Annotated in this window: 52 protein-coding genes, 1 tRNA gene and 2 pseudogenes (1 of these 55 only partly in view); 32 read left to right on the forward strand and 23 right to left on the reverse strand. The window is 62.1% G+C overall.

What is annotated here, in order from left to right; genetic code table 11:
* The 3 genes from mksF to mksB form a co-directional block, all read right to left on the reverse strand.
* Positions 1–2,812, reverse strand: a 2,812-nt coding sequence (gene mksF, locus P3W75_RS15575) for an Mks condensin complex protein MksF (RefSeq protein ID WP_276228262.1), incomplete at its 3' end; no start/stop codon positions are given.
* Positions 2,809–3,543: an Mks condensin complex protein MksE gene (mksE, locus tag P3W75_RS15580; RefSeq protein ID WP_276228263.1), complete on the reverse strand. Its 735-nt coding sequence runs from the start codon at positions 3,541–3,543 to the stop codon at positions 2,809–2,811. The genes mksF and mksE, both read right to left, overlap by 4 nt.
* Positions 3,533–4,810 (reverse strand): Mks condensin complex protein MksB, encoded by a 1,278-nt coding sequence (mksB, locus tag P3W75_RS15585; protein WP_276228264.1) that lies wholly within the window; start codon positions 4,808–4,810, stop codon positions 3,533–3,535. The genes mksE and mksB overlap by 11 nt, the downstream gene beginning before the upstream one ends.
* A gap of 200 nt (positions 4,811–5,010) precedes the next feature.
* On the opposite strand from mksB, the gene P3W75_RS15590 reads away from it, so the two are divergent.
* The 9 genes from P3W75_RS15590 (at position 5,011) to P3W75_RS15630 (ending at position 12,893) form a co-directional block, all read left to right on the forward strand.
* Positions 5,011–5,616 carry a hypothetical protein gene (locus tag P3W75_RS15590; protein WP_276228265.1) on the forward strand — a complete coding sequence of 202 codons (606 nt, stop codon included), beginning with the start codon at positions 5,011–5,013 and terminating at the stop codon, positions 5,614–5,616.
* Positions 5,617–5,784: 168 nt separating this feature from the next.
* The gene (locus P3W75_RS15595; protein ID WP_276228266.1) at positions 5,785–6,831 is read left to right on the forward strand and encodes a DUF6160 family protein; all 1,047 of its coding nucleotides are present in this window, start codon (positions 5,785–5,787) and stop codon (positions 6,829–6,831) included.
* A gap of 2 nt (positions 6,832–6,833) precedes the next feature.
* Positions 6,834–7,871 carry a hypothetical protein gene (locus tag P3W75_RS15600; protein WP_276228267.1) on the forward strand — a complete coding sequence of 346 codons (1,038 nt, stop codon included), beginning with the start codon at positions 6,834–6,836 and terminating at the stop codon, positions 7,869–7,871.
* A gap of 15 nt (positions 7,872–7,886) precedes the next feature.
* Entirely contained in the window at positions 7,887–8,384 is a 498-nt protein-coding gene (locus tag P3W75_RS15605) for a DUF6160 family protein (protein WP_276228268.1), read from the forward strand.
* Positions 8,385–8,503: 119 nt separating this feature from the next.
* Complete coding sequence (locus P3W75_RS15610; RefSeq protein ID WP_276228269.1) at positions 8,504–9,289, forward strand: energy transducer TonB; 786 nt, start codon at positions 8,504–8,506, stop codon at positions 9,287–9,289.
* Positions 9,286–9,738: a ribosomal protein S18-alanine N-acetyltransferase gene (gene rimI / locus P3W75_RS15615; RefSeq protein ID WP_276228270.1), complete on the forward strand. Its 453-nt coding sequence runs from the start codon at positions 9,286–9,288 to the stop codon at positions 9,736–9,738. The genes P3W75_RS15610 and rimI overlap by 4 nt, the downstream gene beginning before the upstream one ends.
* Positions 9,739–9,912: 174 nt before the next feature.
* A complete protein-coding gene (locus tag P3W75_RS15620; protein ID WP_276228271.1) occupies positions 9,913–11,157 on the forward strand; it encodes a C69 family dipeptidase in 1,245 nt (414 codons plus the stop codon).
* 65 nt (positions 11,158–11,222) lie between these two features.
* Positions 11,223–11,867: a carbonate dehydratase gene (can, locus tag P3W75_RS15625; RefSeq protein WP_276228272.1), complete on the forward strand. Its 645-nt coding sequence runs from the start codon at positions 11,223–11,225 to the stop codon at positions 11,865–11,867.
* Between the two features lie 30 nt (positions 11,868–11,897).
* On the forward strand, positions 11,898–12,893 hold the full coding sequence (locus P3W75_RS15630; RefSeq protein WP_276228273.1) for an isocitrate/isopropylmalate family dehydrogenase: 996 nt from the start codon (positions 11,898–11,900) through the stop codon (positions 12,891–12,893).
* A 3-nt stretch (positions 12,894–12,896) separates the two neighbouring features.
* On the opposite strand, the gene P3W75_RS15635 is transcribed toward P3W75_RS15630, so the two are convergent.
* Positions 12,897–13,091, reverse strand: coding sequence for a hypothetical protein (locus P3W75_RS15635; protein ID WP_276228274.1), 195 nt, complete (start codon positions 13,089–13,091; stop codon positions 12,897–12,899).
* 327 nt (positions 13,092–13,418) lie between these two features.
* Here P3W75_RS15635 and P3W75_RS15640 point away from each other — a divergent pair, with 327 nt between their 5' ends.
* The 3 genes from P3W75_RS15640 (at position 13,419) to P3W75_RS15650 (ending at position 14,304) form a co-directional block, all read left to right on the forward strand.
* Positions 13,419–13,562 carry a hypothetical protein gene (locus P3W75_RS15640; RefSeq protein WP_276228275.1) on the forward strand — a complete coding sequence of 48 codons (144 nt, stop codon included), beginning with the start codon at positions 13,419–13,421 and terminating at the stop codon, positions 13,560–13,562.
* A gap of 80 nt (positions 13,563–13,642) precedes the next feature.
* Positions 13,643–13,888 (forward strand): FitA-like ribbon-helix-helix domain-containing protein, encoded by a 246-nt coding sequence (locus tag P3W75_RS15645; protein ID WP_276228276.1) that lies wholly within the window; start codon positions 13,643–13,645, stop codon positions 13,886–13,888.
* The gene (locus P3W75_RS15650) at positions 13,885–14,304 is read left to right on the forward strand and encodes a type II toxin-antitoxin system VapC family toxin (protein ID WP_276228277.1); all 420 of its coding nucleotides are present in this window, start codon (positions 13,885–13,887) and stop codon (positions 14,302–14,304) included. Before P3W75_RS15645 ends, P3W75_RS15650 begins: the two co-directional genes overlap by 4 nt.
* Before the next feature lie 70 nt (positions 14,305–14,374).
* Here the strand turns inward: P3W75_RS15650 and P3W75_RS15655 are convergent.
* A tRNA-Met gene (locus P3W75_RS15655) sits at positions 14,375–14,451 on the reverse strand.
* A gap of 716 nt (positions 14,452–15,167) precedes the next feature.
* Here P3W75_RS15655 and P3W75_RS15660 point away from each other — a divergent pair.
* Entirely contained in the window at positions 15,168–15,356 is a 189-nt protein-coding gene (locus P3W75_RS15660; RefSeq protein WP_079389525.1) for a hypothetical protein, read from the forward strand.
* Positions 15,357–15,934: 578 nt separating this feature from the next.
* Here P3W75_RS15660 and P3W75_RS15665 read toward each other — a convergent pair.
* Positions 15,935–16,780 (reverse strand): hypothetical protein, encoded by an 846-nt coding sequence (locus tag P3W75_RS15665; protein WP_147311979.1) that lies wholly within the window; start codon positions 16,778–16,780, stop codon positions 15,935–15,937.
* 428 nt (positions 16,781–17,208) lie between these two features.
* On the opposite strand from P3W75_RS15665, the gene P3W75_RS15670 reads away from it, so the two are divergent.
* Positions 17,209–17,409 carry a helix-turn-helix transcriptional regulator gene (locus tag P3W75_RS15670; protein WP_033970139.1) on the forward strand — a complete coding sequence of 67 codons (201 nt, stop codon included), beginning with the start codon at positions 17,209–17,211 and terminating at the stop codon, positions 17,407–17,409.
* Between the two features lie 465 nt (positions 17,410–17,874).
* Positions 17,875–18,531 carry an inovirus Gp2 family protein gene (locus P3W75_RS15675; protein WP_043158239.1) on the forward strand — a complete coding sequence of 219 codons (657 nt, stop codon included), beginning with the start codon at positions 17,875–17,877 and terminating at the stop codon, positions 18,529–18,531.
* A 212-nt stretch (positions 18,532–18,743) separates the two neighbouring features.
* Here P3W75_RS15675 and arsH read toward each other — a convergent pair.
* A pseudogene (gene arsH, locus P3W75_RS15680) lies at positions 18,744–19,243 on the reverse strand (arsenical resistance protein ArsH); the annotation flags it as partial.
* Positions 19,244–19,465: 222 nt separating this feature from the next.
* Between arsH and P3W75_RS31905 the strand changes: the two are divergent.
* Complete coding sequence (locus P3W75_RS31905) at positions 19,466–19,852, forward strand: MarR family winged helix-turn-helix transcriptional regulator (protein ID WP_350327885.1); 387 nt, start codon at positions 19,466–19,468, stop codon at positions 19,850–19,852.
* 141 nt (positions 19,853–19,993) lie between these two features.
* Here P3W75_RS31905 and P3W75_RS15685 read toward each other — a convergent pair whose 3' ends face one another.
* From P3W75_RS15685 to P3W75_RS15695, 3 genes and pseudogenes are all read right to left on the reverse strand, one after another.
* On the reverse strand, positions 19,994–20,539 hold the full coding sequence (locus P3W75_RS15685) for a TetR/AcrR family transcriptional regulator (RefSeq protein ID WP_033970142.1): 546 nt from the start codon (positions 20,537–20,539) through the stop codon (positions 19,994–19,996).
* Positions 20,540–20,667: 128 nt separating this feature from the next.
* Positions 20,668–21,298, reverse strand: a pseudogene (locus P3W75_RS15690) (hypothetical protein).
* Between the two features lie 47 nt (positions 21,299–21,345).
* Positions 21,346–24,912, reverse strand: coding sequence for an indolepyruvate ferredoxin oxidoreductase family protein (locus P3W75_RS15695; RefSeq protein ID WP_043158242.1), 3,567 nt, complete (start codon positions 24,910–24,912; stop codon positions 21,346–21,348).
* A 56-nt stretch (positions 24,913–24,968) separates the two neighbouring features.
* Between P3W75_RS15695 and P3W75_RS15700 the strand changes: the two genes are divergently transcribed.
* Both P3W75_RS15700 and P3W75_RS15705 read left to right on the forward strand, forming a co-directional pair.
* On the forward strand, positions 24,969–25,274 hold the full coding sequence (locus tag P3W75_RS15700; protein WP_231278154.1) for a hypothetical protein: 306 nt from the start codon (positions 24,969–24,971) through the stop codon (positions 25,272–25,274).
* Between the two features lie 146 nt (positions 25,275–25,420).
* The gene (locus tag P3W75_RS15705) at positions 25,421–26,347 is read left to right on the forward strand and encodes a quinone oxidoreductase family protein (RefSeq protein WP_033970162.1); all 927 of its coding nucleotides are present in this window, start codon (positions 25,421–25,423) and stop codon (positions 26,345–26,347) included.
* An 84-nt stretch (positions 26,348–26,431) separates the two neighbouring features.
* On the opposite strand, the gene P3W75_RS15710 is transcribed toward P3W75_RS15705, so the two are convergent.
* The gene (locus tag P3W75_RS15710) at positions 26,432–26,608 is read right to left on the reverse strand and encodes a hypothetical protein (protein WP_231278156.1); all 177 of its coding nucleotides are present in this window, start codon (positions 26,606–26,608) and stop codon (positions 26,432–26,434) included.
* A gap of 92 nt (positions 26,609–26,700) precedes the next feature.
* Between P3W75_RS15710 and P3W75_RS15715 the strand changes: the two genes are divergently transcribed.
* Positions 26,701–27,612: a LysR family transcriptional regulator gene (locus tag P3W75_RS15715; protein ID WP_033970164.1), complete on the forward strand. Its 912-nt coding sequence runs from the start codon at positions 26,701–26,703 to the stop codon at positions 27,610–27,612.
* 74 nt (positions 27,613–27,686) lie between these two features.
* On the opposite strand, the gene P3W75_RS15720 is transcribed toward P3W75_RS15715, so the two are convergent.
* Together P3W75_RS15720 and P3W75_RS15725 are read right to left on the reverse strand one after the other, a co-directional pair.
* A complete protein-coding gene (locus P3W75_RS15720; protein WP_033970166.1) occupies positions 27,687–28,235 on the reverse strand; it encodes a glutathione peroxidase in 549 nt (182 codons plus the stop codon).
* Positions 28,236–28,275: 40 nt separating this feature from the next.
* Positions 28,276–29,118 (reverse strand): SDR family oxidoreductase, encoded by an 843-nt coding sequence (locus tag P3W75_RS15725; RefSeq protein ID WP_033970170.1) that lies wholly within the window; start codon positions 29,116–29,118, stop codon positions 28,276–28,278.
* 434 nt (positions 29,119–29,552) lie between these two features.
* Here P3W75_RS15725 and P3W75_RS15730 point away from each other — a divergent pair, with 434 nt between their 5' ends.
* From P3W75_RS15730 to P3W75_RS15765, 8 genes are all read left to right on the forward strand, one after another.
* Complete coding sequence (locus tag P3W75_RS15730; RefSeq protein WP_101509490.1) at positions 29,553–31,217, forward strand: DUF1302 domain-containing protein; 1,665 nt, start codon at positions 29,553–29,555, stop codon at positions 31,215–31,217.
* 24 nt (positions 31,218–31,241) lie between these two features.
* On the forward strand, positions 31,242–32,609 hold the full coding sequence (locus P3W75_RS15735) for a DUF1329 domain-containing protein (RefSeq protein WP_033970172.1): 1,368 nt from the start codon (positions 31,242–31,244) through the stop codon (positions 32,607–32,609).
* A gap of 136 nt (positions 32,610–32,745) precedes the next feature.
* Entirely contained in the window at positions 32,746–33,870 is a 1,125-nt protein-coding gene (locus tag P3W75_RS15740) for a WD40/YVTN/BNR-like repeat-containing protein (protein ID WP_235565025.1), read from the forward strand.
* A 33-nt stretch (positions 33,871–33,903) separates the two neighbouring features.
* A complete protein-coding gene (locus tag P3W75_RS15745; RefSeq protein ID WP_043158250.1) occupies positions 33,904–36,399 on the forward strand; it encodes an efflux RND transporter permease subunit in 2,496 nt (831 codons plus the stop codon).
* A 72-nt stretch (positions 36,400–36,471) separates the two neighbouring features.
* On the forward strand, positions 36,472–37,443 hold the full coding sequence (locus P3W75_RS15750) for a lactoylglutathione lyase (RefSeq protein WP_033970176.1): 972 nt from the start codon (positions 36,472–36,474) through the stop codon (positions 37,441–37,443).
* On the forward strand, positions 37,440–38,258 hold the full coding sequence (locus tag P3W75_RS15755; RefSeq protein WP_043158251.1) for an enoyl-CoA hydratase/isomerase family protein: 819 nt from the start codon (positions 37,440–37,442) through the stop codon (positions 38,256–38,258). The genes P3W75_RS15750 and P3W75_RS15755 overlap by 4 nt, the downstream gene beginning before the upstream one ends.
* Before the next feature lie 36 nt (positions 38,259–38,294).
* Complete coding sequence (locus P3W75_RS15760; protein ID WP_033970178.1) at positions 38,295–39,116, forward strand: SDR family NAD(P)-dependent oxidoreductase; 822 nt, start codon at positions 38,295–38,297, stop codon at positions 39,114–39,116.
* 379 nt (positions 39,117–39,495) lie between these two features.
* Positions 39,496–41,109: a phytoene desaturase family protein gene (locus P3W75_RS15765; protein WP_043158253.1), complete on the forward strand. Its 1,614-nt coding sequence runs from the start codon at positions 39,496–39,498 to the stop codon at positions 41,107–41,109.
* Between the two features lie 33 nt (positions 41,110–41,142).
* Here P3W75_RS15765 and P3W75_RS15770 read toward each other — a convergent pair whose 3' ends face one another.
* Positions 41,143–41,796, reverse strand: coding sequence for a TetR/AcrR family transcriptional regulator (locus tag P3W75_RS15770; RefSeq protein WP_033970184.1), 654 nt, complete (start codon positions 41,794–41,796; stop codon positions 41,143–41,145).
* A 265-nt stretch (positions 41,797–42,061) separates the two neighbouring features.
* Between P3W75_RS15770 and P3W75_RS15775 the strand changes: the two genes are divergently transcribed.
* The 5 genes from P3W75_RS15775 (at position 42,062) to P3W75_RS15795 (ending at position 47,067) form a co-directional block, all read left to right on the forward strand.
* A complete protein-coding gene (locus P3W75_RS15775) occupies positions 42,062–43,342 on the forward strand; it encodes a cytochrome P450 (protein ID WP_033970185.1) in 1,281 nt (426 codons plus the stop codon).
* Positions 43,343–43,394: 52 nt separating this feature from the next.
* Entirely contained in the window at positions 43,395–44,426 is a 1,032-nt protein-coding gene (locus P3W75_RS15780) for a hypothetical protein (RefSeq protein ID WP_116825774.1), read from the forward strand.
* 109 nt (positions 44,427–44,535) lie between these two features.
* Positions 44,536–45,324, forward strand: coding sequence for an SDR family NAD(P)-dependent oxidoreductase (locus P3W75_RS15785; protein ID WP_043158254.1), 789 nt, complete (start codon positions 44,536–44,538; stop codon positions 45,322–45,324).
* Between the two features lie 52 nt (positions 45,325–45,376).
* Complete coding sequence (locus P3W75_RS15790; RefSeq protein WP_043158257.1) at positions 45,377–46,651, forward strand: MFS transporter; 1,275 nt, start codon at positions 45,377–45,379, stop codon at positions 46,649–46,651.
* A 65-nt stretch (positions 46,652–46,716) separates the two neighbouring features.
* On the forward strand, positions 46,717–47,067 hold the full coding sequence (locus tag P3W75_RS15795) for a nuclear transport factor 2 family protein (RefSeq protein WP_033970191.1): 351 nt from the start codon (positions 46,717–46,719) through the stop codon (positions 47,065–47,067).
* 53 nt (positions 47,068–47,120) lie between these two features.
* Here the strand turns inward: P3W75_RS15795 and P3W75_RS15800 are convergent, their stop codons facing one another.
* The 9 genes from P3W75_RS15800 to P3W75_RS15840 form a co-directional block, all read right to left on the reverse strand.
* Positions 47,121–47,360 carry a hypothetical protein gene (locus tag P3W75_RS15800; RefSeq protein ID WP_033970193.1) on the reverse strand — a complete coding sequence of 80 codons (240 nt, stop codon included), beginning with the start codon at positions 47,358–47,360 and terminating at the stop codon, positions 47,121–47,123.
* A 26-nt stretch (positions 47,361–47,386) separates the two neighbouring features.
* Positions 47,387–48,970, reverse strand: coding sequence for a phytoene desaturase family protein (locus P3W75_RS15805; RefSeq protein WP_116825775.1), 1,584 nt, complete (start codon positions 48,968–48,970; stop codon positions 47,387–47,389).
* 44 nt (positions 48,971–49,014) lie between these two features.
* Positions 49,015–49,935 carry a VOC family protein gene (locus P3W75_RS15810; protein ID WP_043158259.1) on the reverse strand — a complete coding sequence of 307 codons (921 nt, stop codon included), beginning with the start codon at positions 49,933–49,935 and terminating at the stop codon, positions 49,015–49,017.
* 69 nt (positions 49,936–50,004) lie between these two features.
* Positions 50,005–51,312, reverse strand: coding sequence for an amidohydrolase family protein (locus P3W75_RS15815; protein WP_043158260.1), 1,308 nt, complete (start codon positions 51,310–51,312; stop codon positions 50,005–50,007).
* A 52-nt stretch (positions 51,313–51,364) separates the two neighbouring features.
* Positions 51,365–51,940, reverse strand: coding sequence for a 3-phenylpropionate/cinnamic acid dioxygenase subunit beta (locus tag P3W75_RS15820; RefSeq protein ID WP_004350362.1), 576 nt, complete (start codon positions 51,938–51,940; stop codon positions 51,365–51,367).
* A 74-nt stretch (positions 51,941–52,014) separates the two neighbouring features.
* Entirely contained in the window at positions 52,015–53,412 is a 1,398-nt protein-coding gene (locus P3W75_RS15825) for an aromatic ring-hydroxylating dioxygenase subunit alpha (RefSeq protein WP_043158261.1), read from the reverse strand.
* 310 nt (positions 53,413–53,722) lie between these two features.
* The gene (locus tag P3W75_RS15830) at positions 53,723–54,898 is read right to left on the reverse strand and encodes an MFS transporter (protein ID WP_276228278.1); all 1,176 of its coding nucleotides are present in this window, start codon (positions 54,896–54,898) and stop codon (positions 53,723–53,725) included.
* 110 nt (positions 54,899–55,008) lie between these two features.
* On the reverse strand, positions 55,009–56,244 hold the full coding sequence (locus tag P3W75_RS15835; RefSeq protein ID WP_043158263.1) for an NAD(P)/FAD-dependent oxidoreductase: 1,236 nt from the start codon (positions 56,242–56,244) through the stop codon (positions 55,009–55,011).
* A gap of 13 nt (positions 56,245–56,257) precedes the next feature.
* A protein-coding gene (locus tag P3W75_RS15840; protein ID WP_033970204.1) for a 2Fe-2S iron-sulfur cluster-binding protein crosses the window boundary here: on the reverse strand, positions 56,258–56,475 show its 3' portion. The gene runs 103 nt beyond the window's last position; only the last 218 of its 321 coding nucleotides appear in the window; the start codon falls outside the window, past its right edge; the stop codon is at positions 56,258–56,260.

A 56,475-nucleotide genomic window follows, 5' to 3' on the forward strand; every position in this document is an offset into this window, starting at 1 on the left:
CTGCCTCGGCGGTGGCGCTGGCGGCCTGCTCGCGGCGGCGGATGAACTTCCAGTCGGCCTCGTCGATGTAGATGCCGTTGGGGCCGCTGCCGCCTTCCAGGTCGATGGCCACCTGCGCCGAGACCTGTGGCTTGACGCTCGCCAGGATCGGCACGAAGCCCAGCTGCAGGCTGGTCTCCAGCAGCGCCGACTGGTTGCGTTCGTCGATGTCGGCGGCCTCGTCGAGGTAGTAGGGCAGGCGGATGCGCCCGGCCTGCTCGCGGTCCATCAGGTGCAGCAACAGGTACATGTTGGTCAGCGCCTTGATGGTCATGGTGGTGCCGTTGGAGGCGGCGCCGTCGATGTCGGTGTGGACGATCGGCTGGCCGCCGACCTTGGTGATCTCGAACGCCAGCTCGAACAGGTCCTTCAGGCCCAGCTGGTTGTTGTTCGCCGCCACCAGGCGCGACAGGTAGTCCTTGGCTTCCTCGTTCTTCGCATCCTGCTCGGCGCTCTGGGTCAGGTCGAACACCGAGAGGTTCTCGCCTTCCTCGTACTGGCCGGCGCTGTGGATGATCTGGTCGATGTGCCGGAGGGCGTCCTTGTTCGGCGCCAGCACGATGCGGAAGCTCTGCAGGTTCGACACCTGGCGCTTGTTGATCTCGCGGTTGAACAGCGCCAGCTGGTGTTCGAGGTTGTCGTAGTCGCTGCGGATGTTGCGCAGGGTCCGGGCGATGTCGGTCACCGCCGCGCGACGGGCCTTCGCCAGGGTCAGGGCCTCGTCGGTGCGGTGCGCGTAGGCGTTGATCAGCAGGTGCAGGCGGCGCTCGGGGTCGTCCTCGCTGTCGAACTTGGCCACGCCCTTGAGGCGTACCTGGGCGTACAGCGCCTCGATCTGGCCGTCGATGCGCTGCAGTTGCTGCCAGGTGTCCTGATAGTCGTTGAGCAGCGGCAGCAGGTTGTCCAGGGAGTCGTCCACCGGCTCCATGAACGGCGTGCCGAACGGCAGGTCGGCGGGCAGCAGCTGGCGGCGGCGCAGGGCGTCGTCGAGGGTGCGCTGCTTGGCTTCCAGGTCGGCCAGCTGGCGGCCGATCAGCTGCAGCTTGGCGGACAGTTGCTGGACGCGTTCGGTGAAGGCGTCGGCCGAGCGCTTGAGCTCGTCCTGGGTGGCTTCCAGCTGCGCGAGTTTTTCCAGCTTGGCCGGTTCTTCGACGCTCAGGGTTTCGCTGCGGCGGAAGTCTTCCAGGGCCTTCTGCGCGTCGAGCACGTCCTGGTACAGCTTGTCGGCCTGGGCCTTGCTGGCGTGGCGGTCGGCGGCCACCGCCTGCTGGGTCTTGAGCTGCTTGAGCTCCTTCTCCAGGCGCTCCTTCTGGTCGCGCAGGGCGGCGCGGTCGGCCAGGGCCTGCAGCGCCGGCGGCTCGATGTGCGAGAGGTCGATGGACAGGCCGGGTACTTCGAAGCGCTCGCCCTTGAAGTGGTCGAGGATCTTCTCGACGCTGCCGACCCAGTTGCCGTCCGCGTCCAGGTTCACCCCGTTCTCGCCCAGCGGCAGGCTGAACAGCGCGCCGTTGAACAGGCGCATCAGGCGCTCCACGTCCTGCTGCGAGAACTCCTCGCGCAGGCGCGCGTAGCTGTTGTTGTCGGCGTGTTCGAGCTGCTGGCGCACGCTCTTCACGCGCTTCTCCAGGTCGCGCACGCGCTCTTCCAGGTCTTCGCTGGAGAACTGCCGCGAGTGGGCCAGGGCGCCGGCCAGTTCGTCGTGGGCGTCCTTGGCGGCGAGCAGCTGCTGCTCCAGCACCTTGGCGTCCTCGACCAGCGCGAAGCGGTTCTTCAGCACCGCCAGCTCGCCCATCCAGCGTTGGATCTCGCTGATCTCGCGCTCCAGGCGCATCAGCTCGGCGGTGCCGCCGCGCTGCTCGTTCTGCAGGCCGTCCTGCTCGCTGCGGTAGTGCTCGGCCTGGATCACCAGCTCTTCCTTGCGCGCCCCTGCGTAGTCTTCCCAGGTGCCCAGCAGGCTGTCGAGTAGCGGCGAGAGGCGGTGCATCTTGCCGCGCAGGAATTCGCGCTGCTGCACGCCGTTGGCCAGCGCCTCGACCAGCGGGCCGGCGGCGACCAGGGCCTGGTAGTCGCCCTCCATGCGGCGCACGTCGCGGAAGGCCTCCTCGCAGGCGGCGATATAGTCGACGCTGCCCGAGCGCAGGCTGTGCTCGAAGGCGTCGAGGAACAGCTGCTTGAGCTTGGCCGCGGTGATCTCGCGCATGTGCAGCAGGTTGATGAACAGCGAGCGGAAGGTCTTCAGGCTCTGTTCGCTGGTGGAGCGCAGCGGGATCAGGGTCAGGTCCAGCGGCACCGAGGTGTGCCCGCCGACCAGCAGCCGGCGCAGTTCATCGGGCTTGAGCTCGTAGGCCTTGAGGCCGGCGCGTTCGAGGCTGGTGTACAGCTCGCGCAGGCGCAGGCAGGTGCCGTCCTTCTGGTAGTGGTCCAGGTCCAGCTCGCCCTGGTAGGCGAAGAACTGGTGGCCGAAGCCGCCGCCCGGACCGCGCCCGCCGCAGCCGATGACGTGGCGGCCGTGGGGCAGTTCCAGCTCGATGAGGATGTAGCTGGTGTCGGTGGCGAAGTAGAACTTGCGCGAGGCTTCCAGGCTGTACTTGCCGAAGCTCATGTCCGACATGCGCGCCAGGATCGGGAACTGCAGCGCGTTGATCGACGCCGACTTGCCGAGGTTGTTGGCGCCGTAGACCGACAGCGGCTGTTCCAGGGGGAACACGCCAAGGCTGTAGCCGGCGGTGTTGAGCAGGGCGAAGCGGCGAATGCCGTAGCGTTCCTGGGTCATGCCTGGGCCTCCATGTCGGCTTGTTCTTCGGCGATGGCGCGGGCGAGGGCGTCTTCGTCGCTTTCCTCGGGTTCGCTTGCGTCAGCGCTCGCCTGCGGGGCGGCCGGTTCGTACGGCTCTTCCAGGCTGACGATCGGTTCTTCGTCCTCGCCGGCCAGGGCCGGGGCGACGTAGGCCAGGTCCTTGGCGTGCAGGCTGGCGGCCAGGTCGCGGTCCTGCTGCACCGACAGGCAGACGTCGAGGAAGCGGTGGATCGGCGGCAGGAAGCGGTACACGCCGTTGTCCTCGGCGGCGAAGCCGAGCTGGGTGAGACGGCGCATGACCTTCTCTTCCAGTTCCTCCTGGGTGGTCACCTCGGCCTGCAGGAACAGGTCGCGGTACTTCTCCAGCAGCGGCGGCAGCTCGTCGCGGCCGATGCTGCCGCCGTCGAGCACGGCGAGCGGGTCGCGACCCTGGTCGGCGAGGTGCTCGACCAGGATGAAGGTGAACAGCGCCAGGCGCTGGGCGGTCTTGTTGACCTGGGCGCCGATCTGCTCGGGCACGAAGTAATAGAAGCCACGGGTGTCGCAGACCAGTTCGAAGCCCAGCGAGCGGAACAGCGCGCGGTACTGGTCCTGCTGGTTGGACAGCTGGCTGTACAGCTCGGGGTCGCGGCGGCTGATGTGGAAGCCCTTGAACAGCTCGCGGAAGACGGGCCCGAGCTGGGTCAGGTCGGAAAGATTAATCTGCATGGGGTTCGCTCGCTTTGCCGCCCTGGCCGGCCGGAGCGGCGAGCAGGGCGAAGGAGCACAGGCTGACGCTGTGCTGGGCGGTATCGTAGTCGCGGCGCTCCAGGCGCTCGCGCTGGAAGCGGCCGTCGCGCGACAGGCGCGAGAACCAGTAGAGCAACTCGTCGGTGGCGCCTTCGGGCTCCTGGTCCAGCAGCCAGACCATCAGGTCCGGCAGCGGCAGGGCGGCCTGGCAGCGGTCGAGCATCTCCCGCGCAGTGCGCGGCGCGGCGCGCGGGCCGTCGCCGCCACGCTTGCCGGTGGCCTTGGGGAAATGCGCCGGCTTGGGCTCGAAGCGGGCCAGGGCGAAGACGTAGCTTTCCACCTGCGAGGCGCTGCCGAGGAAGGTGCTCTGCGGCCGGGTGAACAGCGGCATGGAAGCCTGCGGCACGGCGTCGATGCCCTTGCGGCGGATCACCGACAGGGCCAGCGCGGCGCCACGGGTAATGGCGTTGTGCCGGCGCGCTTCCTCGCGCAGTGGCAGCAGCAGTTCGCGGGCGCGGCGCAGGGTGAGCTGGGCGGTGGTCTGCATTTCCAGGATGCGCGCGTGGGTGCGCAGCAGCTGGTCGTCGTCCACCAGCTGGCCGAGGCGCTGCTGTTCGCCGAGCAGGCGCAGCAGCACCTGCTCGACGCGGCGCACGCCCTGCTCGAAGGCGCCGTCGGCGGCTACCAGCTGGATCATCGGCTCGACGTATTCGTCCCAGGTCGCCAGCACCTCGGCGTAGCGCTGGCGCAGGGGAATCTGCCGGTCGCTGGTCTTGGCCCGCTCGGCCACGGCGATCAGCGCCTGTTCGTCGTTGGCCAGCTTCTTCAGTACATCGCGCACGCGCATGTCGAGCAGGCGCAGCTGGCGCGCCAGGTCGTTGCCGTCGCGCACCTCGAAGGCGTCGCGGATGTAGCCGGCGAGGCGCTCCAGGTGGCGCAGGTAGGCCTCGATCTCCAGGCACAGGCCCAGGCGATGCTCGTGGCGCAGGTAGGCGAGGAAGTCGTGGATCTGGGCGTTCAGCTCGAAGCGGTTGGGGCTCTTGGCCACCGGTACCAGGATGTCCAGGCGAATCCACTGGTCGAGCAGGGCGGTGACGTCCGCCGGGCTGCCTTCGGGCAGTTGCGCCGTGAGCTGCAGGCGCAGCTCCGCCAGGCTCAGGGTGCCGCTGTCGAATCGTTCGCAGAGCGGTTCGAGCAGGGCCCAGTGTTCGGCGAGGGCGCGCAGTACGCGTCGGGGGTCGATCATCGGGAAGCCGCTGTGACGGGTAAAGGGGGCGATTGTACTGCAAAGGTCCGCCCACAACGGAAGGGGTGACGAAACGCGGCACTTCGTGACCCGACGGAGGGCGGTTTGGCTCGGAAAAGCCTGTCGGAACGCCGATAACCCCCTGAAATTCCTGGCATGTTTTCTGCCAGATACAGCGCAGCCAATAGCCAATTGCCGCCATGACTTACGACGCCGCACTCGCCAAGGCCCGCTGGGCCGAACTGGAGCGCCAGGACGACCTGGACTGGGACCTGGACGCCATCACCGACCGCAGTGAAGCGATCGCCTTCCTCAGGCGTTTCGAAAACCGCCTGTGCATCTATTCGTCCTACGTGGAGAAGCTCTACAGCAACTACAGCTTCGTCATTCCCGAGAACCAGGAGGGCGGTATCACCATCCTGCCCAACGAACAGGCCTGGTTCGACACCTTCCACGACATCCCGGTCGACGCCGTGGAGCCCACCGGCATCCACATCCTGCCCGGCGAGACCATGGGCCACAGCGGCCTGTACCTGAAGATTCCCGCCGAGCACCGCCTGGTGGCTTCGGCCGAGCTGCCGTTCCAGGACGGCCTGAAGCTGCTGATCCGCCGTTACCGCATGCGCGACGAACCGTTCCTGCCGGTGCTGATCAAGGGCGACCTGCGCGAGTACGAGGCGCGCATGCCCTCGTTGCACCTGCACCGGCTGAACACCGCGAAGCTGCAGGCGCAGTCGCGGTTGAACCTGGAGGCGATCAAGGGCGCCATCGCCGAGCACCTGATCGGGCTGTTCCGCCACGGCTGAGCCAGGCTGTTACGCCAGTGTGACATTGGGTAACACGGTGCATGGCGCCCGGTGGGCGATTCTCGACTATGGGTCGGGACGCGATGGCTGGCGACTCCCTATAGTGGGATCACGGGTCCGAGTCCCTGCCTGGATCGGACAGGCCCACAATAACAACGGGAAACCGCCATGCCTTCGTCCTTCCGCCCGTTCGCCCGCGCCCTGGCACTGGTCTGCGGCGGCCTGCTGGCCTTCTCCGCCCAGGCGCGCATGCAGGAGCTGAACGACGGCCAGCTGTCCGACGTCACCGGCCAGGCGTTCATCAACGTCACCACGGATGCGCTCAACGGCCTGAACTTCACCCAGATCAACTTCGGCGCCGACCTGCAGACCCAGCTCAACATCAAGAACCTGCAACTGGGCCTGTACAACCGCAGCGGCGCGAACAACAACGTCGGCGACATCGACATCGGCAACTTCGCCCTGGGCACGGTCAACGACGCCACCGGGACGGTGAATCCCTTCCTCATCAACGACCCTTACATCCAGTTCGCCTACAGCGGCACCCAGCTGGTGGGCGTGCGCCTGGGCTTCGGCTCGGCCCAGGGCTACCTGTCCGGCGATATCAAGTCGCTGACCGGCAACGTGCCGGTGGACCTCTACGGCACCGGCACCGAGCTGGGCAACGCGATCAGCTGCGGCATCAACCTGGTCTGCCTCGCCGCCAAGGGGCTGATCAGCAGCACCGGCGACTCCAGGTACACCGCCGCGGCGCAGCTGGTCACCTCCTCCGGCAACCCGACCTCGGTGCGCGCCGACACCGTCGGCCTGGCCAACGGCACCGCGCTGGACATGACCAGCGCCGGCAACATCTCCGGCGCGCTGCTGGGCATCCTGCTGCCGCTGCTGACCTCGCAGAACTGCAACCTGCTGGGCGCCACCACCTGCTTCCCGCTCAGCCAGTACCAGTCGATCCCGATCGGCCAGGTCGACCCGAACAACGCGCAGAACTTCGTCAGCTCGGCCAAGGGTGTGTTCCTCTCGCTGCAGAGCCAGTCCATCCAGTGGCGCGACCAGCAGGACCCGAGCAAGATCGTCCAGACCATCGCCGGCGCCTTCATGAACATCCCGCGCAACGCCGACGGCAGCGCCGCGATCAATCTCGACTTCACCCAGGGCTTCAACGGCATCCCGCGCCAGGACACCTGCCTGGGCGGCCTGAACAAGGGGTGCTGAGGATGACCAGCCGCTGCGCCATCCTCGGCCTCGCCCTGTTGGCCTGCGCCGGCCTCGCCCGGGCGGAAATGCACGCGCTGGACGACGACCAGCTGTCGGACATCCAGGGTGGCGCCCTGGGCATCGTCCTCGACGGCCTGCTGGTGGACGGCAAGCAGGCCAACCTGACCCTCAACGGCATCAACAACAGCAGCGGGCAGAACGTCGCCGTGGGCGTCGACGACCTCTACATCGCCAACATCGGCAGCAAGCTGGGCAGCACCCTGGCCCCGGCGCAGATCGGCAGCCTGGACTACCCGCTCAAGCTCAGCCTGGCCAAGGGCAGCGCCATCTCCACCGTGCTGGTGAGCGACGGGCGCACGGTGAAGACCCTGCCGGACAACATCAGCCTGCTCGACTTCGAGTTCCCCGCGCTGCTGGCCACCAGCAACAGCGCCGGCCAGCCGTGCATCGTCGGCAGCAGCGCCGGCGCGGTGAACTGCTCCAGCCGCCAGACCGGGCGGGTCGACCTGGGCGCCAGCCTGAGCTTCCAGGTGACCGCCACGCGCAAGGACTTCATGCGCCTGAACCTGTCCGAACTGACCATGGACGGCAGCTACCTGCGCCTGTGGAGCGACCCCACCTCGAAGCAGCTGTCCGGCGAATTCCGCCTCAACCTGTTCGCCAAGTCGATGCAGATCACCACCTGTGAACAGGGCAAGACCGGCTGCACCACCGCGGCCAACCTGGCGGCCAACAGCATCTACCTGACCAACGCCTACGCCAGCGTCGCGCTGGGCTACGGTAAGGCGCAGCCGATGCGGCTGCAGGTGCAGTCGGACGGCAACTTCACCTTCACCCTGCCGGCGATCACCAACGCCAACGCCGCCGACTTCTACGCCAACGCCCCGCGCACCAGCATCGTCATCGACAACCTGAACGTCGGCGGCACGGCGCCCACCGCGCCGGGGGTCAACCCCACCGGTGGGGTCAACCTGGGGCGCAGCGTGATCGACGGCCTGGGTATCGGCTACCTGCGTCTGACCACGCACAATCTCTGACGGGAGGCACTCGCGATGACTCCTCTGCTTCGAACCATCGGCCTGGCCCTGCTACTGGGCGGGGCGGCGTTGCCGGCGGCGGCGGAGCTGCGCCAGCTGGCCGACGACGACCTCGGCGGCATCAGCGGGCAGGACGGCCTCAGCCTGTCGCTGCAGGCCACCCTGCAGCGCGACGCCAGCACCCGCTGCAGCGGCGGCTGCGGCGCGCGGGTGGCGTTCCAGCCAGCCGGCAGCGGCGGCAACTACGTGGTGCTGGACAACATCTTCGGCTCCTTCGACTTCGCCGAAGTCACCCTAGACATCGTCACCATGACCAACGCCGCCGGGGTCAGCCGCAACGTCCTGCGCATCGGACTGCAGGACCTCAATCTCAACGGCTTCAGCATGACCCTGGCCGGCGCCAATGCCGCCAGCGGCAGTGCCGCCGGGCTCAGCCAGACCAACCTGCTCAACGCCACGGTCAACGGCACGCTGCACCTGCAGGGCCACGTGAACCTGTTCAACACCAATTGACGCGCGCCGCGCGGGGTTTCCGCCGCGCCCGGTTTCACGCGACAATAGCCGCCGTTTTTCCGTTTTCCGGATAGACGCCCCGGCCGCCCGTGCCGCCGGAGCGTCGCAGGTGATGCCCCTTGATCGAAGAAGCCCGCCGCCGCGCCTACCTGGGCGCCATGCAGGTCGCCTCCTGGCTGCCGCGCGTGGCGCTGCCCTTCGCCGCGCCCTCGCGCGCCGAACTGCTGGAGCCGCCGGCGCCGCCCGAGGCGCCGCTGCCGGCGGTCGCCGCCGCGGTGCGTGAAGCGGCCCCGGCCGCGCCCGCGCCGAGTGCGCGCCCGCCGATCGCCGCCTTGATGCCCAAGCGTGCGGCCAAGGAGCCGGAAGCCCCGGCACCGGCCGAGGTCGAGGAGGAGGTGCCGCCGACGCCGGTCGAACCGCCGCCGCGCTTCACCCTGCAACTGTTGCGCGCCGGCAACTGCGCGATGTTGGTCGAACTGCCCAGTGGCGAGCCCCTGGCCAGCCGCGACCCCGCCTACCTGTTGCTCAAGGACCTGCTGCGCGCCGCCGGCCTGCCGGACAGCCCGCAATTGATCGGCGAGCCGGTGCGCTGGCCGCTGCTGTCGCGCGGCAACATGGACCAGGGCCCGCAGGCGGCCCGCGAGTTCGTCCAGGGCTTCGTCGCCGCGCGCCTCGAGGACGGCGGCCCGAGCCGTTGCCTGTGGCTGGTCGGCCGGCCCGCCGTGCGCTTCGCCGGCGAAGCCGACGACGAGGCGCTGTACCGCGAGCTGCAGGTCGAGGAACTCGGCGTGGCCTGGGCCATCCCCGGCCTCGAGCGGCTGAGCGAGGAACCCGCGCTCAAGGGCGAGCTGTGGCGCGCGATGCGCCGCGTGCGCCAGCGCTGGACAAACCAGGAAGCAGAATGACCGACGCGATTTCCTTCCGCCCGATGACCGAGGCGGATCTCGATGCCGTGCTGAAAGTTGAGTACGCCGCCTTCAGCCACCCCTGGACCCGCGGCATCTTCCTCGATGGCCTGAAGAGCTACGACTGCTGGCTGATGTTCGAAGGCTCGCAGCAGGTCGGCCACGGCGTGATCCAGCTGATCCTCGACGAGGCGCACCTGCTGAACATCACCGTGAAGCCGGAGAACCAGGGCCGCGGCCTCGGCCTGAGCCTGCTCGAACACTTGATGGCGCGCGCCAGCGAACTGGGCGCGCGCGAGTGCTTCCTGGAAGTGCGCGAATCGAACCAGAGCGCCTACCGCCTGTACGAGCGCTTCGGCTTCAACGAGATCGGCCGGCGCCGTGGCTACTATCCGGCGGTCGGCGGCCGCGAAGACGCCCTGGTGATGGCCTGCACGCTGCTCGACTGACCGTCATCCCGGCCATATCCAGGCGCGCTCCGCCGGCGTAGCCTGGGTGACCAACAACAAGAACAACAAGGTCGCGACATGAAGCCAACCGCAACGGCGGCGCCTACCCGGCTGCCCGTCGTCCCCGCGCCACGTCATTTCCCCAGCGCCGCCGGCGCGGCCTAGGGGGCGAGCATGTGCGACACCCTCGTCCTGCGCGCCGCCGGTTGCACCTGGTTCGCCAAGAACAGCGACCGCGAACCCTGCGAACCCCAGCGCCTGCTGCGCCTGCCGGCGGTCCATGGCGACCCGGCGAAAGCGCTGCGCACCACCTACCTCGAGATTCCCCAGGTGCCCGGGCGCCACGCCGTGATCCTCAGCCAGCCGAGCTGGATGTGGGGCGCGGAGATGGGCGTCAATGAGCACGGCGTGGCCATCGGCAACGAAGCGGTATTCACCCGCCTGGTCAGCCAGGAGGGCGAGGCGCTGCTGGGCATGGACCTGGTGCGCCTGGGCCTGGAGCGCGGCGCCAACGCGCGGGAGGCGCTGGAGGTCATCACCACGCTGCTGGAGCGCCACGGCCAGGGTGGCCCGGCGGGGCTGCGCAACAAGCGCCTGCGCTACGACAACAGCTTCCTCATCGCCGACCCGGGCGAGGCCTGGGTCCTGGAGACCGCCGGGCGCCTGTGGGCGGCACGACGCGTCGAGCGCTGGGCGATCTCCAACGCTCTCAGCCTGGGGCACGACTTCGACCTCAGCAGCCGCGACCTCGAAGGCCAGGCGCGGCGCCTGGGCTGCTGGAACGGGCGCGGCGATTTCCACTTCGCCCGCGCCTTCGACGGCCGCCTGCTGCCGTGGGTGGCCGGCGCCCACCAGCGCCGTCGGCTGAATCAGGAATTCATCGCCAACTGCCCGCGCGAGCCGAGCTGGGAAGCGCTGGTGGTGGCGCTGCGCAACCACGGCCAGCGCGATCACAACTTCACCCGTCACGACAACCGCCAGGTCTGCATGCATGCCGGCAGCTTCTGGCGGCCGTCGCAGACCACCGCCAGCCTCATCGCCCGCCTTGGTACCGACGGGCCACGGCTGGCCGCCACCGGCACCTCGGCGCCGTGCCTGTCGCTGTTCCAGCCGCTGGGCTTCGAGCCGGCCGCCGGCGCCAGCCTGCTCAGCGCAGCGGAGGCGCCAGTGGAGCAGTGGCTCTGGAGCCGCTTCGAACCCGTGCATCGACGCGCCCTGGCCGACCCGGAGTTCGCCGCTGCGCTACGCTCCGGGCATGCCTGGCTCGAAGCGGAGCAACTGGCCGCGTTGGACCGCCGGGCGCCGGACTGGTCGCGCCTGGCCGCCGAGGCCGAGGCCTGGCACGAGGCCTGGCAGCAACTGGCCGGGCAACTGGAACCGCGCCTGCCACGCTGGTGGCGGCAACAGGCGGCGCCTTGACGCGGCGCTTGTCAAAGGTCGCCGCCGTTACGTAAGGTGCGCCAGCCGCAGAGGAGGAGTCCCCCATGAGCGACCTGCAAGAGCTGTTCGACAACAACGCCCGCTGGGCCGAGGCGATGAACCGCGAACACCCGGAGTTCTTCGCCAAGCTGGCCCGCCAGCAGACCCCTGAATACCTGTGGATCGGCTGTTCCGACGCGCGGGTGCCGGCCAACGAGATCGTCGGCATGCTGCCTGGCGACCTGTTCGTCCACCGCAACGTCGCCAACGTGGTGCTGCACACCGACCTCAACTGCCTGTCGGTGATCCAGTACGCCGTCGACGTGCTCAAGGTGAAGCACATCCTGGTCACCGGCCACTACGGTTGCGGCGGCGTTCGCGCGTCCCTGCAGGACCGCCAGTTCGGCCTGATCGACGGCTGGCTGCGGACCATCCGCGACCTCGCCTATGAATACCGCGAGCACCTGGCGCAATTTTCCAGCGAGGACGAGCGCGTCGACCGCCTCTGCGAGCTGAACGTGATCCAGCAGGTGGCCAACGTCAGCCACACCAACATCGTGCAGAACGCCTGGCATCGCGGCCAGTCGCTGTCGGTGCACGGCTGCATCTACGGCATCAAGGACGGCCGCTGGAAAAACCTCAACGTCACCGTCAGCGGCCTCGACCAGTTGCCGCCGCAGTATCGCCTGCGTCCCGTCGGCGAGGCTTGAGTTTCAGCCGATGGGTTAGAGGGAGCGAGCATGCGTGAGCTCTGCGTGATCCCCGGCGACGGCATCGGCCGCGAGGTCCTGCCGCCCGCTGTGGCCGTGCTGCGCGAACTGCTTCCCGACCTGCGCCTGCGCGAAGCGGAGGCGGGCTGGGAATGCTTCCAGCGCCACGGCACCTCGGTGCCCGAGGCGACCCTGGCGGCGTTGCGCGAATGTGGCGCCGGGCTGTTCGGCGCGGTGTCCTCGCCCAGCCACAAGGTGCAGGGCTACCGCAGCGCCATCCTGCGCCTGCGCCAGGAGCTGGGCCTGTACCTCAACCTGCGCCCGGTGCGCGCCTGGCCGGCGCTGTCGCCGCGCGCCGGGGTCGACCTGCTGATCCTGCGCGAGAACAGCGAGGGCCTGTACAGCGGCCGCGAGCACTGGGAAAGCGACGGTGTGGCCATCGCCGAACGGGTCATCAGTCGCGAAGCCTGTGCCCGCCTGGCGAGGGCCGCCGCGCACATCGCCCGGCAACGCCAGGTGCGACGGATCACCCTGGTGCACAAGGCCAACGTGCTGCCACTGACCTGCGGACTGTTCCGCGATACCTGCCGCGACCTGCTGGCCACCGAAGGCTGGAGCGATGTCCTCGACGAGCGTCTGGTCGACGTGGCCGCGTTGCAGCTGGTGGAGCGCCCGGAAGCCTTCGACCTGATCGTCACCACCAACCTGTTCGGCGACATCCTCTCCGACCTCGCCAGCCACTGGGGCGGCGGCCTGGGCGTGGCCCCGTCGCTCAACCTGGGCGATGGCCTGGCGCTGGCCGAGCCGGTCCACGGCAGCGCCCCGGACATCGCCGGCAGCGGCCGCGCCAACCCGCTCGCGGCCATCCTCAGCGCGGCGCTGCTGCTGCGTTACCACTGGCGGGACGAAGCCGCCGCGCTGCGCATCGAGCGCGCCGTAGAAGGGTATCTGCAGGAAGAGGGGCATATCGACCACGGCACGGAAACCACGCGCCTGGTCGGAGAAGGTGTGCTGAAACGACTCTAGGGCCTAGCCCAGCTCCGGATGCGCGGCCAGACAAGCCACGCTGCCGCTGCCCACCGCCAGCAAGGGCAACACCGCCAGCATCGCCTGCAACCCACCACCCATAGGTAGCGCCTGGACGAACAAGGTCCAGTCCTGGGCGGCCAGCCCGAGAGCGAGGGAAAGGGCGACCACGACCAGCGTGCGAGCGAGATAACCCATGGCGACGTCCTGCGAGGCGAAAAAAAGAAGCCATTGCCCAAGGCAGCGGAACGGGCAATGGCCACATCGGAGAGCAGGAAAATGGAAGAACCTGCTGGAGAGGAAAGGTACCGATCAGGCAGGTGCTTAGCTAGCTAAGAAAGTGAGAGGCTGTTTTGCCGGGGCTGAGACAATCATCGAACTGCGAGCACACTTTCTACATCTGACCTTCGTCAGCGATTACATGACGGCGAGAGAGGGCTTGCTCGCTTTGCAGCGAATTCCTGCGGGCTTGTCGAGCATCATGGCCCCCTGTGGCACCTGTCGCCGGAGCATCTGGAATCCATCGTGCGTCCATTCCCCCTCGTGCAGTCGGAGCACCAACTGGATGCAGCAGATATCGACGAAGCTGAAGACGATATGGAGCTGCGCCGAATCGTTGAGGAGCGAGTGAACGAGTCGTCGCGGGAGGTCTCTCTGAATGAGCTGTGAGCGTCATCGGGAGCCGCTGGCGAATTGGGCTATGCCTTAGTATGCTGTCAATGATTTCATTGATTGCAATGGAGGTAATTATGGCCAGCATCACTATTAGAAACCTGGATGAAGATCTCAAAGCCAAGCTTCGCGTGGTTGCCGCCAGCCACGGTCGCTCGATGGAGGAGGAAGTGCGGATCATCCTCGCTCAGGCGCTCTCCAAGGGGGAGAAGCGGGGAGGGCTGGGTAGCCGAATCCGTGCTCGCTTTGCTTCCGTGGGCGGCGCTGAAATCGAGCTGCCGGCGCGGAAGACCAAGGCTCGGGCTGCAGATTTTGACGAATGATTCTGCTTGATACCAATGTGCTTTCGGAGCTGATGAGACCCAAGCCTGATCCGGTAGTTATGGCCTGGCTCGATGCCCAGTCCGTAGACGACTTGCACATCAGTTCGATTACCGTGGCAGAGATTCTCTACGGCGTAGCCAGGATGCCTGACGGGAAGCGCAAGCAGGCTCTCTATGACCTGGCTCTCGCAATGTTCGAGGAAGACTTCGCCGGCAATATCCTGCCGTTCGATACGGATGCAGCGGTGCACTATGCCGATCTAGTGGCGGCGAGCGAGGCGCGGGGGATGGTTGCCGATATGGCGGATGGGCAGATAGCGGCGATTGCCAGGTTGCATGGCGCGCAGATCGCCACGCGGAATGTCCGGCACTTCGAAAGCTTCGGTGTTCCGCTGATTGATCCCTGGAAGGGCTAGGCGGTAGACACGCTGTAGTCACTACAGGCAAAAGAAAAGGGGTTAGCTTTCGCTAACCCCTTGAAAATAATGGTGGCTACACCGGGACTTGAACCTGGGACATCAGCATTATGAATGCTGCGCTCTAACCGACTGAGCTATGTAGCCGAGTGGCGCGCATTTTCCGTATCTGGGCGGGGGCTGTCAAGCATTTTCCTGAATAATTTTCTGATCTTTCAATCGTTTAGCGGGAGGCGCCGGGGTAGGGCGGTTTCCCCGGGCGGAAATGGAAAAGCCCCGCGCTGGCGGGGCTTTTCTGCGTCTGCGGTGGGCGGTCAGACGTTAGCTTGAAAGTCTGGTCTCTTGAGCATTGCAGGAGCGGATGTATTGGGTAGTTTTATTTTTTGTGTACCCGGTTTTGTACCCGGTTTTCGTATGGCGTAAGCGCTGACCAAAAGACTGTAGGTTGGGGCGCTGAACCAGGGCTTCCCTGGTGCAGTGGAGGTTTTAGCCCTGGTGTATCGTGCAGACGGTTTCAGGGTGCCTTCCTATTGATCGGGGGAGACGTCATCTCCTTAACCGAAGCGGCTCGACGCTGAGGCAATCAGGCGCGAGGCAATCAGGAGCGAGGGACGCTGGGGCAGCGGCAAACTTACCCGTGGCAGCTGAGCGACGGTGTCAGATCTTGAGTGATGCCTGACTCACCTGGGCGGTGCTGCCCTGCCGGCCAGGCCAGTTTTATCGCGGGCCTCCTACGTAGCCCAGTTGATTGCTCAGAGCCCAGTATCTGGCGTCAGCTCAGCCCAGTCTGCAGGTCCTCGCCTTGGCGTGATTGAGCTTCTGATAAAGTGCTTCCCGCGACTGATTCCGTGGTGAAGAAAGGTATGGACTTACAAGACGCCGTTCTTGCTTTGCTGCTGGCTGCTCGAATTCATGGCACTGATAGTGCCGTAAAGGCGACCGCTAAGAGGTGCGCCAAGCAGCTTCCTCGTAGCAAGCGAGATTTGATGTTCTCCATTGTGGAAAGCGGCGAACCCTTGAAGCTGGTCAGACACATCGCAGCAAATATTTAGCCGTCATCGATCTCAGCGAGCGGAAGACGCTCCCCCTTGCCGTATATCCCGACAGGTTCCTCGTTGCGAGTGGTTGGACGCGATTCGATGCCGCCGAAGTATGGTGTGGTAGTCGCACACGCATTACCGGCCGCTGAAGTCCGAGTGCATCAGTACCTCCGCCTATGGCTGTCGTGTGCTAGGGCCTCCAGTATGGAGTGTATCTGGGCCCAGTGCGTGCAGTGATTCTTCGGGCAGCCTATGACGGCGCGCGATTAGAGATCGAACAGCACCGTCCCATCGACGCCACGGGATTGCTGTCTTGCAATACCTGATGGCGCTGCCTCACTTTGTGGTCCGCGAGAAGATGGCACTCGCTTTTTGTAACGCCTCAGTCCGTAGCAACCTGGGGCGCAGACGACGCAGTTCTTCGCTCTCTCCATGCTGCTTGTTACTACTCGAAAAATGTTCGATTCCTTGACGCTATCGAATAGTTTTAAATTTTAAGCGTTTCGCTGATTTTTCTAGCTATGAGTTTCGATTGCGGATTTTCTGGTTAATGGGATTTGTTTAGTGGTTGTGTTGGGATTAAGTGCTATTTAAGAGTCAATTCCTCGCAGGATTCGAATTCTCTCTGCTATGTAAAGCCCTTTTTCTTGTTCCATCATTAATAATATTTCTATGATCTGGGTTTGCGAAAGTTCGTATCTCTTGCTGAGTTCTTCAAGTCGTCTAATGGCTTTTTCAGTTAGGTTGAAATTTTTCTGACTTCTATCCTTTCGAGTGTTTCGGCTGATTTTTTGGCGCCAGATTTTTTTGGCTGAACTGATGCACAGTTTTTTCTCTAGCTCCGTCATGTGAATGGAGTCAAAGAATACTAGTGCACTCTGGTGGTTCATTGGTTGTGTATATCCTCCCGTTAGATTTCGTTTGTTCTTAAGCATCCAGTCCCAGATATAGGTGCATGCCTCGAGTTCGTCTTCTTCTTTTATCCAGTCTAGTTGCTTGTCCTTTTTAAGTTGTTCAATCCAGTCTCTTTTTAGGCTTTCAATGGTGCTTTGTTTTAAATCGATATCCCAGATATCAATGAGTGCTAGGATTTGTTCTCGGCCCTTTAGGTTTTCTGGGGTGAGATAGCTGTAGTTATGTTTGATGAATAGCTTCGATTTTATCCATTCATGCTGTCGTTCGTTTTCTGTTACCCATGTCATAAGGTTTTCTGAAATTATTCTTCTTCTGGCGTGGCTTAATATTATCTGGATGTTGAGTTTGGCCGATGAAATGGTATTTGCAATGGTGTCTCGCATGGTTCTTTGGTCTAGGGCCATGACGTTGTATCTGGCGGCTCTGATGTCGGACAGGTAGAGCCATAGCCAGTTGTCTCTGCGCGAGTCGGCTGTGTTATCACCCAGGATCTTTGATAATTTATCGTTAATACGAATCATTATATCTCTCTTGGTTTTTGTGCTTATTCAAGATGAAATATAGCATGGATAGTGATGTTTTTAAGATTCATCGTAGATGTCTTCTAGAAGCAAAATAGACTCCATTTATAGGTCGATCCTTACGAATATGGCGCTGCTTGTGCTAGCTCTGCAGGCGGGCATGGTCTAGCGTTCGCGTGCGTGAGGACGGGGATGGCGAAAGAGAGAGGGCGCATGTCGTCGTGTCATCGCGTTACCGGCAGTACCAAGATGCTTTGGGGAGGAGGCTGGATCGCCTCTGCTAGATCGTGCACCTGAGCTCAGCTCCGCCATTGGTAAATGATATTACTGCCGCTACATTGGCGGCCGCAGAAGTCGTTGCTGGGCGTGGCTACGTTATTTCTTACTGGGCTTGCCAATCCTCTGGACGAACACAGGAGCAACCGTTCATGAGGATAATCCGCCTGAAAGAGGTCATGGATCTTACTGGTCTTGCCCGATCCACTGTTTACAAGTACATCGCTGCTAGCGAGTTCCCTGTCCCGGTGTCTTTAGGTGAGCGATGTGTTGGCTGGCTTGAAAGCGAGATCCATGACTGGATTCTCGCCAGGGTCGCTGAGCGTGATAAGGCTTTAGGTCTGATTTCTTGACGAATAGTGATCGTGAGCATAATTACCATCATGATCCGGTTCAGGCCGGATCATGATGGTTTTTTGCCGGAGTAAGATTTGTAAAAGTATTTCCCGGTATCGCTCGTGAAATGGTGCGCCTTGATAGGTAACAGAGCGGTAATGGATTTCGGTGTGGGTAATATGCTTTATATGCTCTTCCTTCTCCGTCTATCTAATCATACATCCAGTCAGTCCAATCTACCTACTCACTAATCCATCCATGCATCAGCCTATGTGCAGAGTAATTCATCTAGATATCCTGTGCCTGTTAGATACAGGCACCTAGTGTGCTACTGGTGAAGAGGGTGGTGACAGGTTATGTACTCCAATACGGGTACTGGAATTGTGTGAGGACTGAGCCTATAGCTCAGTCACTGAGTCGGTCGGCGTAAACAAATACCACGCGTGCTGAGTATATGAACCTCAACACAGAGAGTGGTAAAAATGCTGCGTCATCCTCAGAACACCAATCTGCATATTCACACTGATCCCTTCTTCGAAGGTCTTCCCGTAATGATCGAGAAAGGGCCATTCATTTCTGAATACCTAGCAACCCTGAAGAGCACTATCGACCTAGCACTTGGGCAGTATCCTAGGCTCCTGGCCTTCAAGGCAGACTTACGCCTTCCTGCGGGCATCGACCTGCCTGAGTACGCCTACACTAACGACGTCATCAGAGAGTTCTGGGGCTCGTTCAAGGCGAAGATTGAGCACAACCGGGACATGGCTCGTAAGCAGAATCCCTACGCCCATGGCTGCAAGGTTCGCTACGTATGGGCGAGAGAGGTGGGAGCAAAGGGGCGCCCGCATTACCACCTGCTGATCCTGCTTAATCGGGATGCGTTCTACACCGTGGGTAGGCTGCAGTCAGAGAACTCCAACATGATCAGTCGATTGGAGGAGGCTTGGGCGAGCGCCTTGGGGCTGCAGCTCAATCAGATGAGTGGGTTGGTAGAGATTCCTGATAACGCCACGTATAGGGTTGATCGCGATGATGCAGATGCATTGGCCAGCCTGTTTCATCGCGCTAGCTACCTCTGCAAGGTCGCTACCAAGAGTTTTGGGGATGGACAGCATGGGTTCCGAGGCAGTCGGGGGTAACTGAATCAGAGGGTCCCGCTCACTTCCACCACCGGTGACAGCTATCGGCCGATTGTGTTGAAAAAGTAGCTGCCCACCCATGTCGCCGGCAAAATCACGCTGTCAGCGAGCATGGGAGCAGGCGGCATGATGGGACAGTTAGCGGGAGGGCAGGCGCGCCTGACGGCGTATCTTCAGGGCGTGCTTGTCTGATTTCGATGGGCATGGCGACCTCAGATCGAGCGCTGATTCACGCGGGCGGAAAGCTGCTCGGCGCTTTCCTTGCGCTCCGAATAACGATCCACGAGGAAGTCCTGGCGATCGCGCAGCAGTAGGGTGAACTTCACCAGTTCCTCCATCACGTCCACCACACGGTCGTAGTACGCCGAAGGCTTCATGCGTCCCTCGTCGTCGAACTCCCGGTAAGCCTTGGGCACCGAGGACTGGTTGGGGATGGTGAACATGCGCATCCAGCGGCCGAGCACGCGCAGCTGGTTGACCACGTTGAACGACTGCGAGCCGCCGCAGACCTGCATCACAGCGAGCGTCTTGCCCTGGGTGGGCGCACGGCGCCGAGCGCCAGGGGAATCCAGTCGATCTGCGCCTTGAACACCGCAGACATGGCGCCATGTCGCTCCGGCGAGCACCACACCTGGCCTTCCGACCACAGAACCAGATCGCGCAGTTCCTGCACCTTGGGATGCTCCACCGGCACGTCGTCAGGTATGGGCAGCGTTACGCATGATGTCATCGATTGTTCATTGCGATAAACTTGAACAGTATTTTGCATTTCGTTCATTATTTTAGGGCTCCTAATGCTGTCTGCCAGCAATGCCCCATGGCGAGAAATGACAGCTTCCAGTCTTTTCGATCAGATGGATTTGTTAGATAAGGTGGCAAACTGATGGTGCATTATTCAAATAAGAACTTCGTTCCTGGCCAGAATATAGGTTTCATGTTGGTCAAGGCGCGGAACATTGTCTCGTGTGAGGCGGATGCTGCCCTGAAGGAACTGGGGGTTACTGGGCAGCAAATGGGCGTGCTGTTAACTCTACGCCGAGGTGAGGCGATTACCTCGGCGGCGTTATCCAAGCTCTTCTGTATCGATACTGGTTCGGTTTCGCGAATGCTCGACCGGCTCGAGAGCAAGGGACTCGTTTGTCGCATCCGGAGTACCGAGGACCGTCGAGTGATCGTCCTGCACCTCACTACGAAGGGGGAGCGAATAGCTGACAGAGGGACAGAGTTCATAGTTCCTTTGCTGAATTCTCGGCTATCGAGATTCAGTGAGAAAGAGTTCTCCGAATTTTCCCGCTTTCTTCAGATGTTTCTATCTGACTGATCATTAGGGATATAGGCTCTCAAGCGAGGTGGTTTTCCAGAATAAGCTGAATCGGCCAATTTTCTTTGCTTAGCCCCCTATGAAGACTGCACGTGGTACATCCGTCTTGGGGAGGCTAGATACGCCATGCGCCGGCAGTACTCATTTTTGAAATTGCTCGTATGTAATACCCATTACTGCAATTTGCGGCAGTAATTCGACCAACGTGTCGAGTCGGCAGCTTGGTAAGCGCCATTCCGGATAATCGTCAAGAATGGCCATTACACTACGAACGACCACCGTCAGTTTTCCCTCATCCCTAGCGTACTGGCTCGACATTTGCTTTAAGATTCCCCTAAGATGCTCAATCTGAGACAGCCGAATCGCCATTATCGCGCTCTTTTGCTCGTTAGTGAGCTGGCGGAGTTCTAGGCGAGATAATATCTGCCTGCCGTGATGAGCAAGACTGAAGTGCACGTGTGAATGGATATATTGCCGTAGGCGCTGCAAGCCGCTGGCGTTATTCGGATCTTCTGCCCTGAGTGTGTCCAGTAGATCTGATTCATGCTCTTCAATCAGCTCGAACAGCAATGCCTGCTTGCTGTCCATGTGGTTGTATAGCGATCCGGCCTGCATGCCGAGAGCATTGGCGAGCTGGCGCAAGCTGACGCTCTGGAAGCCTTGCTCGACGAACAACTGGAGTGCCACTCGGCGAAGTCTTTCGTGAGAGCTAGTCTGTTCGACCTGTTGCGGCTTTGCGTGTTCCCCGTGCCGATATAGCATCGATTCGGCGGCTGGGCAGTCGGACTCGGCAGTCGATATGGCTAATTTCACGATTAATCTCGATGCAGCGTCAAGGCAAGCTCCAGGCCTCCACCGATGTACAATGTGGCAAGGCCCTTCCTGGTATCGCGGCGGTTCATTTCGCACAGGAGGGTAACCAGTACCTGGCTGCCGGAAAGGCCGATCGGGTAGCCAAGAGCGATGTCCCCATCATTGACATTGACTTTGTCGATATCCCAACCCGGCTTCCTGCCAACTGAAAGAGCCTGCGCGGCGAAGGCTTCGTCGGCTTCTATCAGGTCGAGATCGGCCAATTCCCAGCTGGCCTTTTCCAGGTATTTGCGGCTGGCTGGGAGCGGACAACACCCATCACTCCCATCACGGCAGCGGATCGTCTGGGGCCGCCGTGGCGACAGTCTCAGACTTGACCCGCACAGCTTACTCACGGACGGGCACGATATAAGGCAGCCCGGCGGTGATTGCCGCCCGGCGTGCCGGATTCTGTCCGCAGCTCTCGGAAAGCACCTGGCCGAGAGTCACTTCATCTAAGTAGGTTGGAGCCACGTCTGTTTTTTCTAGCAGGGTGCGGATTACGGCGCTGCCTAGTTTGACTGCACTGAAGTCGGCCAGGCTGTCCTGGATGGCACCGATGGCAGTACGATCGGCGACGACGACGTCTTGCATGCTATCTCTCCGCATAAAACTGGCTCCGGCTCGAGCTCTCGTCGTGGTCACAGCTGGGTGACTTGGATGAGTGCACTCATGCCAGTTGGCTGAGTGGCGTCGTGGAACTGTGCTTCACCACGCAACCGGGCTAGCAATTGTGTCTTGCGCGTTTCGGCGTGGGCTAGATAGCGCTCCTTGACCGGGCCATAGCCGCGTACGGCATCCGGCAATCGAGCTAGTTCCAAGGCGGTGGCGAGGTTGTCGGCAGTGAATCGGGCCAGCACTTCGTCGAGGATCGCCTCGTAGCTTTCCAGCCATGCGCGCTCGACCTTGCGCTCATGGGTGCGGGCGAAGGGGTCGAGCCAGGTGTTACGCAGGCGACGGAAACGACTGAGCAGGCGTAAGCCTTTGAGCATCCAGGGGCCGAAGCTGCGCTTGGCCGCTTCCACGCCCGGTGCGGTCTTGTTGAGCAGTGGCGGAGCCAGATGGAAGTTCAGGTGGTAATCACCTTCGAAGGTTGCCTCGATCTTACGAATGAACTCGTCGTTGGCGAATAGACGGGCCACTTCATACTCGTCCTTGATCGCGAGTGCCTTGAAGTAATTGCGCGCCACTGCCTCGGTGAGGGCGCCGGGCTGGCCATTGAGGGTGCTTTCCGCGACGCTGAAGCGTTCGACGCGCTTGCGGTAGCGCTCGGCATAGGCTGCGTCTTGATAATCGGTCAGTATCTCGGTGCGCCGGGCAACGATCTCGTCCAGGGTCTGCGACAATTGCCGGTCGCTGCTCTGGACTCTGCCCGCTGCGAGCAACTGGTGTACTCGTTGTGAGTCAGCTGCGGAGCGGCGGCCCCAAACGAAGGCAGTACGATTGAACTCAACCGCCGTGCCGTTAAGTTCGATGGCCTCCAGCAAGGCCGTCTCCCCCACCGGCAACCAGCCTTTCTGGTAGGCATAGCCGAGCATGAAGGTATTGGTGGCGATGGAGTCGCCCATCAGAGCGGTAGCGATGGCGCTGGCATCGACGAATTCCGCCCGCTCCGCGCCGACTGCTTCGTTGATCTGTGCGGCCATTTCGGGACTGCGGAAGCGCGGGTCGGGGTTTTCCAGCAGGTCACCGGATTCTGCCTGGCGGGAGAAGGTGCGGACGAAGGCGCTGGTGATGTTTTCCTCGCTGTTGATCAGAGCGTGACTAACGCCCTGGCGTAGCTTGGCCAGGGTCTCTGTGTTGGCGCTTACCACCAGGTCGCAGCCCAGCAACAGGCTGGCCTCGCCCTCTGCGATGCGGGGGGCGAACAGTTGTTCCTGGCGAGCGGCGATGCGGATGTGTGACCAAACCGCGCCACCTTTCTGCGCCATCCCGGCCATGTCCAGGTTCAGCACGCCCTTGCCCTCGATGAAGGCTGCCATACCCAGGAGGGCGCCGATGGTGACTACGCCGGTACCACCGACGCCGGTGACTAAGATGCTGTAGGGCTGTCCGAGGTCGGGCAGCAGCGGCTGGGGAAGCTCCCAGACATCCCCGGCGCTCTGCACCAGCGCTTTGGGCTTGCGCAGCCGGCCGCCTTCGACGGTGACAAAGCTTGGGCAAAATCCAGAGAGGCAGGTGAAGTCTTTGTTGCAGGACGACTGGTCAATCGCTCGCTTGCTACCGAACTCGGTCTCCACTGCGACTACCGACATGCAGTTGGACTTATTACTGCAATCGCCGCAGCCTTCGCAAACCGCCTCGTTGATCACCACCCGACGCGCCGGATCGGGAAATTTGCCGCGCTTGCGACGGCGGCGCTTCTCGGCAGCACAGGTTTGGTCATAGATGATCGCGGAGACACCGGGAAACTCACGCAACTGCTTCTGTACTTCTTCCATCAGGTCGCGGCGTAGGACCGGTACCCCGGCTGCTAGGTCGTGTACTTCCTGGTATCTGTCCGGATCGTCGCTGACCACCACGATTCGCTGAACGCCTTCGGCGGCGAGTTGGCGGGAGATCTGCGCCACGCTCAAGCTGCCGTCCACCGGTTGCCCTCCGGTCATCGCCACAGCATCGTTGTAGAGGATTTTGTAGGTGATCGATACTTTGGCCGCCACGGCTGCACGGATGGCTAGCAGGCCAGAGTGGAAATAGGTGCCATCGCCGAGATTGGCGAACACGTGGCGGGTTTCTGTGAATGGCGCCTGGCCGACCCAGGCCACGCCTTCGCCGCCCATCTGGCTGAAGGTCTCGGTGCGCGGATAGATCCAAGCCGCCATGTAATGGCAGCCGATGCCTGCCAGAGCTCGGCTGCCTTCTGGTACTTTAGTCGAGGAGTTGTGAGGACATCCGGAGCAGTAGTGCGGTACCCGCTCCATCAGGTTGCTCAATTGCTGCTTGCAACCGAGTTGGGCATCTAGCACCGCCAGGTGCATCTGTAGCGAACCGTGCGGGTGCAAACGCAAGATGCGCTTGGCCAAGGCGCGGGCGATCTGCGCTGGCGTCAGGTCGTTGATTGCCGGCAGCAGCCAATCGGTGTGCGGCAGGCTCCATTCGCCCTTGTCGTCGAACTTGCCGACGATGCGCGGGCGCACATCTTCGCGCCAGTTGTACAGCTCCTCCTTGAGCTGGTACTCGATCATGTGGCGCTTTTCCTCGACCACTACGATCTCTTCCAGCCCTTCGGCGAACTGGCGCACCCCCTCTGCCTCCAGCGGCCAGACCATGCCGACCTTGTAGACTCGCAGGCCGATCCGCTCGGCCTGCTCCTGGTCGATTCCGAGGATGTCCAGCGCCTGGCACACATCCAGATAGGACTTGCCGGAGGTGATGATGCCGATGCGTGCCCGACTCGAGTCCAGAGTCACTCGGTTGAGGCCGTTGGCTCGGGCATAGGCGGCTGCTGCGTAGAGTTTGTGCTCCAGCAAGCGCTGTTCCTGGGCCAGCGGAGGGTCTGGCCAGCGGATATTGAGGCCGCCTTCAGGCAGGGCGAAATCGGGAATGACTGGCTTCACGCGATTGATGTCAAGGTCGACGATAGCCGCGCTTTCTACGGTGTCGGCCACCGCCTTGAGCGCTACCCAGCACCCGGAGTAACGCGACATGGCGAATCCGTGCAGACCATAGTCGAGGTACTCCTGTACGCCGGACGGTGCCAGCACCGGCATCATCACGGCCTTGAAAATGTGTTCGGTCTGATGCGGAAGCGAGGACGAGCGGGCGCCATGGTCATCGCCGGCAATGGCCAGCACGCCGCCGAAGCGTGAGGTACCGGCGGCATTGGCGTGGCGGAACACATCACCGCAGCGATCCACGCCGGGGCCCTTGCCGTACCAGATGCCAAACACGCCGTCGTGCTTGGCGCCGGGGAACAGGTTGACCTGCTGGGTACCCCACAGCGAGGTGGCCGCGAGGTCTTCATTGACCCCCGGCTGGAACAATACCTGGTGCTGCTTGAGGTGGTCGCGGGCTTTCCACAGCGCCTGGTCGAAGCCACCGAGGGGGGAACCGCGATAGCCGGAGATAAAGCCTGCTGTGTCGAGGCCGTTGTCGAGGTCGCGCTGGCGTTGCATCAACGGTAGCCGGACCAGTGCCTGGATCCCTGTCATAAGGGCCTTTCCGGTCTTCTGGGCGTACTTGTCTTCCAGGGAGAGTGGTGTGCTCACGGCTAACCTCCAATGGTTCTTGTCGTTGCGACCGCGCCAGGACGTATCGCATTTTATTGAACGAAGTATTGGTTAGTGTTCATTTTTTGTTGAGTGATAAAAATTACTTACAGGTATCTGAAAATCTAATACCTTGGTTTCGTCTGTGCCTTTCGGTAATGGATTTCTGCGTTTCGGCGATACCCGATTGGCGCCGGCGCGGCGTTCGACATCGCAGCGGATACTTTGGCATGCGTGATTACGCTCGCTTGTTCGGCGTGTACCTGGGGCTGGTTACCGCTGGCGCTGCTGCCGCGCCCTTGCTGTTTGCCTTGTTGTTCCTGATCAGTGATAGCCACGCTTCTAGTTCGCCTGCTTCCTGATCGGCCCGTTGTTGTTGCTGACGCAGGGGGTATCCACACTTCAGGCAGGGGCGGCGTAGTGCACGGAAAATTTTATGGACAAATTACTAAAATATGTTCAATTAGTCTGCTTCTGAGTTCGTGTAGAAAAACAAGAAGGAGGCTGTATGCGTGCTGCTGTGATTTCCGAACGCAATGCCCTACCGTTGGTGGGTGATTTCTGTGAGCCCGAGTTGCAGGACGGCGCGGTCCTGATCGACGTCGACACCGCCGGTCTCGGTGGCTGGGATGTGCTCGGTGCCTACCGCCTAGGGGTTGAGTATCCCTGCGTGATTCGTGGAGAGGGCGTGGGGCACGCTAGCGATGGCCGCCGCGTGTATTTTGGTGAGCGCTCGGTAGCGCCATTCGGGGCCTGGGCCGAGCGTACCCTGGTACCTGCTCCCGAGGTGTGGGAGGTACCGGACGACGTCGACGACAAGACCGCCATCAGCATGGGCATCGCCGCTACTGGGGCCATAGTGCCGTTGGAGAAAGCCGAGATCCAGAAGGGCGAGAAAGTGCTCATCCTGGGTGCCACCGGTACCCTGGGTCAGATCGCTTTACAACTGGCGCGTGGTATGGGGGCGGGTAAAGTGGTGGGTGCCGCACGCTCGGAGCAAGCCCTGTTGGGCCTGAAATCACGCGGTATAGCTGATGAGGTGGTAACTCTGGGGAGGGCGGACGACGTGACCGCACTTAAGGATGCCGCCGACGGTGGGTTCGATGTGGTCCTCGATCTGGTCTGTGGCCAACCGCTGCTCACCGCCCTGAAGGCCACCAACTGGGGGGCGCGGATTATGACTATCGGTACCGGGGCGGGGCGGCAGGTCAACCTGGACATTGCCGACCTGCTGTTTCGCTCGTTGTCTTGTATAGGCACCGGTCAGCGTCCACCGATCGAGCGTGAGCAGATCTGGCGGCGTCTCCTGAAGATCGCTAAGGAGCAGGATATTTGGATTGACTATATGGACTACACCCTGGACCAGGCCGCTGAAGCCTGGGCAGCACAAGCGGCCGGCCCGCACGCGAAGATCACTGCACGCATCAAACGCTGAGCTGTTTGGGTACCGCGATCCGCATCCTGGCGTTAAGAAGCCTAATGCTTGCTGGGGTGCGGAGCGGACTGTACTGCCGCTCCGCTAAGAGGGGCTGTAATTGTTGCGCTGGCGACGGAACTCCTCTGCTATCAATCCGGCTTCGATGCGAAAGGCTGCGGTGAAAGCAGCGGCATTCTGGAAGCCGGCACCATAGGCGACCTGCTCGATCAGCAAATGCCTGTTGGCTAGCAACTGAAAGGTGAACGGTTGCAGGAACACCGGGCACGGCGGTGTTTTCGTCTAAGCCCAACTCTAACCAGCGCGATCACGAAGGCGATTCGTAAAAATATGGGGCGGGTATCGGAAAGCAGATGGTAAAAGGCAAGGACATCTCCATGCGGCAACTCCGTTACTTCGTAGCGGCAGCTGACGCCGGCCAGTTCTCCCAGGCCGCACTCAAGGTGCATGTATCGCAATCGGCAATCACTGCGGCCGTCCTGCAGCTTGAGGAAACGTTGGGGGCTAGTTTGTTCGAGCGCTTACCTTATGGAGTGGCACTGACTGCCGAGGGACACAAGTTTGCCCTGCATGCCCGACATATTCTAGATACCCTGCAGGATGCCCTCAGTGAGCCGCTGTTGCTCGGTCATTCGATGCAGGGAGTCGTGAGGGTCGGGGCGTCTTACACGGTGCTAGGCTACTTCCTACCGGCGCTTTTGGCGCGCTTCAAGCGCAGTTACCCTCAAGTGGAAATCAACCTCATCGACATGGACCGTTCGAGCATCGAGGCTGCAGTGGCCGACGGTTGCCTTGACCTGGGGTTGGCGATCACCTCCAACAGTCAGGACCTGTCCCGCTTCGAGCATCATGTACTGATCCGTTCTCGGCGCCAGCTCTGGCTTGCTAGCCAGCATCCTCTGATGACGGCGAGCTCCGTCACTCTCGAGGATGTCGCCGGGCACGCCTATATTCTGGCCACAGTGGACGAGGGGGATGTCTCGACTAACCGTTACTGGGAGGCGCAGGGGCTAGCGCCACAGGTGGCGTTCCGCACCTCTTCGATGGAAGCCCTGCGTGGTCTAGTGGCGCACGGTTTTGGCGTCGCCATCCTGTCCGACATGCTTTATCGCGCCTGGTCCCTGGAGGGCAAGAAAATCGAGGCGCGTCCATTAGCCGATGCCATTCCGCCCATGGAACTCGGATTGGTTTGGCATCCCGACGCCGACCTACCGGAGCCCGCCCAGGCATTCCGGCAGTTCCTGATCATGGCATGTGCTTCCTAAACGCGCTGGTAGACATCGGCCGAGAGGGAGTGCACAGCCCGCCTCGGCTCGATGCGTGCGATCAGGGGCAGTTTCTAGTGCTTGTTCAGCTCGATTTCGATGGCCTGAAGTAGACGCGGATCGTCCGTCGCCACATCCGGGGCGAAGCGGCCAACCACCTGTCCGTCACGGCTGACCAGGAACTTCTCGAAGTTCCACAGTACCGCGGGAATCGGCCCGGCTTCTATGCCATAGCCTTTGAGACGTTCACGCATCGGACCTTCGCCAACGGTGTGTGGTTGTGCCTCCGTCAGCAGCCGATACAGGGGATGGCGGTTTTCGCCGGTCACCGCGATCTTGGAGAACAGGGTGAACCGGACGGCGTAGTTCAGTTCGCAGAATGCCTTGATTTCCTCGTCGCTGCCGGGCTCCTGTTCCTTGAAGTCATTTGCTGGAAAGCCCAGGATCTCGAGCCCGGCCGCACCCTTGTCCTCGTAGAGCTTTTCCAGACCAGCATACTGGGGGGTGAGCCCGCACTTCGAAGCAACGTTCACCACCAGCAGTACCTTACCCTTGAAGCGCTTGAGCGTCAGGGCATCGCCTTCGATGCTCTTGAGAGGGATGTCGTAGATCGCCTGGGTCATGTTGTTCTGCTCCTTTCGTTTGAGGCGGGAATCGGTTCTCTCAGGCTTGTTCGTTGCGCTTCCGGGCTGTTTCGACGAAATCGCGCTTGAGAGTCGGGAAATAGGCTATCTGCCCACCCATGCCGCCGCTGATATCGATGGACGCGGCGCTGATGAACGCAGCGTACTCACTGGCCAGGAACAGAGCCATGCCGGCGACGTCCTCAGGCTTGCCGAAGCGGCCGAGTGGAACCACCTTGAGTACCATCTCGTTGAACTCCTCGCGGCTTACGCCTGGTGGCATCTCCTTGTAATGGCGCTCCCACTGCCCGGTGTCGATCCAGCCCATGTTCAGGCTGTTGACGAGGATGTTGTCTCGCGCCAGGGACATGCCCAGTGAGCGCGAGAGGGCGATGCAGGAGGCTCGATTGATCACCGAGGGGATGCCGTCCGGGGTGGGCACGCTCCCGGCGAGGGCGTTGATTTCTATGATCCGTCCCCAGTGCTGAGCGCGCATGTATGGAACCACTGCCTGGACGAAACGATAGTGACCCATCTGCAGGATATTGGCGTGTTCGAGGATGGCCTCTGGCGTCAGGGTGTCCAGGTTGCCGCCTTTGCCTTGACCTGCATTGTTGACCAGGACGTCCACTCCGCCCCAGGTCTCGGCCACCTCGGTGACAAATGCCTTGACTCTCGTTGTATCGGTGACATCGACGGCACGAGCAATGACGGCCTGCGCGGTTCTTTGCAGTTCCTGGCCAGCGCTCGTCACAGCTTCCAAGGTGCGGGCGCAAATAGCCACTTTCGCGCCTTCGTCGGCAAATGCTTGGGCGATTGCCTTACCAATGCCTCGCGACGCGCCGGTCACGATGACTCGTTTACCTCTGAGGTCGATGTGCATGGAGTCTCCTGTTGTTGCCGATGGCCGAAGGTATCCGATGGATGCCAGCCTGTTGAGCCGCATTAAATCCTAGGGAGCGGGTTTTTTAAAGAAAATATTGAACAAAAAAACTCGTTGTGTTTATTTTGTGTTCGCCTCTCGCACTCTGCCTGGCCCGGCGTCTGTGAAGGTCCCATATGGGGCCAAGCTGCGTGTATTCCGGGAGCGTGGGGCGCCTCTAAGCAGGGAGCTCAGTGCGCGTGTATTATTCTGAGTATAGAATTGAAATCTGCATATGGAATTTTTTGCAGTAGTCGGCTAGGGTGCTGATAGGTTTGATGGAACGTTTCTGCGATTGTTGTACATAAATTGCCGAGGGGCTCAGGCGAGGCCGGTAGGGGCAGTAGTGCGATTCCGCTCCTAAGTGTTTGAAAATAAAAATAAAAGGATCTGAGATGAACGCGATGGCAATGAAGATGTCTGGGCGCAAGTCCCTCGTTCTCAGCGGTCTGGCCTTGGCTGTAATGGGGCAGGTCGGTGGCGTGATGGCGATGGATATCGATGTCGGTAACCCCGACCTGCGACTGCGCTGGGACAACACCGTGCGGTACAACCTCGGGGTTCGGACTGAGGGGCAGGATCACAAGATCATGAACAACCCGAACTACGACGAGTCCGATGGCAAGTTCGACAAAGGCGATATCGTCACCAATCGCCTTGATTTGCTCAGTGAGATTGACCTCTCCTTCCGCGATCAGTACGGCGCACGCCTGAGCGCCGCGGCCTGGTACGACGATGCCTACCACGATACTGACGTGAAGAGTAACGTCCCGGGCTATTCGACCAGTTACAACCGGGATCGATACAGTTCCGAAACCAAACGTTATGCACTCGGCCCCTCCGGTGAAATCCTGGATGCCTTTGTGTGGAGCAACTTTCAGTTGGGGCAGACGCCCGTCAACGTCAAGGTTGGCCGGCACACCAACTACTGGGGGGAGGGGCTACTGTTCGGCGCCCATGCAGTGTCTTATTCCCAGGCACCTACCGATGGCATGAAAGCAGTGACCAGTCCAGGTATTGAGACTAAAGAGGTATTCCTGCCGATCGGGCAGATTTCGGCGAAAGCCCAAGTCACCGACAACCTCTCCATTGCCGGTCAGTATTTCTACGAGTGGGATAACACCCGCTTCCCGTACGGTGGAACCTACTTCGGCGCAGCCGACCCCTTCTTCGAAGGCCCTGACAGGTTGCCTGCGGCTCCAGGCTTCAATCTCAATCATGCGTCTTCTAAGCGTGGGCGCGATGGCGAGAACTGGGGAGTGATGGCCAAGCTAAATGTCGAGGCTATCGAAACTACTTTCGGTGCTTACTATCGCCAGTTCGACGATTACCAACCCTGGCTATCGCCACAGGTGGATGCTGCTCATCGCCAATATCGACTGGTTTATCCGCGGGATGTCAAGTTGCTGGGGGTCAGTGCTTCCCGGGCTATCGGCAGCGCTGCAGTAGGTGCTGAGCTGTCCTATCGCAAGGATGGGGCGCTCAATGCTACGGGGGTTAGCCTGCTGGACGACGAGGGGCCGCGTGGCGACACCATCCACTTCGTGGCCAACGCCGTGTACGGTGTGCCGCGTAACTTCATCGCCGATAACGCAACGCTGGTTACTGAGTTCGCTTACAGCCATTTGGATAAGGTGACGGAGCACGAGGAGCTGTACAAGGGAGAAGGCTACAACTGCGTAGATGTTCAAACCGGTGGTAAGGGGGACAAATCCGATGGTTGCTCTACCCGTGACTACTATGCAGTGGCGGTGAACTACACCCCGCAATATGTCGAAATCCTGCCATCGTGGACCCTTGATGTGCCGCTGACCATTAACTATGGCCTGCATGGCAATGCCGCCAGCGCAGGCGGTGGCAGTGAGGGCGCGCTTTCATGGTCGGTCGGTGCCAAGATGACCTACCGCCAGGAACATGAATTCAGCCTGCGCTATGCCGACGTATCCGCGCAGGAGAAGAACTCCCTGAATGCCAATGGCGAGCGGATGGTCAATGGCAACGGTAACGTTGGCGGGACCGACCGTGGTTGGTTGGTCTTCACCTACAAAACCTCCTTTTAATAATTCCAAGAACGGAGACTGGTCATGAAACTTCGACTCGCCTTAGCCCTTGCCTTTAGTGGACTCTCTTTGCCGGTACTGGCTGCAGTGAGCCAGCAGGAGGCCGCTGAACTTGGCAAGGACCTGACGCCCTGGGGGGCGATCAAAGCTGGTAATGCCGATGGCACCATCCCTGCCTATGAGGGGGGGCTGAAGAAGGCCCCGCCTGGGTTCCAGCCGGACAGTGGATTCTGGGTCGATCCCTTCAAGGATGAGAAACCCCTGTTCCGCATCACTGCTGCGAATGCCGACAAGTACGCGGACAAGCTCAGTGAGGGACAAAAGGCCCTCCTCAAGCGCAATCCTGATACCTGGTACATGGATATCTACCCAAGCCATCGGACAACCGCCTATCCCGACGCAGTGGTAAACGCCACACTACGCAATGCCACCGGCTGCCAGGTGCAAAAGGATGGCCTAGCGGTCGACCCTGCCTGTCGTGGCGGCCTGCCGTTCCCTATCCCGAAGAACGGCAACGAGGTGATGTGGAATCAGCAACTGCGCTACAAGATTGGTCCGGGCTATTCCACCACCAGCTCTTCCAATAGCTGGGTGATAGATACGAATGGCCAAGTGACTAAGACCGCTGAGCAGGCGACCTTCGAAGAAACGCCGTTCTACCAGACCAGCCAGGCTGATCGCGATCCGATGATGTACGCCAGGGTGTATTCGCTGAACAACTTCCCCGCGCGGCGGGCGGGAGAGGTGATCGTCCTCAACGATTACCTCGATCCGGAATCCAAGCCGCGCCGTTCCTTCAGCTACACCCCAGGGCAGCGCCGGGTCAAGTTGGCTCCTGAGTTCAACTTCGACACTCCTGTAGCTAGCCAGGGTGGAGTGACTTTGTTCGATGAACTGCAGATGTTCTCTGGTAGCCAGGACCGCTTCGACTACAAACTGGTAGGCCGTAAGGAAATGTACATTCCCTATAACGCCTACAAGTTCTACTTCGGTTGCAAGCAGGACGAGCAATTCCTCAAGAGTCACGCCAACCCCGCTTGCGAGCGCTGGGAGCTGCACCGTGTCTGGGTGGTCGAAGCCACGCTCAAGCCGGGCATGCGCCACGTCTACAGCAAGCGTACCTACTACCTCGACGAAGATACCTTCGGCATCGGCCTTTACGACGCCTGGGACAAGAGCGGTGCACTGTACCGGTCGATCTTCCTCAGTGGCGTGCAGATCTACGACAAGAACATCCCGTACAACGTTAAAAACGTCGTGTACGACTTCAACAAGGGGATGTGGGCACTGCTGAACGATGCGCTTAAAGGTGGTTATCGCTTCACCGATGTGCCCTATTCGGAACGTCAGATGAACCCGGAGGCGATCGTTTCCCGCGTCACTCAGCGTTGACTGTGAGCCTGCGCGATATTGCTTGCGTGGGCAGATGACAAGAAATGGGCGCGCCGGTGTGGTTGCTTTGGCCGGACGCGCCCGGTGGTTGAGGAAAATAACAATGACAAGCCCTTGCCGTGACCTGATCCACTCGATGCACCGCCTGCTGACTGGCAGATGGCAAGTTCGCCGGCAGGTACTGTTGGCTGTGGCTTCGACCTCTCTGTTGCTGTCCGCTTCGTCGTTTGCTGGTGCGGCGACGGTTGTCGGGCATGACGTCCTGAGCAAGCCTGCTCTGAAGATAAGCCCCCATATACGCCCTCCAATGGTTGCTGTGACCTACTCGGGCGAGGCACTGCTCGGTGTCGGTCCACATGGTGTGATCCTGCGCTCGGAAGACTATGGCCAGAATTGGAGCCAGGTTCCCAGTCCAGTTTCCAGCGACCTGGTGCAAGTACGCTTCACCGATCCGAAGAATGGCTGGATTGTCGGCCACGACGCTTTGCTATTGCACAGCGGTGACGGTGGTCGGAGCTGGCAGGTACGCCTGGATGGAAGACAGGTGCTTGTGTTGCTGCGCGAGTACTACTCGCGAGCAGAGAAAGCCGGAGATCAGCAGGCTGGCGACTTGCTGCGTGAAATTGACCTAGCAATGAAAACCTCTGCGACACCGGATGTCTTGCCCACCCCGTTGCTCGATGTCTCCTTCGATGACAAGGGTACCGGCTTTGTAGTCGGCGCTTTCGGACTCATGCTGCGCAGCGAAGATGCAGGAGCCACCTGGGAGCCCTGGATTGAGCGCGCAGATAACGAGCGGCGGATGCATCTCTATGGTCTTGCCCAACACCACGGTCAGTTTTACGCCTGTGGTGAGCAAGGGCTACTGATGCGCTTGGACGCCGAGTCGCAGCGCTTCGTTAGAGTCGAGACGCCCTATGGCGGAACCTTCTTTGGTGTTGCCGCGCATGATGGCTTGCTGCTTGCCTATGGCCTGCGCGGAAATCTGTATGCCAGCCAGGATGATGGCCGGGACTGGCGCAAGGTGGAAGCCGGATTGGACAGCAGTGTGGTGGGCCTGGTTGAAGAAGCGGGTTCGCTGGTGCTGGTCAGCCAGAGCGGGCGGTTGGCGGTACTCGAACCGAGTTCATTGCTGGTGCGGCCCCTCGAGCCGATGCGCTCCAGCGAAGTTTATGCGGCGAGCCGAACTGGACAGGATGGCCACTTGCTTGTTGCTACCTATGCCGGCGCACGGGTAGTGCAGATCGCTACGGCGAAATAAACCAGCGGCTTACCCTCCAGAGAGAGCGTAGAAATGGTCGAGCAGAAGTACAACAGTGGAATGCCGGTGATCCCTAACCTTCGGGATTTCGACATGACCTCCGGCGGGTATCTCGAGCGAGTGATCTTCAACAATCGCATCCTGGTGTTGCTGGTATGCCTTGTTGCCACCCTGGTGCTGGGTTTCCATGCGACTCGCTTGCAGGTCAATGCCAGCTTCGAAAAGATGATTCCTAGCACCAGCCCGTACATCAAAAATTATCTTGCCTACAAGAGCGAGTTGCCGGGGCTCGGTAACAGCGTGCGGATCGTGGTGGAGAACAAGCAGGGAGATATCTACGACCATGACTACCTGACCGCACTGCAGAAGGTGAATGACACCCTATACCTGATTCCTGGGGTCGATCGGTCCTGGATGAAATCTCTGTGGATGCCGATCGTGCGCTGGAAGGAGGTCACCGAGGAGGGTATCGACGGCGGTGCGGTGATGCCTGCCGATTACAACGGTAGCCCGACGTCCATCGACAAGCTTCGGCGCAATATCGCGCGCGCAGGCATCTTGGGAAGCCTGGTGGCCAACGACAATCGATCCAGCATGATTGTCGCCCCCTTATTGGAAACCAATCCCCAGACTGGCCAGCCGCTGAACTACCGTGAGTTCTCCAGCCAGTTGGAGAACCAGTTACGGTCGATGGAGAGCGAGTCGATTGGTATCCATATCGTTGGCTTCAGCAAACTGGTCGGTGATCTGATCGATGGCCTCTATGCGGTCATGCTGTTCTTCGGCGCGTCGGTGATCATCGCCGCAGTCTTCGTCTACTTCTATACCCGCTGCCTGCGCAGCACTTTGCTGCTGGTTGGCATCGCCGTGGCTGGCGTAATCTGGCTGCTTGGCCTGATGGAGTTACTCGGCTACGAACTGGATCCTTACTCGATCCTGGTGCCGTTCCTGATCTTCGCCATAGGGATTTCCCATGGCACGCAGAAGATGAACGGCATTCTCCAGGACATCGGACGTGGCACACATAAGTACATCGCTGCCCGTTACACCTTCCGCCGTTTGTTCCTGACCGGGTTGACAGCGTTGCTGTGTAATATCGTCGGCTTCGCCGTCCTGGTGATCATCGACATCCCGGTAATTCGCGACCTGGCCTTGACCACTAGTATCGGTGTGGCTGTGCTGATCTTCACCAAATTGCTGCTGATCCCCGTAGCGCTGTCTTATCTCGGGGTAAGTCAGAAGGCTGCACGGATCGCCATTGAGAAGGATCGCGCCGGGGAGTCTAACCGCGGATTCCTCGGCCATATCTGGCATGGTCTTGACCGTTTCACCGAGCGTCCCTGGTCGATCGGCGTGATCGCCTTGTCCGTTATCGTTACCGCAGCCTGCAGTGTGGTCATGCTTCACCTCAAGGTCGGTGACCTTGACCCTGGGGCGCCGGAGTTGCGGCCAGACTCGCGCTACAACCGGGACAACGCATTCATCACCGCTAACTATGGGCTGTCTAGCGACCAGTTCGTGGTGATCATGAAGACCAATGAGGACAACTGCCGCCTTTACCAGCCGTTGCAGACCATGGACCGGCTGGCTTGGCAGTTGCGCCAGACTGAGGGAGTGCAGACCACCAGTTCGCTGGCCGAGACCGTCCGTTTCTTCACTGCGGGCATGGCTGAAGGTAGTGGCAAGTGGCTGACCATCAGTCGCGACCAGGCAATCACCAACTCCTCGGTCGATTCGGCGATGATCTCCGCACCGGGAATCACCAACCAGAAATGTTCGGTTACACCGCTGATCGCCTACCTGGCTGATCACAAGGCTGACACGCTCACTCGCGTGCTGCGGGTTGCCGAGGAGTTCGCCAAACAGAATAACGTCAGCACTGGAGAGCAACCGGTCGAGTTCCTCCTTGCTGCCGGTAACGCCGGTATCGAGGCTGCTACCAATATCGAGGTGGAGCGGGGCATCGTCACCATGTACCTGGCGGTATACGGCGCCACGGCTCTACTTTGCCTACTCACCTTCCGTAGCTGGCGCGCCACGCTGGTAGCGCTGATACCGTTGCTGATGACGACCATCATCTGCAAGGCTTTGATGGTGTGGCTGGGCATTGGCCTGAAGGTAGCGACCTTACCGGTCATCGCCGTGGGCGTGGGCGTCGGCGTCGACTATGCCCTGTATCTGCTCAGTGTGCAGTTGGCGGTGCAGGAGCGTGGTGGCAGCTTGATCGTGGCTTATCGGCGCTCCCTCGACTTTACCGGCAGAGTGGTTGCCCTGATCGGTTTGACCATGGCGGCGGGGGTCGTTACCTGGGCCTGGTCACCCATCAAGTTCCAGGCTGACATGGGCGTCCTGCTGACCTTTATGTTCCTCTGGAACATGCTCGGTGCCCTTGTCCTCATCCCGGCCCTGTCCCACTTCCTGCTCAACCCCAAAGCACGTCCCGCGGAGCCCCAAGTGGCTGGTAGCACAGCGCCTGTCTCTCTCGGGAAAGGTACAGACGCGAATACCCAGGCTGCTACCGCCCATTGATCAATCCAGTCCGCAGGGGCGGATGCTCAGTGGCATTCCGCCGTGCCTAGCCGACGACAAGAGGAAAATCGCATGTTCGAATTGTTGATGAGCGCCGACATGATGGTGCCGGATCCTGACGGGATGGCCGAGAAGTTGGTAGACAAGCTTGGTATCTATAAGCATGAGCGGTGGCGGCAGGCGTTCGACAACCATCCCTACATCGCGCATTTTCTGAGGGTGCACAAATCCCTGGCGGTAGCGCCGACGCGCATTGAGCCGCAGTGGCACCTCGACAAGCCGAATCCCGGAGACCCGTTGTTCCACGATTTCCTGGAAAGCCTCAAGGACTATCAGGGGCATCACCGGCCGATGATTACCCACTCCATCGTCCTGGCTCTGCATCGCGAGAAGTTCGTTGTGCTGGTAGATAAGCTGATGCGCCGCCGCCTGCCGTTCCGCATGGCACAGCGCACGCCGGAGATGCCATTTGATCGCCTGTGGCTCGGCGCCACGCCGGAGCGGCCGTATTACCAGCCCTCGGTCGACGGTGGTCTATGCATCGAGATCATGGAGACCGAACCGCTGCAGATGCCGGCGGAAACCTACACCCTGCCGCCGGCACAACCTCGCGATCTAGCGCCCGGCAGTATGGTGCGGGTGACTGCTCGCGGCTTCCTGGTGCGTGACTTGGACGAGACCTTGCGCAAGGTGTCCACTAACCTTGACTGGGAACCCAGTGGTCCGGTGGAACAACTGCGAGAGGAAGGTTACCGACGTGCGCGCATGGGCTTTACTGTTGCCAACAGTGCGACCCTCGATGTGCTTGAGGCAACTCAATGGAACACCGATGCCGGCCACTACTTGAACAATTGGGGCCCGGGCCCGTACTACATCCGTATCGGCGTCAACGACCTGGCAGCCAAGGCCGAAGATCTGCGTGCGCGGGGTACAGCTTTCCGGTGGATCGAGTCGAGCGAGGCAGTTGGTGGCCGGCCGCTGATCAAGGTCGATCCTAGGGAGCTGGACGGCCAAGTGTTCGAGTTCGAGGAGGTGAGTGTATGACCTCCGGTTCGGATGCATTGGATCCGCTGTTGATCAATGAGTCTGTCCGCGTCGAACGAGATTCCGCTCTGGGCTGGATCGTGCTGACCCGACCCGGGCAGATCAATGCGATCAACGACGATATCCGCCTTGGTGTACCGAAGGCCCTAGGGCTGCTGGAATCCGACCCGCAGGTGCGGGTCATCCTGATTCGCGGTGAGGGTGAACGAGGCTTTTGTGCTGGGGCGGACATCAAGGAAAAACGTGGTGAAGAGTCGGCCATACAGGTTCGCCAACGTATGGAGCGTTCGCGCTGGATCGAGTCCCTGGACGGCATCTGCAAGCCGGTGATAGCCGCCATTCATGGGTACTGCATGGGGGGAGGGCTCGAGTTGGCTCTAGCCTGTGATATCCGATTTGCTGCACCGAATGCAGTGTTCGCCCTGCCGGAAACCGGACTGGGACTCATCCCTGGCGGCGGTGGAACCCAGCGCCTGGCGCGAGTCGTGGCTCCGGGCTTGGCCATGGATCTGTTGTTGACTGGCGAGCGCGTGAGAGCCGATGAGGCACGCCGAATTGGCCTGGTCACTCGCCTGGCGAGCGACGAGTCCAACTGGCTTGATGAGGTCGCAGCACTTGCTCGGCTGATAGCTGCCAAGCCGCCGGCCGCTTCGGCATACGTCAAGCAGGCCGCGCGGGCTGCGTTGGAGCTGGACATCAAGCGCGGGCTTGATCTTGAGTTGGACCTGTTCGCGCTCCTGGCACCAACCAAGGATCGGCGCGAGGCCGCACTGGCATTTGCCGAGCGGCGCGAACCGCGCTTCACCGGTGAGTAATGGGAACGAGTTGAAAGTGGGGTGGAGAACAAGGTCATGACCACTATGGGAAAACTGTCTGGACGTGTTGCGATTGTCACCGGCGCCGGTGGCGGACTGGGGGCCGAATGCGCGCGGGTATTAGCCTCCCATGGTGCCTCTGTCGCCTTAGTCGACATCAATGGAGAGGCTGCTGTGGAAGTGGCGGCTTCCTTGCGATCTTCTGGTCACGAGGCGTTGGGCATCCGTACCGATGTTTCGTCGGAAGAGGATGTCCACGCCATGGTTGGCCAGGTCAAAGACCATTTCGGTCGCATTGACGTGCTGCATAACAATGCTGCGGTGCTCAATGCCGAGCAGCGGCAGCGCGATTGCGACCTGGCGAATCTCGACATGGGCGCTTTCGACCGGGCCATCGCTGTCAACCTGCGTGGAGCGGTGCTATGTACCAAACACGTCGTCCCGGTGATGCTGGAGCAAGCTGGCGGCTCGATTATTTTTGCCACCTCTGGTCTGGGGGTGCAGGGAGATATGTCGCTGACTGGTTACGCCACCTCCAAGGCGGCGTTGCTGATGCTGCCCAAACTGGTTGCCGCGCAGTACGGCAAGCAAGGGATTCGCGGCAACGCTGTGCAGATTGGTCTTGCGCCGCAGCACCCATTGCCTGAGGCCCTGCTGGAAATCATGCGTGACAACCACTGCACGCCCGAGTTAGGTACCCCACGGCAAATCGCGGACGTGGTGGCTTTCCTCGCCTCCGACGAATCGTCGTTCATCACTGGCAGTACCCTGGTGGCCGATGGCGGCTTCAGTAGCCACACTCCGTCACTAGTCGCGATGCGTAAACTGTTCGCCCAGATGGGCCGCAATAGCATGTAGGCGAAGCCGGGCCGGTAGAGCCGGCTAGGTCCTGCACCCAGGAGCTGATGCTCACTCCGCAGCGATCCGAATGGACCTGGGTGAGCATGTCAGTGTCTGGAGAGACCAAGCGTATCTCTTCGGTCGTTGCGATTTCATCGGCCATTCCCTTTAAAACTTTATTCGTGGTCACCGAGGGTGATGCCGGCGAGAGCTGTGTCGTGCGTCGCAGGGAACGCTGGGGAGTCGTTTTACTGCCGGTAAAACGATGAACAACCGCTGCCAAGAGGTTGTTGCTAGCGTTGCCTTCCTGCTGAAGGCAGGGCCCTAGCTTTCTGGCAAGCGGTAAAGCGTCCCAGCGAGAGATTGTCAGGCCGCCTGGCGCTTACTCACAACAGCAATGAACAAGAACAATCAAACCATGAAAAATGACAACACGGATTTCGATGTAATTATCGTGGGTGGTGGCACCAACGGTCTGTCGGCTGGTTGCTATCTAGGGATGGATGGCAAGAAGGTACTGGTGCTCGAAGCGCTGGACAAGGTCGGCGGCATGGCTTCATCGGGCTACCTGATCCCCGAGGCGCCACAGCACCTGGTGCACCCCTGCGCCATGGACATGATGTCCATGCGCGTGCATGCCCACGTACCCCGTGAGCTGGAACTCGAACGGCACGGTTTCAAGTCGATCGAGCTGTCGCCGGGCTACGTTTACCTGCACCCGGATGGCACCTCGCTGGTGTTCTGGCGTGATCGCCAGCAGACCGCTGCGGAAATTCGCCGTTACAGTCCCAGAGATGCCGAGGCGTTCCTCGAATTCATGAAGGTCATCGACCTGTTTCTCGACATCGCCCTGCCGATGATGCGAGTCGATCCGGCACGCACTAACCTGATGACCAAGCTGAAGCTGGTGGGAACCGCACTCAAGCGGCGCAATCACAAGCCCGAGCTGATGGCGCTGATGACCGGTTCCGCGCACCAGGCCGCGCGCGAGCGCTTCGAGCATCCGGTGACCATCTCCGCGATGTGCGCGCTGACCGGTCTGGCGGGTGACATCAGTGCCGACGGCGGCGGCATCTACTATGCCTTGCTGGGGTTCCTCCATCGCTTCGGCGTCGGCCGGGTCATCGGTGGCATGCAGCAGCTCAGCAATGCCATGCGTGCGCGCCTGGAAGAACTGGGCGGCCAGGTCATGACCTCGGCCCGCGTCGAAGAAATCCTTGCCAGTCAGGGCAAGGTTCGCGGCGTCCGGCTGGCCGACGGGCGTGAATTTACGGCGCGCGCGGTCATTGCCGGTTGTCACCCCAAAGTGGCGCTGGAGATGGTCAGCGCCGGTGAAATGCCGAGAAACCTGCTGGCCCGTATCGCCCTGGCGCCGGCCAACGCCAGGGGCTCGGGGCCGCTCAAGGTCGACCTAGCGCTCGACGGGCAGATCTCCGTGCCGCGCTTCGAGGCGGCCAGGGGTGACGGCGTCGATTTGCGCAAAGCCTGCCTGATGATCGGCACGGAAGAGGCGGTGCTGGAGAACTTCGCCGCCAGCGCCCGTGGCGAAGTACCGCGCCTACCGTACATCACCATGGTTGCGCCCAACTCGGTGGATCCCTCGCAGTCGCCGCCGGGCCAGGACGTGCTCTACATCTATCCGCCGGTGATGCCGGTCGCCCCGCGCGAAGGCTGGGACGCGCTCAGGGAGCGGGTGGCCGATCAGGTGGTCGAGCAGTTGTCCGAATACGTGGAGGGCATCCAGGGGCATGTGATCGGTCGCTGGATCGAGGCGGCGCCGGATTTCACCGCTCGCCTGAACACGGTGAACGGTTGCGTGGTGCATATCGATACCACGTCCATGCGTTCCAGCGCCATGCGCCCGGCCTACGGGCTGGGTGGCGACACGCTGCCGATCGAAGGGCTGTACCTGGGCAGTGCCGGCATTCACCCGGGCGGCGGCGTCAACGGCATGGCTGGGCGGCTGGCGGCCGGCCGGGTGAAGCGCTACCTGGCGAAAGCAGGTAAGTAACAGCTGGCATCGAATGGAGCGACCGCTGCGGCCTCAGTCGCTGTGGTCGTTCTGGTTCTGCCCAATGCTCGCCAGGATGAAATCCACCGAGTACTGGCGCCAGGTGCTCATCCCTTCTTCCGAGACAGTGTCCAGGCCGGCCAATGCCGACATCGAATAGCGGTTGGTGAACCAGCCGGTGGTCACCAGCGCGGCGGTGGCGAGAAACAGCCGGGGGTTGATGTCGGTCTTGAAGTCACCGGCCACGGCGCCGCGGCGCAGGATGCCGTCGAGCTTGTCGATCAGCGTCGGCGTCAGTTCGAGGAAGCGGTTGCGCGGCGTCTGGTGGGTATCGTGGTAGTGGATGCCTTCCAGGGCCAGGGCGCCGAGCAGCGGGTCATGACGGTACTGGTCGAAGAAGTGGTTGAGCATCGCGCGCATGGCTTGCCTGGGAGGCAGCGAGTCGACATCCAGTGCCACCAGCTCGGACATGACCCGTTCGGAGCATTCGTCCAGCACGGCGACGAACAGTCCCTCCTTGGAACCGTAGTAGTGATAGATCAGTTGCTTGGTGATCCCCGCTTCGCGGGCAAGCTCCTCCATGCGTACGCCGGCGAGGCCCTTGTCAGCGAACTCCAGGCGTGCGGCCTCGATCAGGCGGCGGAGTGTGTTGCGTTTTCCTGGTTCGTTCTGCTCGGCAGGGTTCACCCTTTTCTCCTTATCACGGCAATGGTCGATGCACTTCGTTTGACCCTGGGTAAAACGAATCGGGCCGCAGAAAAAAGGCAGCCCGTTAGTATCCCAGATCGGTGTCTCCGAAAGGATACCTTTACTTGCGGTTGGGCGAGCGAACCGGCGTGTTTCCAAATGAAAACCGCAACGGGGCACGCGCTTCCGCCAGCCTGATGGCCGGTCTGCGTACCGGCGTCACTCGACTTCCGACAACAACAATTCCACAGAGTGGTTGAATCCGATGAGTACCAGCACCGCCTCCGCCCTAGACCTCAAGAATAACTACACCGCCGTTTCCGAGACCTACCGTGGCACCGATCTGGACATCCATGAGGTGTGCCGCGAGCAGCTCCTGAAGTCACCGATCTACGAGGGCGACTTCATCACCCAGTTCGGCGTACCGACCAACGCCGGTATCCAGCAGGGAACTCGGCCGACCTTCGCCCTGTTCAAGTACCAGGACGTGATGGCCGTGCTGCGCGACGGCAACACCTACACCAGCGGGTTCATTGCCGAAGGCCTCGGCGCCTTCTTCGACGGCCTGGTGATCCTGGCCATGGACGGCGAGGCGCACCGTAAGGTGCGCGCGCTGCTGCAACCGGCCTTCATGCCCGAGAGCGTGAACAAGTGGCGCGGGCAGATCGATGAGGCGATCCGCGAGGAATACCTAAAGCCGCTGGTGCCGCAGAAGAAAGCCGACCTGATGGAGTTCGGCCTGGAACTGCCGATTCGCATCATGTACGCGCTAATGGGCTTCCCCACCGATGACCCCTCCAAGTACAAGCAATACGCCGCCTGGGCGCTGGCCATGGTCGGGGGCAACCAGATCGACCCGGCGAAGATGGCCGAGGCGCGCAAGCAGGCCGGTATCGCGGTCAAGGGCCTGTACGACGCCATCCAGGGCGTGGTGGTGCAACGCCGCGCCGAGGGCAGCCATGGCGATGACGTGGTTGGCCGCCTGCTGCGTGCCGAATACGAAGGGCGGACCCTGGACGACCATGAAGTCATCACCTTCACCCGTTCGCTGCTGCCCGCCGCCGGTGAAACCACCACACGTATGTTCGGCTCGGTGATGGCCATGCTGCTCACCACCCCGGGCCTGTTGGAGCGGGTCAAGGCCGATCGCTCGCTGATTCCCAAGCTGATGGACGAAACCACCCGCTACGAGCCGGTGGCCACCTTCAAGGTGCGCGAGACAGCCAAGGACGTCGAGTTCCATGGCGTGAAGATTCCCAAGGGCTCCTTCGTGCAGTGCATGGTGGTATCTGCCAACCGTGATCCGGATGCCTTCGAGAACCCCGATGTGTTTGACATCGACCGCAAGCTCAAGCCGTCCTTCGGCTTCGGTTTCGGCCCGCATATGTGCATCGGCCAGTTTATCGCCAAGGTCGAGATCAATTGCTCGATCAACGCCATCCTCGACCTGTTCCCCAATATCCGCCTGGATCCGTCGCAGCCCGCGCCCGTCATCGAGGGCGCGCAGTTGCGCGGCGTTTCCACGCTCCCGGTGATCTGGGACTGAACCCGGTAACGCCTCGCGAACCTTTCGACAACAACGACAAGAGACGAATGCCATGAGAACGTTCAAGACGATTCCCGAGCGCGGCGACTTCGGTTTCCAGCAACTGGTCGGCCCACACAAGGTGACCGGCGCGGCGATGGCCGGCAGCCGTGGCTTTTTCGGTCTGCGCCTGAGCAAAAGCTCGCCATTCGGTTCGGTGCGCGACGAGGACGGCAACATCTATTCCTTCGTGCGCTCGCTGATGGCCCCGGGCGGTACGCCCAACCCGACCAAGTTCTACTACCTGAACAACCATGTGGATGGCGTCAACCTGCGCATGGACCACGAGAAGATGGCCCGCCAGGCGCTGACGCCACTACCGGTACAGACCCTGGAAGGCGACACGGTGCGCTGGACCAACCAGCCCGGCGAAGCGGGTAACGGCTGGGAAATCACCGCCAACAGCGAGCGCCTGACCTGGCGCGAAGATGGCCTGTTCCAGCTGGAAGGTCGCCTGCTTGGCCCGGGCCTGCAGTGGTATTTGCCCGGCGTGGAGTGGGGCACCTTCTACGTCTCGCAGCTGTGGGAGCTGTCCGGTGTCTGCGAGGGACGGCCGGTGAGGGGCGCGATGGCGCTCGACCAGTTCTACATGGCCGAGGGGGGCGCGATCCACTTCCAGAAGGATCTGGTGGTCAACAACAACAAGCACGTGATCTGGTGGTCGTTCGCCAACCTGTACGAGGACGGTAGCTGGGAGGCAGGCTCCTTCATGGTCGGCCATGATCACCTGGGTTACGCGATCTTCAGCAACGACAAGGGCGAAGTGCGCGTGACCACCGATATCGAGGGGCAGACCAGACACAAGGACGGCAGCTACTTCCTGGAGTCGGCGCGGATCGTCATCGAAGGAGAGGAAGAGTGGGAATTCCTGCCCGACCCCAGGGGCGAGATGATCGACTTCGTTGGCGGCTTCCCCGTCACCGCGCAACAGGAAGGGCGCTGGCAACGGGTCGGCGACACCCGCAAGCCGTCGCACTGGCTGGCCTGGGGCGAGTCGGATCGGCGCAACGGCTCGGCGCGCAACGTGCCGGGCTCCGATATCTGATCCGGCTTGAGCCGACGCCCGCGGTTCGTTGACCGCGGGCGCGAACCATTCCGGACAGGGGCGACCCGAGCAAGAACAATCCTGAACAAGAACAATAAGGAACCAGGTGATGAGATTCGACAAAAAGGTGGTATTGGTCACCGGCGCCGGACGTGGCATGGGCCGCGCAATCGCCCTGGCCTACGCCCGCGAAGGTGCCAGGGTCGTGGTGTCGGCACGTACGCCACGGCATGGCGAGGAAACCATTGCGCAGATCACCGCGCTGGGCGGTGAGGCCCATCTGGTCGGCGGCGATATCGCCGATCGTGCGGCAGTCGGGGCGATGGTCGACGGTGCCATCGAGGCTTTTGGGGCACTGGATATCCTGGTGCACTGCGCCGCCGATACGGCCTCTGGGCTGATCGCCGAGATGGCGGACGAGACCTTCGATCATCTGGTGCGCAGCAATATCCAGTCGCTGTTCTGGCTGGCCAAGGATGCCGCGCCCCACCTGTCCAGGGCCCAGGACAAGGGCCGGATGATTTTCATCTCCTCCGGCGAGGCCAATCGCAAATACACGCCGACGCTGATCCCCTACAGTTCCAGCAAGGCGTTCATGAATGCGTTCGCCCGTGGGTTGGCGGTGGAGTTCGGTGCGCTGAACATCCTGGTCAATGTGATCGAGCCGGGGCTGATCGGCACCGACCATATGCTCGAAACCCTGGGGGAGGAACTGCCGCATCGCCTGGCCGAGCGCTTCCCCGTGCCACGCCTGGGACAGTCGGCCGATATTGCCGCCGCCTCACTATTCCTGACTTCCAGCGAGGCTTCCTATATCACCGGCACTTCGTTGCTGGTCGACGGTGGCGCCACCATGGTGGCGATGCCCAAGGTCGAAGAAATCCTCAAGGGGCATTGAGCCCGATCCGTACGGCCCGACTGACACGGCGGTCCGAGATAGGAGTCCTCATATGTCCGATACATCCAGTTCGCCCCAGCGGGCGGCCATCGACCTCACCGAGTTCAAGCGCGGCTGGCGCATCCTGCTGCTTGGCCTCGTCGGTATCTGCACCAGTATCAGCGCGGGTCTGCTCTACGGCTTCGGCACCCTGGTGATTCCCCTCGAACAGGCTTTTGGCTGGAGCCGGGGTGAACTGCAGGCGTCGATTACCTTCCTGTTCGCCGGCGTGGCGATCTCTACCCAACTGGTCGGCCCGCTGTACCGCCGTTTCGGCCTGCGCCGGGTGGCGATCATGTCGATCGTGCTGCAGGTGATCGGCTATGCGGCGATCACCTGCATCGAGCATTCCATCGGCTGGTTGTACTTGGCGTTCTTCGCCATGCCGCTGGTTTGCGCGGGAACCATCGCCATTACCTGGACGCAACTGGTCAACCTGTGGTTCGTGCGCAACCGTGGCCTGGCCCTGGCGGTCATTCTTTGCGGTACCGGGCTGATGGCGGTGCTGCTGCCGCCACTGCTGGCCAGGCTGATCGCCCAGTTCGGCTGGCAGGCGGGTTTCTTCACCCTGGCCGCGCTGCCGCTGCTGTTCACCTTGCCGATGGCATTGCTGTGGATGCGCCTGCCGGGCGAACTGGAGCCGGCGTTGCCGGGGGGAAGCGAGACGGTAGCCCAGTTGGACGGTCTCAGCTTCAGCCAGGCGCTGCGCTCGCCGGTCTACTGGAGTTTCAACGTTGCCCTGATCCTCTCGGTGTGTCTGACCGTCGGCATGGTCACCAATATGGTGCCGATGTTGCAGGGCAAGGGGCTTTCCGCCCAAGTGGCGAGCCAGGTGTTCAGCAGTTTCGGCATTTCCATCATCGCCGGGCGCTTGCTGGTGGGGTATCTGCTGGATCGCTACTCGCCGATCCTGGTCGCGGTGATCAGTCTGGCACTGCCGGCCATAGGTTGTGCGATTTTCCTGTTCGGCGGCGTGCAAAGCATAGCGCTGCTGGTGCTCGCCACCCTGTGCATCGGCGTCAGCGCTGGAGCGGAGTTCGACCTGGCGGCGCTTCTCATGGCGCGTTATTTCGGCCTGCGCGAGTACGCGCGGATCTTCGGCCTGCACCTGGGGTTGATCACCATCGTCTCGGGGTTGATGCCGGTGTTCTTCGGCTACCTCTATGAGGCTTACGACGGTTATTTGGCAGTGCTGCTGTGCTGCCTGGCCTGTTCCATCATCGGCCCGTCGATCCTACTCTGGCTACGGTCGGCAGCGGTGGTCACGGTCCAACAGCAGCACGCCTGAACACTGAACAGGTGTGTGAAAAGTCCGGCGGGCCAGATCCGCCCATGGCAACCGAGGAGAAATCAATGAGTGCGCAAGAAGCCATCGAGCATTTCCTGCATGGCCAGATCGAATGCTGGAACAACGGTGACAAGGAGGGGTTCTTCGAGCATTACCGGCGGATGTCGCCCGCCAGCCTGAGCATCGAGTACGTCGGCCGTGCCTTGCCGACCGATCCATGGCAGATCCTGGAAGGCATGTGGGAAAACCAGCAGCCGCGTTTTCGCATTGAGGTCAAGCAAACCATCATCAACGGCGAGGAAGCTGCCTGCCATCATCGCAACGCGTTGCGCGATGGCAGCGGCGGTATCGAGACCATCGAGCTGTACCGTTTCCAGGACGGCAGGCTGTGGGTGCGTTACTTCATCAAGACGTGAGGAGGCAATATGGGGCGCGACCTCGGTCGCGCCCCATTCGCACTGGATGAGCGTCAGCGTTTCACCCGGGTTGTCCTGCGCGTGGCCAGCCAACCCTGGAACAGGATCAGAGGCAAGCGCAGGATCACGCCGATACCGAGCAGGCGGGCGGCCTGCCAGCAGTCTTGTGGGTGGACCAGGATGGTAGTGGTCATGGCGCCCATCACCTTGCCCTTGATGACCAGTCGTTGCTCATCGCGGGTGATGGACTTGATGTCCACCATCTCCACACCTTCCTTGCTGAACATCTTCATGCCGCGCTCGCTCCTGCAAGGGGTGGTCAGGCACCGACCAGTTCGTCGAAATCCAGGCCGGACTCATCCAGCAGCACCCGTGCCACGTTGCGCCCGGAGGCGGCGGTGACACCGCCGCCGGGGTGGGTGCTGGCGCCAGCCAGGTACAGGCCGTCCACTGGCGACTTGTACTGGGCGTAGCCGGGGGCTGGGCGGTTACCGGCGATCTGCCAGGAGTAGGAGCCGAAGTGCAGAATATCGGCGCCGATCATGGCGTTGTTGTGGCGTTCGATGTCCAGCGGGGTCATCCACGAGAAGCCGAGGATGTTGTCGTCGTCCATGTTGGTGGTGAGCTTACGCAAGTCGTCGAGAAAAGCGTGGGCTACCTCTTCGCCGATCGCGTCCCAGCGCTGGGCGCCGCCCTTGAGGTGGTAGGGGCAGAAGGCATACATGTTGAGCACGCGCTTGCCTTCCGGGGCGCGGGTCTTGTCGTAGGTGTCCTGGGTCACGTAGGCGATGAAGTCGCGGCGCGGGATGCCGTATTCCAGGTCGCGGAAGGCGCGGGAGAATTCCTCGGGGTCGGAATGCGAGCGCTCCACCCAGAAGAAGTCGTCCACCGCTGGGCCGACCTTGTAGCGCGGTGCCTCGCGCAGCGCAACATGCATGTTGAACGGCTGGAAGCTGCTGTGCTTGAGGGTGCGGATGCGCTGCTCGAAGCCTTCGGGCAATTCGCAGCCGGGGACCATGGCGGGGAACACCTGTTTGGCGTGCAGGGTGGAGATCACGCCCTGGCGAGCGAGGATTTCCTCGCCGCTGTCGAGGATCACGCCGCTCGCCTTGCCGCCGTCGATCTTGAACTGTTTGATCGGCGCCTGGGTGCGTACCTCGCCGCCGTGGTGTTCCAGGCAGGCATGCAGGGCGTCGGCGAAGGCCCCGGAACCGCCGACCGGGATGCCCACGCCGTACCGGTGCATCAGCGGCAGGATGATGTAGAAGCCGAAACCGGTGCCGTTGTCGAACGGGTTCATCATCGCCTCGGAGGCGTAGCGGGCCAGGGCGATCTTGACCTTGTCGTTCTCGAACCATTCGCTGATGTAGTCCCAGGCGCTCATAGCCTGGGTGCGCATCAGTTCCTGGCCGACCTGGCTCTGTTCCATCATCAGCGCCTGGTGCGACGCGCTCGGCGGCGTGTTGAACATGCCCATGACCAGCATGTCGAGGTTCTGGAACACCTGGTGGTTGAAGCGGCGGTAGGCATCGGCGTCGCGCTCGGAAAACTTGGCGATGGCTTGGCAGGTGCGCTCCAGGTCGGTGTAGAACTCCAGGGTGCTGCCGTCGTCGTAGAAGATCGCGGTCATCTTGTCGGGGTTGATGTACTTCAGGCCGAACTTCGCCTTCAGCTCCAGTTCGTCGTTGCGCAGCAGCGGGTTAGCCTGCAGCAGGGTATGCGCCACCGAGCAGACGTCGTGCTTGAAGCCGGGAATGGTCAGCTCGCGGGTCATGACCCCGCCGCCGACCTTGTCGTTCTTCTCCACCACGCACACACTGCGCCCGGCCTTGGCCAGGTAGCAGGCGGCGACCAGGCCATTGTGGCCGCCGCCGGCGATGACGATGTCATAGATCTTGCTCATCTTTTTGTCCTTTTTCTGTCGATGTTGGTGCTGGATTCGCGTGTTCAGTCGTCGGGGTAGCGTTCCACGGGCATGACGCTCGGGCCAAGGATCGGGCCGACCCGTTCATGGCCCCAGACGCTCAGGTGCTCGGGGTTTAGCTCGAAGCCGTCGTGGTGCCAGGGCTGCAGTTCGTGGATGCACTCCACGGCGAACCCGGACGGGCTGAAGTGGTAGAAGGAAACGTGCGGGTCCTGGCTGTGCTGGCCGAGGGTCATCTGCATCGGCAGCGCGCGCTGGCGCACGATGTCGTAGGTTTCGCCGAGGTCGCGCAGGCTTTTGACGAACAGGCCGATATGCTGCACGCCCTTCATGCCGGGCGCATGGCCGAAGGCGATGTCATGGCTGGTCTTGTCGTTCAGCTTGGCGCGGAAGAAGCCGGTGCGGCCCTTGCCGGCGCCGGCGCCGTACCAGTGGAAGCCCATCAGCTCGATGAAGAAGGCTTCCAGGTCCGGGCCGTAGTCCGGCGTCATCAGGACGATATGGCCGACGCCGCGCTCGTCGGCGACGAAACCGCCGTGCGGGCGGCCGGGAACGAACGAGCGCGGCGTCCATTTCTGTCCGTAGAAGAGTTCGTGCTGGTAGCCCGCCGGGCAGCGGAAGCGAACCAGTTCGCGCACCCCGCGGATCTCGCGCAGAGCCGCGTCGCTGACTTCCAGGGCCACGCCGGCTGCGCGAAAGCGCGCCACGGCGGCGTCGAAGGCCTGCCGCCCGCGGGCCTCCCAGCCGATGTAGGCGATGCGGTCGGTGGGGCCGGGGTGAAAGGCGATGCGGTGCCGACGGTCGTCGCTGCGCAGGTACAGGGAGTCGGGGTCGCCCGCCGCGGCGTTGCCCAGGCCCAGGCCGAGCACCTGCGGTGCGTACTCGCGCCAGGCGTCCAGGTTCGGGCTTTCGAAGCCCAGGTAGCCAATGCCGATGATGTCCATGCTGGCCTCTTGTGATTGTCTTGAGCCGCCCCCTCCCGGCCTTTGCCCGGGAGGGGGCCATGGCCTTGCCTACAGCGCGGTCTGGGCGTCCGCCTGGGCGAACATCGCATTGATGTCGCCGGAGGTCACCGGCTTGCCTTTCTCACGCTTGGGCGCCGCACCGCCCATGCCCAGTGCGGGCTCGATATTGACGTGCGTGGCCTGGGCGCGCAGGGCGCCGACCGTGCAGTTGTCGCGGCCGAGCAGGGCGAACGGGTCGTAGGAGAACTCGCGCATGGCGTTGAGGTGGGTGACCTTGTGGATGGTCTCCTTGGGCAGCTTGCGCAGGCTTTCCCAGGCCACCTCCGGCGAATTCGGCCAGGTGCAGTCGGAGTGCGGGTAGTCGCATTCCCAGGTGACCATGTCCTCGCCCACGTCCGGCAGGTTGCGCAGGCCGAAATCGTCCTCGATGAAGCAGGTGATGATGTGCTTGCGGAAGATGTCGCTGGGCTTCTTGCCGCCGAAGTCGGCGTTGGTCCAGGCGTGGTGGTGGCGGTGGGTGAAGTCGGCGCGTTCCAGCAGGTAGGGGATCCAGCCGATGCCGCCTTCGGAGAGGGCCATGCGCAGGTCGGGGAACTTCTTCCACATCGGCGCCCAGATCCAGTCGGCCGCCGAGTTGGCGATGGAGATCGGCATGGAGGTGATCCAGGCATCGATCGGCGACAGCTCGGAGGCGTGCTCGGCCTTGATGCCGGTGCCGATGTGGCAGCAGATCACCACCTTGTTGTCGGCGCAGGCTTTCCACAGCGGGTCCCAGTAGTCGCTGTGGATCGACGGGAAGCCGTGCAGCGCCGGGTTGTCGGACAGCGACAGGGCATGCACGCCGAGTCTGGCCAGGCGCGTGACCTCGGCGGCGGCGGCCTGCATGTCCCACCAGGGTACCAGCATCAGCGGGATGAAACGTCCCGGCGCGACGTTGCACCAGTCGTGCAGGTGCCAGTCGTTGTAGGCCTGGATCGCCGCCAGGGACACGGCGCGATCCTCATGTACCTGGAAGCGCTGGCCGGCGAAGCCGGGGAAGGTCGGGAAGCAGATCGAGCCAAGGATGCCGTTGGCGCTCATGTCGTCGACGCGGGCCTTTATGTCCCAGGTGCCGCGGCGCATGTGCTCGTAGCCCAGCGGCTCCATGCCGTACTCTTCCTTGGGCCGGCCGACTACGGAATTGAGACCCATGTAGCCGGTGGCCTGGCCTTCGAATACCCAGACGTCGCGACCGCCGTGCTGCTCGACGCGCGGCTGGCGGCCCTTGAAGCGTGCCGGCATGTGGCGGTCGAAGGCGCCGGCCGGTTCGATGGCGTGGTCATCCACGCTGACGAGGATCATGTCTTCGAGTTGCATTGTCGTTCTCCGTGGTTGGCCGCAGCAGCGGCCTTTACCCCTGTCGGGTCGATCAAAGGAAAATGCCGAGGTTCGGGGTGCCGATCACCGCCTGGTCCAGCAGGATTTCGCGCCGCGCCAGTTTCAGCTGGCCGTTCTCGCGGCGCAGGATGTCGTGGCGTTCGCAGGGGATCAGGTCGAAGTCGTCGAAGTCGAAGCGGCTGCGGGTCACCAGCAGGTAGCTCAGCACCTTGTATTCGTCGGCCTTGTCGGTGCCGAACACGCGGACGTTGCTGACCAGGCGCCGGGTGCGCGAGGGTGGGTCCTCACCCCAGGCGCTGCGGGTGTCGGTGATGCGCATGATGCGCACCATCAGCGAGCCATGGCTCTCGTGCAGGTGCTGGACGTTGCGCACCACGGTCTGCTGTTGCTGGCGATTGGGACGGGTGAGGCGCAGTGGGGCGTTGTACTCGATATCCAGGGTCAGGGTTTCGCTCCACTGCTTGAGTTGCAGGGTGTCCAGCAGCTCCGCCTCGTCGTAGAGGAAGTCGACGATTTCGCTGTGCAGCGGGCTGCCGCTGGCGATGCGCTTGCTGCGGTCGGTCGGCGGAAGGGGCGTGGGCGCGAGCAGGGTCTGTAAGTCGTTCATGGCGATCTCCGTGAGGCTGTGCGTGCCGTCGGCCGCGCTACGCAGCCGGGCAGGGTGTACGAGGGGCAGGGTGGTCAGGCCGTCATCAGCGCGTGCCAGTATTTCCACCATTGCCACTGGGTATCGTCCTTGGTGAAGCCCTCGCCGACATGACCGGGGCCGGGCCAGTCGGCGGGCTTGGCGTCGTCCTCGTACAAGGCCTGATACTTGAGGGTGATGGCCTCGCTCATCGCTCCCTTGGCCGCCAGGGTCATGTGTGGCCAGGTATCGGAGTCATCCTGCTCGACCATCCCGGAGGTGCCGAGCAACTGGATCGACTGGCGCAGCATGCGCGCCTTGATTTCCGGCGGGGTGTCCTTCTCGGCGAGGATCCAGTTGACGAATTCCAGCTTGTCCGGCCCCTTGGGGATATAGGCGTGCAGGGCCATGGCGCCGAGCACGGTGCCGTCCGGCTGCGGCAGGTAGATGAATTCGAACAGGCCATTGGGGAAGAAGTTGCCCACCTGTGGCGGCCGCCAGCTCATGACGTGCAACTGCTCCGGGCTGAAGCGCTTGAGCAGCTCGGGGACCATTTCCCGGGTGATGCCCGGTGGCGGCAGCAAGGTGAGTTTTTCCTCGGCACTCATGGTGGACGGGTCGCGCCCGGTGAGGCGCTGGATCTTGCGGTCCAGTTCGATGCAGCGCATGGTGTGGCCGTGTTCGGTCCAGACTTCAACGCCATACATTTCCGGGCTGAGGTCGCCGCCCTTGCCTTCGGCATCCGGCTTCTTTGCATAGGGACCGACCTCGCCCAGCCAGCGGTGCAGGGTCAGGGTGTGGAAGCCGTCCGAGGCGGATTGCTCGCATGCAGTCTTCCAGTTGGCACGGATGATGAAGCGCTGCGGCGGGCCGAGCACTTCCATGCCGGCGGTGGTGCGGCACCATAGGGTGTCGAAATACCACTTGGCATCGCCGAGGAAGTCCTCGAAGGACGGGCCGTTGATGTTCCAGGTGGCGAAGATCAGGCCGCCATAGACGGACACGCGGGCCTTGTGCAGGCCGAGTTCGGCCTTCGTGCGCATCTTACCGTGCATGCATTCCTTCTCCACCGGCGCGGCGATGAAGTCACCGTTGGGGCGGAATGTCCAGCCATGGTAGATGCACACATGGGCGGCGGCATTGCCGCCGTCGACGGTGGAGATCTTCATGCCACGGTGCGGGCAGACGTTAAGCGAGACGTGGATCTGCTCGTCGCTGGAGCGGGCGACGATCACCGAGTCGGAGCCCATGTCGCGGACGATGAAGTCGCCCTTGTTCGGAATCTCTGTCTCGTGGCCGAGGAAGACCCAGGTCCTGGCGAAGATTTTCTTCATCTCCAGGGCATAAAGCTCGGGGTCGGACAGCGTCCGCATCTTCACTTCATGTTTTTCCAGATCAATCAGGTCCGAAATCCTCGTGCCGTCGCTCAGTGCCGGGTTGGTAGTACTGGTCATAGTCGGTCTTCGCTCTTGTTGTTTTATATGAACAAAAAATAGATTTATGTTCATTTGCGAGCCGATTATCTGCCCCGTGGAGGGCTTCTGAATTGATCTGGGTCAACGACTGCTCAGGGCTGAAAACCACCGGTCAGGCACGATGCTACTCCGCTGGATAGCCTTGCAGGTCTTTGGAATCGGGCTTATGGAGGCGTGTGCGGCAGATTCGCCGACGGCCGGGGCGCTGGCTGCAGAATGCAGGTTTCGATTTTTATGGGCAGTATTATTTAAATTGTTCAGTTAGTTTTCGGCCGCCAGCGTCCACGCTTCACCGGCCGGAGCGCTGGCCCAGGCACAGCACCAGGGTAAGGCCGAGGGTCGAGAGCAGGGCCGAGCAGAAGAAAATCCATGACAGGCCGAAATGCGCGGCCACCAGGCCCATCAGTGGGCCGGCCAGCCCTACGGTCAGGTCGAAGAACAGCGACAGCGTGCTCAGGGCCGAATTGCGGTTGTTCTCCGGCGTGCGCGCTAGGGTTTCCACCCCCAGCCCCGGATAGACCCAGGACACGCCCAGACCGGTCAGCGCCGAGCCGAGGATCGCCACCAGGGGCGTAGGCGCCAGCCACACGAGTAGCAGCCCCAGGGTTTGTACCATCAGGCAGAACGTGACCACCCGGTAGCCGCCGAAGCGCGGTAGTGCATTGGGCGACGCCAGCCGGGCGCAGATGAAGGCGATGCCGAAGGCGCTCAGGCAATAGGCCGCGTTGTTCCAGTCCTGACTGTCGAAGTACAGGGCGACGAAGGCGGTCAGGCTGCCGAAGCCCACCGAACTGCAGGCGACGGCCAGGCCGTTGGGCAGCACCGCGAGGAACACGCTGTGGAACGGCAGGCGTATGCCCGGCAGCAACGGTGCCGGCGGTCGGCTCCGGGCGAACAGCAGGGGCAGCAAGCCGAGCAGGGTGATGCCGAAGCCGATGCCGGCGAGCCCCAACTGGTCCCGTACCAGAACGCCGAGCGGCGCGCCGAGGGCGGTTCCGCCGTAGGCGGCGATGCCATTCCAGGACATCACCTGTGCGGTGCGCGACGTACCATGCAGGCCGATGGCCCAAGTGCAGCAGGGCGTGGAGATCAGCGCCGAAGAGATGCCCTGGAGGATGCGCCCGGTGATCAGCAGCGCCAGGCCGACACCCAGGGGCAGCGGCAGGATGATCGCCAGGGCCGTCAGCAGGCCGCTGCCGGTCAGCACGGCCAGTCCGGTCATGACCGTGCGCTTGGCGCCATGGGTGTCGGCAAGCAGGCCGGCCAGTGGGCGCGACAGTAGGGTCGTCAGGTATTGCGTGCCGATCACCAGGCCAACCATGGCGCTGCTGAATCCCAGGGTATTCAGGACGTGGCCGGGCAACACGGCCAGGGGGAGTCCGTTGGCGATGTAGGAGGCGAAATTGAAGCAGACGATCGAAGCGATCGACAGGCCGGTGGGAAGCGATTGGCTGCGGGCGTTCATCAGGTGTCGCCTTGAGCGGACGGGAGTGCGGACAGGCCCGGTCGCAGGAAGCGGGATTGGCCGTGGCGCTGGTTGACGCCGCGCCCGGCGGTGGGCGCGGCGGTGGTCGTTCAGTCGCGGTTGGCGGCTTCCCAGGCCTTGAGCTCGAAGCCTTCGGCGGCGGCCTCGGCGGCGCTCAGCTGCGGCGGGCGGGAGAGAATCTTGCGCGCGGCCATGTGGTCGCCCGGTCGGTTGCAAGACTCCACCGCGACCAACTGGTCGTCACGGAAGCACAGTACCGAGAGTTGCTGGGTTTCCGGCGAGCCGAGGATGACGGTGCTGTCGTAGCCGGTGGAGAGCCCGGCGATCTGCAGCTTGAGGTTGCCCTGGTCGGTCCAGAACCAGGGCAACGCACTGTACGGGACCGGCTTGCCGAGCAGCCGAGCGGCCACATTGCGTGCCTGGTCGGCGGCGTTCTGCACGGATTCCAGGCGAGTCGGTTGCTCGCCGTTCTGCAGGCAGGGGAAGCAGGCGACGTCGCCGAGAGCGGAGATGTGCGGATCGGAGGTCAGCAGATTGGCGTCCACGCGGATGCCGTTCTCGATGGTCAGACCCGCCTCGCTGGCCAATTGGGTGTTGGGAATCACGCCGATGCCGAAAACTACCAGGTCGGCCGGCAGTCTGCGTCCGTCTGAGGTCTCGACGCCGCTGACCTTGCCATCCTTGCCGTCGATGCGGGTCAGGCCCTGGCGGAAGTCGAACTTTACGCCCCAGGACTCATGCGCCTGGCGGAACAGTTGGGACATCTCCGTCGAAACAGCGCGCGCCATCGGCCGATCGCCAAGCTCCAGCACGTGCACGCTGGCGCCGAGTTCGGCGGCTACCGCAGCGAATTCCAGTCCGATGAAGCCGGCGCCGACTACCACCACACTGCTGGCTGCCTTGGCCAGGGGGGCGAGGGCGTCGGCATCCTGTTTGGTCTTGACGCCGTAAACGCCCTGCAGCTCGGCGCCGGGCACCGGCAGTGGGCGGTTGTGCGCACCGGTTGCCAGCACCAGGTGATCGTAGGCGACCGCCTCGCCGGATGCGAACAGCACGCGACGGTTCTGTCGGTCGATGGCAGTGGCCTGGTCGTGGCGCAGGTCTATGCGTTGCTTAACGAAGAAATCGGCGGGGCGGAACAGCAGGGCATTCTCGGTGATCTTGCCGAGCAGGTAGGCCTTGGACAGCGGCGGGCGCTGGTACGGCAGGCCCGGCTCATCGCCGATCAGGGTGATGGTGCCGTCATACCCTTCTTGTCGCAGCGAGGCGGCAACCTGGAAACCGGCCTGTCCGGCGCCGACGATGACTACTGAGGCGAGTGACATGGAAACCTCTTCTTCAGAATTGCGACGCGGGCAGGCGCAGCACCATGCCGTCGAGCTCTTCGCTGATGAATACCTGGCAGGTCAGGCGGCTGTTGTCGCGGCGCTCGACGGCGCAATCGAGCATGTCGTTCTCGGTGCTGTCCATCGGTGGCAGACGTTCCAGCCAGGTTTCGTCTACGTAGGCATGGCAGGTGGCGCAGGCGCAGGCGCCGCCACAATCGGCGGGGATGC

The organism is Pseudomonas citronellolis (assembly GCF_029335315.1).
GTDB lineage: Bacteria > Pseudomonadota > Gammaproteobacteria > Pseudomonadales > Pseudomonadaceae > Pseudomonas > Pseudomonas citronellolis_A.

What these genes read in the sequence shown, in the direction of transcription:
- mksE (WP_276228263.1), bottom strand. Translation starts at nt 3,543, where the DNA reads ATGCAGATTAATCTTTCCGACCTGACCCAGCTCGGGCCCGTCTTCCGC.
- mksB (WP_276228264.1), bottom strand. Translation starts at nt 4,810, where the DNA reads ATGATCGACCCCCGACGCGTACTGCGCGCCCTCGCCGAACACTGGGCC.
- P3W75_RS15590 (WP_276228265.1), top strand. Translation starts at nt 5,011, where the DNA reads ATGACTTACGACGCCGCACTCGCCAAGGCCCGCTGGGCCGAACTGGAG.
- P3W75_RS15595 (WP_276228266.1), top strand. Translation starts at nt 5,785, where the DNA reads ATGCCTTCGTCCTTCCGCCCGTTCGCCCGCGCCCTGGCACTGGTCTGC.
- P3W75_RS15600 (WP_276228267.1), top strand. Translation starts at nt 6,834, where the DNA reads ATGACCAGCCGCTGCGCCATCCTCGGCCTCGCCCTGTTGGCCTGCGCC.
- P3W75_RS15605 (WP_276228268.1), top strand. Translation starts at nt 7,887, where the DNA reads ATGACTCCTCTGCTTCGAACCATCGGCCTGGCCCTGCTACTGGGCGGG.
- rimI (WP_276228270.1), top strand. Translation starts at nt 9,286, where the DNA reads ATGACCGACGCGATTTCCTTCCGCCCGATGACCGAGGCGGATCTCGAT.
- P3W75_RS15620 (WP_276228271.1), top strand. Translation starts at nt 9,913, where the DNA reads ATGTGCGACACCCTCGTCCTGCGCGCCGCCGGTTGCACCTGGTTCGCC.
- can (WP_276228272.1), top strand. Translation starts at nt 11,223, where the DNA reads ATGAGCGACCTGCAAGAGCTGTTCGACAACAACGCCCGCTGGGCCGAG.
- P3W75_RS15630 (WP_276228273.1), top strand. Translation starts at nt 11,898, where the DNA reads ATGCGTGAGCTCTGCGTGATCCCCGGCGACGGCATCGGCCGCGAGGTC.
- P3W75_RS15635 (WP_276228274.1), bottom strand. Translation starts at nt 13,091, where the DNA reads ATGGGTTATCTCGCTCGCACGCTGGTCGTGGTCGCCCTTTCCCTCGCT.
- P3W75_RS15645 (WP_276228276.1), top strand. Translation starts at nt 13,643, where the DNA reads ATGGCCAGCATCACTATTAGAAACCTGGATGAAGATCTCAAAGCCAAG.
- P3W75_RS15650 (WP_276228277.1), top strand. Translation starts at nt 13,885, where the DNA reads ATGATTCTGCTTGATACCAATGTGCTTTCGGAGCTGATGAGACCCAAG.
- P3W75_RS15660 (WP_079389525.1), top strand. Translation starts at nt 15,168, where the DNA reads ATGGACTTACAAGACGCCGTTCTTGCTTTGCTGCTGGCTGCTCGAATT.
- P3W75_RS15665 (WP_147311979.1), bottom strand. Translation starts at nt 16,780, where the DNA reads ATGATTCGTATTAACGATAAATTATCAAAGATCCTGGGTGATAACACA.
- P3W75_RS15670 (WP_033970139.1), top strand. Translation starts at nt 17,209, where the DNA reads ATGAGGATAATCCGCCTGAAAGAGGTCATGGATCTTACTGGTCTTGCC.
- P3W75_RS15675 (WP_043158239.1), top strand. Translation starts at nt 17,875, where the DNA reads ATGCTGCGTCATCCTCAGAACACCAATCTGCATATTCACACTGATCCC.
- P3W75_RS31905 (WP_350327885.1), top strand. Translation starts at nt 19,466, where the DNA reads ATGTTGGTCAAGGCGCGGAACATTGTCTCGTGTGAGGCGGATGCTGCC.
- P3W75_RS15705 (WP_033970162.1), top strand. Translation starts at nt 25,421, where the DNA reads ATGCGTGCTGCTGTGATTTCCGAACGCAATGCCCTACCGTTGGTGGGT.
- P3W75_RS15715 (WP_033970164.1), top strand. Translation starts at nt 26,701, where the DNA reads ATGGTAAAAGGCAAGGACATCTCCATGCGGCAACTCCGTTACTTCGTA.
- P3W75_RS15720 (WP_033970166.1), bottom strand. Translation starts at nt 28,235, where the DNA reads ATGACCCAGGCGATCTACGACATCCCTCTCAAGAGCATCGAAGGCGAT.
- P3W75_RS15725 (WP_033970170.1), bottom strand. Translation starts at nt 29,118, where the DNA reads ATGCACATCGACCTCAGAGGTAAACGAGTCATCGTGACCGGCGCGTCG.
- P3W75_RS15730 (WP_101509490.1), top strand. Translation starts at nt 29,553, where the DNA reads ATGAACGCGATGGCAATGAAGATGTCTGGGCGCAAGTCCCTCGTTCTC.
- P3W75_RS15735 (WP_033970172.1), top strand. Translation starts at nt 31,242, where the DNA reads ATGAAACTTCGACTCGCCTTAGCCCTTGCCTTTAGTGGACTCTCTTTG.
- P3W75_RS15740 (WP_235565025.1), top strand. Translation starts at nt 32,746, where the DNA reads ATGCACCGCCTGCTGACTGGCAGATGGCAAGTTCGCCGGCAGGTACTG.
- P3W75_RS15745 (WP_043158250.1), top strand. Translation starts at nt 33,904, where the DNA reads ATGGTCGAGCAGAAGTACAACAGTGGAATGCCGGTGATCCCTAACCTT.
- P3W75_RS15750 (WP_033970176.1), top strand. Translation starts at nt 36,472, where the DNA reads ATGTTCGAATTGTTGATGAGCGCCGACATGATGGTGCCGGATCCTGAC.
- P3W75_RS15755 (WP_043158251.1), top strand. Translation starts at nt 37,440, where the DNA reads ATGACCTCCGGTTCGGATGCATTGGATCCGCTGTTGATCAATGAGTCT.
- P3W75_RS15760 (WP_033970178.1), top strand. Translation starts at nt 38,295, where the DNA reads ATGACCACTATGGGAAAACTGTCTGGACGTGTTGCGATTGTCACCGGC.
- P3W75_RS15765 (WP_043158253.1), top strand. Translation starts at nt 39,496, where the DNA reads ATGAACAAGAACAATCAAACCATGAAAAATGACAACACGGATTTCGAT.
- P3W75_RS15775 (WP_033970185.1), top strand. Translation starts at nt 42,062, where the DNA reads ATGAGTACCAGCACCGCCTCCGCCCTAGACCTCAAGAATAACTACACC.
- P3W75_RS15780 (WP_116825774.1), top strand. Translation starts at nt 43,395, where the DNA reads ATGAGAACGTTCAAGACGATTCCCGAGCGCGGCGACTTCGGTTTCCAG.
- P3W75_RS15785 (WP_043158254.1), top strand. Translation starts at nt 44,536, where the DNA reads ATGAGATTCGACAAAAAGGTGGTATTGGTCACCGGCGCCGGACGTGGC.
- P3W75_RS15790 (WP_043158257.1), top strand. Translation starts at nt 45,377, where the DNA reads ATGTCCGATACATCCAGTTCGCCCCAGCGGGCGGCCATCGACCTCACC.
- P3W75_RS15795 (WP_033970191.1), top strand. Translation starts at nt 46,717, where the DNA reads ATGAGTGCGCAAGAAGCCATCGAGCATTTCCTGCATGGCCAGATCGAA.
- P3W75_RS15800 (WP_033970193.1), bottom strand. Translation starts at nt 47,360, where the DNA reads ATGAAGATGTTCAGCAAGGAAGGTGTGGAGATGGTGGACATCAAGTCC.
- P3W75_RS15805 (WP_116825775.1), bottom strand. Translation starts at nt 48,970, where the DNA reads ATGAGCAAGATCTATGACATCGTCATCGCCGGCGGCGGCCACAATGGC.
- P3W75_RS15810 (WP_043158259.1), bottom strand. Translation starts at nt 49,935, where the DNA reads ATGGACATCATCGGCATTGGCTACCTGGGCTTCGAAAGCCCGAACCTG.
- P3W75_RS15815 (WP_043158260.1), bottom strand. Translation starts at nt 51,312, where the DNA reads ATGCAACTCGAAGACATGATCCTCGTCAGCGTGGATGACCACGCCATC.
- P3W75_RS15820 (WP_004350362.1), bottom strand. Translation starts at nt 51,940, where the DNA reads ATGAACGACTTACAGACCCTGCTCGCGCCCACGCCCCTTCCGCCGACC.
- P3W75_RS15825 (WP_043158261.1), bottom strand. Translation starts at nt 53,412, where the DNA reads ATGACCAGTACTACCAACCCGGCACTGAGCGACGGCACGAGGATTTCG.
- P3W75_RS15830 (WP_276228278.1), bottom strand. Translation starts at nt 54,898, where the DNA reads ATGAACGCCCGCAGCCAATCGCTTCCCACCGGCCTGTCGATCGCTTCG.
- P3W75_RS15835 (WP_043158263.1), bottom strand. Translation starts at nt 56,244, where the DNA reads ATGTCACTCGCCTCAGTAGTCATCGTCGGCGCCGGACAGGCCGGTTTC.